Source organism: Brevundimonas sp. (assembly GCF_013912005.1).
Classification (GTDB): Bacteria; Pseudomonadota; Alphaproteobacteria; order Caulobacterales; family Caulobacteraceae; genus Brevundimonas.
Genome location: NZ_JACESB010000005.1, coordinates 106,383 through 159,826 on the forward strand (window position 1 = coordinate 106,383; position 53,444 = coordinate 159,826).

Annotated in this window: 56 protein-coding genes and 1 pseudogene (2 of these 57 cut by a window edge); 30 read left to right on the forward strand and 27 right to left on the reverse strand. The window is 71.6% G+C overall.

Going from position 1 to position 53,444, the window contains the following annotated elements:
* Positions 1-449, reverse strand: partial view of a DNA gyrase subunit A gene (gyrA, locus tag H2038_RS05730; protein ID WP_292110228.1) — the 5' portion only. It extends 2,317 nt beyond the left edge of the window; 449 of the gene's 2,766 nt are visible here — the first part of the coding sequence; its start codon is at positions 447-449; its stop codon lies off the left edge, out of view.
* 126 nt (positions 450-575) lie between these two features.
* On the opposite strand from gyrA, the gene H2038_RS05735 reads away from it, so the two are divergent.
* On the forward strand, positions 576-1,142 hold the full coding sequence (locus tag H2038_RS05735) for a superoxide dismutase family protein (protein WP_292110231.1): 567 nt from the start codon (positions 576-578) through the stop codon (positions 1,140-1,142).
* Positions 1,143-1,306: 164 nt separating this feature from the next.
* Here H2038_RS05735 and H2038_RS05740 read toward each other — a convergent pair whose 3' ends face one another.
* Positions 1,307-1,864, reverse strand: coding sequence for a hypothetical protein (locus H2038_RS05740; RefSeq protein ID WP_292110234.1), 558 nt, complete (start codon positions 1,862-1,864; stop codon positions 1,307-1,309).
* A gap of 500 nt (positions 1,865-2,364) precedes the next feature.
* Positions 2,365-4,215 (reverse strand): ABC transporter transmembrane domain-containing protein, encoded by a 1,851-nt coding sequence (locus tag H2038_RS05745; RefSeq protein WP_292110236.1) that lies wholly within the window; start codon positions 4,213-4,215, stop codon positions 2,365-2,367.
* 130 nt (positions 4,216-4,345) lie between these two features.
* On the opposite strand from H2038_RS05745, the gene rpmE reads away from it, so the two are divergent.
* Entirely contained in the window at positions 4,346-4,570 is a 225-nt protein-coding gene (gene rpmE / locus H2038_RS05750) for a 50S ribosomal protein L31 (protein WP_292110237.1), read from the forward strand.
* Positions 4,571-4,784: 214 nt separating this feature from the next.
* Positions 4,785-6,308, forward strand: a complete 1,524-nt coding sequence (locus tag H2038_RS05755; protein ID WP_292110240.1) for a L,D-transpeptidase family protein — start codon at positions 4,785-4,787, stop codon at positions 6,306-6,308.
* A gap of 3 nt (positions 6,309-6,311) precedes the next feature.
* Here H2038_RS05755 and H2038_RS05760 read toward each other — a convergent pair whose 3' ends face one another.
* From H2038_RS05760 to H2038_RS05770, 3 genes are all read right to left on the reverse strand, one after another.
* Positions 6,312-6,674, reverse strand: a complete 363-nt coding sequence (locus tag H2038_RS05760) for a hypothetical protein (RefSeq protein ID WP_292110243.1) — start codon at positions 6,672-6,674, stop codon at positions 6,312-6,314.
* Positions 6,671-7,186: a DUF1465 family protein gene (locus tag H2038_RS05765; protein ID WP_292110406.1), complete on the reverse strand. Its 516-nt coding sequence runs from the start codon at positions 7,184-7,186 to the stop codon at positions 6,671-6,673. The genes H2038_RS05760 and H2038_RS05765 overlap by 4 nt, the downstream gene beginning before the upstream one ends.
* A 109-nt stretch (positions 7,187-7,295) precedes the next feature.
* Positions 7,296-7,499: a DUF1192 domain-containing protein gene (locus H2038_RS05770; RefSeq protein WP_292110246.1), complete on the reverse strand. Its 204-nt coding sequence runs from the start codon at positions 7,497-7,499 to the stop codon at positions 7,296-7,298.
* A gap of 81 nt (positions 7,500-7,580) precedes the next feature.
* Between H2038_RS05770 and H2038_RS05775 the strand changes: the two genes are divergently transcribed.
* Positions 7,581-8,552, forward strand: a complete 972-nt coding sequence (locus H2038_RS05775; RefSeq protein WP_292110250.1) for an NAD(P)H-quinone oxidoreductase — start codon at positions 7,581-7,583, stop codon at positions 8,550-8,552.
* Positions 8,553-8,555: 3 nt separating this feature from the next.
* Here H2038_RS05775 and H2038_RS05780 read toward each other — a convergent pair whose 3' ends face one another.
* A complete protein-coding gene (locus H2038_RS05780) occupies positions 8,556-9,176 on the reverse strand; it encodes a beta/gamma crystallin-related protein (RefSeq protein ID WP_292110253.1) in 621 nt (206 codons plus the stop codon).
* 215 nt (positions 9,177-9,391) lie between these two features.
* On the opposite strand from H2038_RS05780, the gene H2038_RS05785 reads away from it, so the two are divergent.
* Positions 9,392-10,066: a cell cycle transcriptional regulator TrcR gene (locus H2038_RS05785; RefSeq protein ID WP_292110255.1), complete on the forward strand. Its 675-nt coding sequence runs from the start codon at positions 9,392-9,394 to the stop codon at positions 10,064-10,066.
* Between the two features lie 64 nt (positions 10,067-10,130).
* Here the strand turns inward: H2038_RS05785 and H2038_RS05790 are convergent, their stop codons facing one another.
* Complete coding sequence (locus H2038_RS05790) at positions 10,131-10,304, reverse strand: DUF465 domain-containing protein (protein ID WP_292110257.1); 174 nt, start codon at positions 10,302-10,304, stop codon at positions 10,131-10,133.
* A 128-nt stretch (positions 10,305-10,432) separates the two neighbouring features.
* Between H2038_RS05790 and H2038_RS05795 the strand changes: the two genes are divergently transcribed.
* From H2038_RS05795 to H2038_RS05805, 3 genes are read left to right on the forward strand one after another with little or no spacing between them, the layout of a single operon-like run.
* Positions 10,433-11,032, forward strand: coding sequence for a UbiX family flavin prenyltransferase (locus H2038_RS05795; protein ID WP_292110408.1), 600 nt, complete (start codon positions 10,433-10,435; stop codon positions 11,030-11,032).
* Positions 11,029-11,493, forward strand: coding sequence for a TIGR02444 family protein (locus H2038_RS05800; RefSeq protein ID WP_292110260.1), 465 nt, complete (start codon positions 11,029-11,031; stop codon positions 11,491-11,493). The genes H2038_RS05795 and H2038_RS05800 overlap by 4 nt, the downstream gene beginning before the upstream one ends.
* A gap of 38 nt (positions 11,494-11,531) precedes the next feature.
* A complete protein-coding gene (locus tag H2038_RS05805) occupies positions 11,532-11,756 on the forward strand; it encodes a DUF465 domain-containing protein (protein ID WP_292110263.1) in 225 nt (74 codons plus the stop codon).
* Between the two features lie 4 nt (positions 11,757-11,760).
* On the opposite strand, the gene H2038_RS05810 is transcribed toward H2038_RS05805, so the two are convergent.
* A complete protein-coding gene (locus H2038_RS05810) occupies positions 11,761-12,324 on the reverse strand; it encodes a GGDEF domain-containing protein (protein WP_292110266.1) in 564 nt (187 codons plus the stop codon).
* A gap of 123 nt (positions 12,325-12,447) precedes the next feature.
* Here H2038_RS05810 and purE point away from each other — a divergent pair, with 123 nt between their 5' ends.
* Both purE and H2038_RS05820 read left to right on the forward strand, forming a co-directional pair.
* Positions 12,448-12,939, forward strand: coding sequence for a 5-(carboxyamino)imidazole ribonucleotide mutase (purE, locus tag H2038_RS05815; RefSeq protein WP_292110269.1), 492 nt, complete (start codon positions 12,448-12,450; stop codon positions 12,937-12,939).
* Positions 12,940-14,019 (forward strand): 5-(carboxyamino)imidazole ribonucleotide synthase, encoded by a 1,080-nt coding sequence (locus tag H2038_RS05820; protein WP_292110272.1) that lies wholly within the window; start codon positions 12,940-12,942, stop codon positions 14,017-14,019.
* Here H2038_RS05820 and H2038_RS05825 read toward each other — a convergent pair.
* Positions 14,016-14,714 (reverse strand): COQ9 family protein, encoded by a 699-nt coding sequence (locus tag H2038_RS05825; RefSeq protein WP_292110275.1) that lies wholly within the window; start codon positions 14,712-14,714, stop codon positions 14,016-14,018. The two genes, H2038_RS05820 and H2038_RS05825, sit on opposite strands and share 4 nt — an antisense overlap.
* 188 nt (positions 14,715-14,902) lie before the next feature.
* On the opposite strand from H2038_RS05825, the gene rpsU reads away from it, so the two are divergent.
* A complete protein-coding gene (gene rpsU, locus H2038_RS05830; protein ID WP_092312110.1) occupies positions 14,903-15,139 on the forward strand; it encodes a 30S ribosomal protein S21 in 237 nt (78 codons plus the stop codon).
* 250 nt (positions 15,140-15,389) lie between these two features.
* Here rpsU and H2038_RS05835 read toward each other — a convergent pair whose 3' ends face one another.
* Together H2038_RS05835 and H2038_RS05840 are read right to left on the reverse strand one after the other, a co-directional pair.
* A complete protein-coding gene (locus tag H2038_RS05835; RefSeq protein ID WP_292110278.1) occupies positions 15,390-16,784 on the reverse strand; it encodes an ABC transporter permease in 1,395 nt (464 codons plus the stop codon).
* The gene (locus tag H2038_RS05840) at positions 16,781-17,743 is read right to left on the reverse strand and encodes an ATP-binding cassette domain-containing protein (RefSeq protein WP_292110281.1); all 963 of its coding nucleotides are present in this window, start codon (positions 17,741-17,743) and stop codon (positions 16,781-16,783) included. The genes H2038_RS05835 and H2038_RS05840 overlap by 4 nt, the downstream gene beginning before the upstream one ends.
* Before the next feature lie 135 nt (positions 17,744-17,878).
* On the opposite strand from H2038_RS05840, the gene H2038_RS05845 reads away from it, so the two are divergent.
* The 7 genes from H2038_RS05845 to H2038_RS05875 all read left to right on the forward strand — a co-directional run bounded on the left by H2038_RS05845 (position 17,879) and on the right by H2038_RS05875 (position 25,194).
* Positions 17,879-19,309, forward strand: coding sequence for an ATP-binding protein (locus H2038_RS05845; protein WP_292110284.1), 1,431 nt, complete (start codon positions 17,879-17,881; stop codon positions 19,307-19,309).
* 105 nt (positions 19,310-19,414) lie between these two features.
* Positions 19,415-20,845 carry a phosphate ABC transporter permease subunit PstC gene (gene pstC / locus H2038_RS05850; RefSeq protein ID WP_292110287.1) on the forward strand — a complete coding sequence of 477 codons (1,431 nt, stop codon included), beginning with the start codon at positions 19,415-19,417 and terminating at the stop codon, positions 20,843-20,845.
* On the forward strand, positions 20,838-22,127 hold the full coding sequence (gene pstA / locus H2038_RS05855; RefSeq protein ID WP_292110290.1) for a phosphate ABC transporter permease PstA: 1,290 nt from the start codon (positions 20,838-20,840) through the stop codon (positions 22,125-22,127). Before pstC ends, pstA begins: the two co-directional genes overlap by 8 nt.
* Positions 22,128-22,131: 4 nt before the next feature.
* Positions 22,132-23,115 (forward strand): phosphate ABC transporter ATP-binding protein PstB, encoded by a 984-nt coding sequence (pstB, locus tag H2038_RS05860; RefSeq protein WP_292110294.1) that lies wholly within the window; start codon positions 22,132-22,134, stop codon positions 23,113-23,115.
* Between the two features lie 7 nt (positions 23,116-23,122).
* Positions 23,123-23,845: a phosphate signaling complex protein PhoU gene (gene phoU / locus H2038_RS05865; RefSeq protein ID WP_292110296.1), complete on the forward strand. Its 723-nt coding sequence runs from the start codon at positions 23,123-23,125 to the stop codon at positions 23,843-23,845.
* Between the two features lie 17 nt (positions 23,846-23,862).
* Complete coding sequence (gene phoB / locus H2038_RS05870) at positions 23,863-24,552, forward strand: phosphate regulon transcriptional regulator PhoB (protein ID WP_292110299.1); 690 nt, start codon at positions 23,863-23,865, stop codon at positions 24,550-24,552.
* Between the two features lie 33 nt (positions 24,553-24,585).
* A complete protein-coding gene (locus H2038_RS05875; protein ID WP_292110302.1) occupies positions 24,586-25,194 on the forward strand; it encodes a bifunctional 2-polyprenyl-6-hydroxyphenol methylase/3-demethylubiquinol 3-O-methyltransferase UbiG in 609 nt (202 codons plus the stop codon).
* On the opposite strand, the gene H2038_RS05880 is transcribed toward H2038_RS05875, so the two are convergent.
* Entirely contained in the window at positions 25,172-26,140 is a 969-nt protein-coding gene (locus H2038_RS05880) for a magnesium and cobalt transport protein CorA (RefSeq protein ID WP_292110305.1), read from the reverse strand. The two genes, H2038_RS05875 and H2038_RS05880, sit on opposite strands and share 23 nt — an antisense overlap.
* Positions 26,141-26,245: 105 nt before the next feature.
* Here H2038_RS05880 and H2038_RS05885 point away from each other — a divergent pair, with 105 nt between their 5' ends.
* The 4 genes from H2038_RS05885 to H2038_RS05900 all read left to right on the forward strand — a co-directional run bounded on the left by H2038_RS05885 (position 26,246) and on the right by H2038_RS05900 (position 30,958).
* Positions 26,246-28,087, forward strand: a complete 1,842-nt coding sequence (locus H2038_RS05885; protein WP_292110307.1) for a gamma-glutamyltransferase family protein — start codon at positions 26,246-26,248, stop codon at positions 28,085-28,087.
* 88 nt (positions 28,088-28,175) lie between these two features.
* Positions 28,176-28,889, forward strand: coding sequence for a CPBP family intramembrane glutamic endopeptidase (locus H2038_RS05890; RefSeq protein WP_292110311.1), 714 nt, complete (start codon positions 28,176-28,178; stop codon positions 28,887-28,889).
* Between the two features lie 120 nt (positions 28,890-29,009).
* Positions 29,010-30,074: an alpha/beta hydrolase gene (locus tag H2038_RS05895; RefSeq protein WP_292110313.1), complete on the forward strand. Its 1,065-nt coding sequence runs from the start codon at positions 29,010-29,012 to the stop codon at positions 30,072-30,074.
* A gap of 56 nt (positions 30,075-30,130) precedes the next feature.
* Entirely contained in the window at positions 30,131-30,958 is an 828-nt protein-coding gene (locus tag H2038_RS05900; RefSeq protein ID WP_292110316.1) for a hypothetical protein, read from the forward strand.
* Here the strand turns inward: H2038_RS05900 and H2038_RS05905 are convergent.
* Positions 30,922-31,842, reverse strand: a complete 921-nt coding sequence (locus tag H2038_RS05905; RefSeq protein ID WP_292110318.1) for an Hsp33 family molecular chaperone — start codon at positions 31,840-31,842, stop codon at positions 30,922-30,924. The two genes, H2038_RS05900 and H2038_RS05905, sit on opposite strands and share 37 nt — an antisense overlap.
* A 150-nt stretch (positions 31,843-31,992) precedes the next feature.
* Between H2038_RS05905 and H2038_RS05910 the strand changes: the two genes are divergently transcribed.
* The 6 genes and pseudogenes from H2038_RS05910 to H2038_RS05930 all read left to right on the forward strand — a co-directional run bounded on the left by H2038_RS05910 (position 31,993) and on the right by H2038_RS05930 (position 40,464).
* Positions 31,993-33,399, forward strand: coding sequence for an SDR family oxidoreductase (locus H2038_RS05910; RefSeq protein WP_292110321.1), 1,407 nt, complete (start codon positions 31,993-31,995; stop codon positions 33,397-33,399).
* 65 nt (positions 33,400-33,464) lie between these two features.
* Positions 33,465-33,980 (forward strand): annotated as a pseudogene (locus H2038_RS14855) (HAD-IB family phosphatase); the annotation flags it as partial.
* Positions 33,981-34,097: 117 nt separating this feature from the next.
* A complete protein-coding gene (gene serA, locus H2038_RS05915; RefSeq protein WP_366926485.1) occupies positions 34,098-35,345 on the forward strand; it encodes a phosphoglycerate dehydrogenase in 1,248 nt (415 codons plus the stop codon).
* An 89-nt stretch (positions 35,346-35,434) separates the two neighbouring features.
* Positions 35,435-37,270 (forward strand): autotransporter domain-containing protein, encoded by a 1,836-nt coding sequence (locus H2038_RS05920; RefSeq protein ID WP_292110326.1) that lies wholly within the window; start codon positions 35,435-35,437, stop codon positions 37,268-37,270.
* A gap of 227 nt (positions 37,271-37,497) precedes the next feature.
* Positions 37,498-38,118, forward strand: coding sequence for a M23 family metallopeptidase (locus H2038_RS05925; RefSeq protein WP_292110329.1), 621 nt, complete (start codon positions 37,498-37,500; stop codon positions 38,116-38,118).
* A 66-nt stretch (positions 38,119-38,184) separates the two neighbouring features.
* Positions 38,185-40,464, forward strand: coding sequence for an ATP-binding protein (locus H2038_RS05930; RefSeq protein ID WP_292110332.1), 2,280 nt, complete (start codon positions 38,185-38,187; stop codon positions 40,462-40,464).
* Position 40,465: 1 nt separating this feature from the next.
* On the opposite strand, the gene H2038_RS05935 is transcribed toward H2038_RS05930, so the two are convergent.
* Both H2038_RS05935 and aceA read right to left on the reverse strand, forming a co-directional pair.
* Complete coding sequence (locus H2038_RS05935) at positions 40,466-40,675, reverse strand: hypothetical protein (RefSeq protein WP_292110335.1); 210 nt, start codon at positions 40,673-40,675, stop codon at positions 40,466-40,468.
* 11 nt (positions 40,676-40,686) lie between these two features.
* On the reverse strand, positions 40,687-41,967 hold the full coding sequence (gene aceA, locus H2038_RS05940) for an isocitrate lyase (RefSeq protein WP_292110337.1): 1,281 nt from the start codon (positions 41,965-41,967) through the stop codon (positions 40,687-40,689).
* A gap of 145 nt (positions 41,968-42,112) precedes the next feature.
* Here aceA and H2038_RS05945 point away from each other — a divergent pair, with 145 nt between their 5' ends.
* Positions 42,113-43,525 (forward strand): short-chain fatty acyl-CoA regulator family protein, encoded by a 1,413-nt coding sequence (locus tag H2038_RS05945; RefSeq protein WP_292110340.1) that lies wholly within the window; start codon positions 42,113-42,115, stop codon positions 43,523-43,525.
* Positions 43,526-43,550: 25 nt separating this feature from the next.
* Here H2038_RS05945 and H2038_RS05950 read toward each other — a convergent pair whose 3' ends face one another.
* Complete coding sequence (locus H2038_RS05950) at positions 43,551-44,954, reverse strand: hypothetical protein (protein ID WP_292110342.1); 1,404 nt, start codon at positions 44,952-44,954, stop codon at positions 43,551-43,553.
* Between the two features lie 65 nt (positions 44,955-45,019).
* Positions 45,020-46,009, reverse strand: a complete 990-nt coding sequence (locus tag H2038_RS05955; protein WP_292110345.1) for a WYL domain-containing protein — start codon at positions 46,007-46,009, stop codon at positions 45,020-45,022.
* 89 nt (positions 46,010-46,098) lie between these two features.
* On the opposite strand from H2038_RS05955, the gene H2038_RS05960 reads away from it, so the two are divergent.
* Positions 46,099-46,323, forward strand: a complete 225-nt coding sequence (locus H2038_RS05960; protein ID WP_292110348.1) for a hypothetical protein — start codon at positions 46,099-46,101, stop codon at positions 46,321-46,323.
* Here H2038_RS05960 and H2038_RS05965 read toward each other — a convergent pair whose 3' ends face one another.
* From H2038_RS05965 to H2038_RS06005, 9 genes are all read right to left on the reverse strand, one after another.
* Positions 46,324-46,746 (reverse strand): DUF1801 domain-containing protein, encoded by a 423-nt coding sequence (locus H2038_RS05965; protein ID WP_292110350.1) that lies wholly within the window; start codon positions 46,744-46,746, stop codon positions 46,324-46,326.
* A 2-nt stretch (positions 46,747-46,748) separates the two neighbouring features.
* Positions 46,749-48,164, reverse strand: coding sequence for an NAD(P)(+) transhydrogenase (Re/Si-specific) subunit beta (locus tag H2038_RS05970; protein ID WP_292110352.1), 1,416 nt, complete (start codon positions 48,162-48,164; stop codon positions 46,749-46,751).
* A 25-nt stretch (positions 48,165-48,189) separates the two neighbouring features.
* Positions 48,190-48,474, reverse strand: coding sequence for a hypothetical protein (locus H2038_RS05975; protein ID WP_292110354.1), 285 nt, complete (start codon positions 48,472-48,474; stop codon positions 48,190-48,192).
* Entirely contained in the window at positions 48,471-48,791 is a 321-nt protein-coding gene (locus H2038_RS05980; protein WP_292110356.1) for an NAD(P) transhydrogenase subunit alpha, read from the reverse strand. Before H2038_RS05980 ends, H2038_RS05975 begins: the two co-directional genes overlap by 4 nt.
* The gene (locus H2038_RS05985; RefSeq protein WP_292110358.1) at positions 48,792-49,079 is read right to left on the reverse strand and encodes a hypothetical protein; all 288 of its coding nucleotides are present in this window, start codon (positions 49,077-49,079) and stop codon (positions 48,792-48,794) included.
* Positions 49,076-50,209: a Re/Si-specific NAD(P)(+) transhydrogenase subunit alpha gene (locus H2038_RS05990; RefSeq protein WP_292110361.1), complete on the reverse strand. Its 1,134-nt coding sequence runs from the start codon at positions 50,207-50,209 to the stop codon at positions 49,076-49,078. Before H2038_RS05990 ends, H2038_RS05985 begins: the two co-directional genes overlap by 4 nt.
* 87 nt (positions 50,210-50,296) lie before the next feature.
* Positions 50,297-50,551, reverse strand: coding sequence for an aa3-type cytochrome c oxidase subunit IV (locus H2038_RS05995; RefSeq protein ID WP_292110364.1), 255 nt, complete (start codon positions 50,549-50,551; stop codon positions 50,297-50,299).
* A gap of 65 nt (positions 50,552-50,616) precedes the next feature.
* Positions 50,617-51,972: a serine hydrolase gene (locus tag H2038_RS06000; protein WP_292110367.1), complete on the reverse strand. Its 1,356-nt coding sequence runs from the start codon at positions 51,970-51,972 to the stop codon at positions 50,617-50,619.
* Between the two features lie 35 nt (positions 51,973-52,007).
* Positions 52,008-53,444, reverse strand: partial view of a M3 family oligoendopeptidase gene (locus H2038_RS06005; RefSeq protein ID WP_292110370.1) — the 3' portion only. The gene runs 366 nt beyond the window's last position; only the last 1,437 of its 1,803 coding nucleotides appear in the window; its start codon lies off the right edge, out of view; it ends in the stop codon at positions 52,008-52,010.

Sequence of the window (53,444 nt, forward strand, 5' to 3'; positions counted from 1 at the left end):
ATGTCCGTCAGCAGGGCCGTCGCCGCCGGCGCCATCCGGCACTCGGTGTATCGCATCGACGCCGGCATATCGCCGTCGACCGAGCCGAAATTGCCTTGGCCGTCGACCAGCATCAGCCCCATCGAGAAGGGCTGGGCCATGCGCACCAGCGCCATGTAGACCGAGGCGTCGCCGTGCGGGTGGAAGCGGCCCAGCACGTCGCCGACCACGCGCGCGCACTTCGAATACGACTTGTCCGGCGTCATCTTCAGGTCGTGCATCGAGTACAGGATGCGACGGTGCACGGGCTTCAGCCCGTCGCGCGCGTCCGGCAGGGCGCGGCTGACGATGACGCTCATCGCGTAATCGAGGTACGACCTCCGCAGCTCGTCCTCGATGGTGATGGTGGCGATGTCGCCGCCTGCGCCGGACGAGGGCGGCAGGGCGTTGGTATAGCTGTCGTCGGTCAAGGAAATCGGGCTTTAAATGGCCGGAATCGGAACGTGATCCGCTGTCCGGTTTTCTAGCATCCGGGGGCTTGGGTGGCAAAGCGACGCCGCCGCATTCCGCCCCCTCCACAGAGGGAGTTCCAACCCATGGCCGTCACCCGTCTCGCCGGTCTCGCCGCCGTATCCGCCGCCGTCTCGCTGGGCGCCTGCGCGACCATGCCTGCCAGCCACGCCGAACCGCGCGCCAGCCTGGGCGACTTCGGCGAGGCGACGCTGGTCAACGCGACCGGCGCCCGCATCGGCCGGGCGGTGCTGACCCAGGGTCCGACCGGGCTGCTGATCCGGGTGGAGGCCGACGGTCTGACGCCGGGCTGGCACGGCATCCACATCCACGCGACCGGCGCGTGCGAAGCCCCGTTCACCTCGGCCGGCGGCCACATCAATCACGCCGAGCCGAAGGCCCCGCACGGCCTGCTGAATGCGGAGGGGCCGGACGACGGCGACCTGCCCAACGTCTTCGCCGACGCCCAGGGCCGGGTCCGCGCCGAGCTGTTCACCACCCGCGCCCGCATCGCCCCGGAGGGGCCGGGCCAGTGGCTGTGGGACGCCGACGGCTCCGCCCTCGTCATCCACGCCAACGCCGACGACCACCGCACCCAGCCGATCGGCGGCGCCGGCGACCGCGTCGCCTGCGGGGTGATGGCCGCAGGCTAGGGCGCCCCGCGGGCGCATGGGGCGGGCGGCGGCTGTGTCCGCCGGCCGGCGCCGCCTGCTCTCCGCCCCCTCCCCGTCATCCTCGCGCCCGGACCGAGGATGACGGCGCTGAACTCTGGGGGCGAAACGCGAAAGCGGTCGCCGGAAAGGACCGCTGAGGGTGGTTAGCGGACATCACCCGCGTCTTCTCCAGTGACAAAATAAGGCAGTTTCGGAGCGCGCGTCTGCAACAAAGCAATCAAGGTCTGGATGCGATCCGGCGTGAGTTTGCTGGGTTCCGGCGGATTGACCAACAGGGCGTCATTGCCATTCACCGAAAGGAGGTCGCCCCGTTCGGTGCCGCAGGCCATTTCGACGCGCGCAGCAAACTCGCCCAAGCTTTCGTTTTCGGGGTCAAACGGCGGAAAGCCTGATAAGCCGCGCGTCGCGAGCCATTCGTGCTGCTGCCTGCGTGCCTGATCTCGCAGCGCGACCATTCTTGGGTGCGCTGAAACTAGGCGTTGGAATGCGTCGTCGAGTTCTTCCGACGCGAACACGAAGCGGCTCGGAAACGACAGGTACAGGTCGGCGAGATCAACCAGCACCGCGTCTGGGATGTTGGCCGCCGCAAAGGTGAGGACATCCTCTTGGCAGAGGTCGTCCCACTCTACCTTTACGTCTTCCGGCTTGATGCCGCATGACATCAGCGCATCCACCAGCGGCCCGTTAGGGTGGTCGCCCATAGTCTCCAATCCTCGCCTCCGGGCCTCTCGCCCATCGCGAGTGTATCGGTGGAACCGGTGTCGGCAAATGACGCCGCCGAACGTCCGCAACGGGTCGACCACGGACTCGCCGGCGGCCCCGATGAATCCTCCCATCCAGACTATCGCCGGCCACCCCCTCCGTCCCAGGGGTGGATTCCCGAGACGCGCCAACCCGGCCATATCGCGCCAGACGCTGTCATCCCGCGCACCCCGCCGTCACGAGGCGGGGCCCTGCAGAACGACGACAGCGTCGGCCGCCCGGGACAATCTGGGGACCCGTCAGACCTCGCCGGAGGGCCGCCCCGGCTTCGGAAGCGCCCGCGCCGCCGGGCGGCGGAGCGCTGCGACCGATCCTGACGCACCGCGGCCCTACCCTGTGCGGAACGGGTCTTTGACATCGCCGCGAAGGGTCGCTCCGCCGAGGACCGGCCGCCCCAATGTGTCGGGATGACAGGGTTTCGCGATTTTGTGGGACAGGGTCAGTCGTCGCGGAACTGCAGCCGCGCCAGACGGGCGTAGAGGCCGCCGGCGGCCAGCAGGCTGGCGTGGGTCCCCTCCTCCGCCACCCGGCCGTCCTCCAGCACCACGATGCGGTCGGCGCGCAGCACCGTCGCCAGGCGGTGGGCGATGACGAGGGTGGTGCGGGTCTCCATCGCCTGGTCCAGCGCGGCCTGCACCAGCCGCTCGCTCTCGGCGTCGAGCGCCGAGGTCGCCTCGTCCAGCAGCAGGATCGGCGCGTCGCGCACCAGCGCCCGCGCGATGGCCAGCCTCTGGCGCTGGCCGCCGGACAGGCTCTTGCCGCGCTCGCCGAGCGGGGTGTCGAAGCCTTCCGGCAGCGCCTCGATGAAGCCCAGCGCCTGCGCCTCCTCGGCCGCGGCCCGGACCTGCTCGTCCGTGGCGGCCTCCCGCCCGAAGCGGATGTTCTCCTCGGCCGAGCCGGAGAACAGCGGCGCCTCCTGGGAGACCCAGGCGAAGCGGCTGCGCACCTCCGCCGGGTCCGCCTGCCGCACGTCGACGCCGTCCACCGACACCACCCCCGACTGCGGGTCGTAGAAGCGCAGCAGCAGGCGGAACACCGTGCTCTTGCCGGCCCCGGAGGGTCCGACGAGGGCCACCGTCTCGCCCGGACGCACGGTCAGGGAGAAGCCCCTGAGCGCCGGCAGGTCCGGCCGGCCGGGATAGCTGAAATGCACGCCGGACATGGACACCTCGCCCACCGGCGGCTCCGGCAGGCGAAGCGGCTGCGCCGGCGCGGCGATGGCCGGCTGGCTGCGCATCAGCTCGTCGATCCGCTCCATGGCCCCGGCGGCCTTCTGCACGTCGCCCCAGCTCTCGCCCAGGGCCCCGACGGCGCCGGCGGCGAAGACCGACAGCAGCACGAACTGCAGCAGGGCGCCGGGGCTCATCCGCCCGGCGATCACGTCCTGGGCCCCCAGCCACAGCACCAGGGTGACGCCGCCGAACATCACCACGATGATCATGGCGGTCATCAGCGCCCGCGCGCGCATCCGCACCAGCGAGGAGGCGAAGGCCGCCTCGACCGCCTCGCCGAACCGCCCGACCGCGCTGGCCACCCGGCCGAAGGCCTGCACCGTCTCGATGGCGTCGACGCTCTCGCCGGCGAAGCCGACGGCGCTGGCGAACCGATCCTGGGTGGCGACGGTCAGCTTGCGCACCCGGCGGCCGAAGACGAACAGCGGCCCCAGCAGCAGCGGCACGATCAGCAGCACCAGGCCGGTGAGCTTCGGGCTGACCACGAACAGCAGGATGACCCCGCCGATCAGGGTCAGGAAGTTGCGCACCGCGTAGGAGATCGAGGTCGTCATGAGCGTCTCGATCAGGGCGATGTCGGTCGTCAGGCGCGACAGGACCTCCCCGGTCCGCATGCGGGCGTAGAAGGCCGGATCGAGGCTGAGCACCCGGTCGAACAGGCCCTTGCGCAGGTCCGCCACCACCCGCTCGCCGGTCTTGGTGACGTAGAAGTAGCGCACCGCCGTGGCGACGCCGAGGAACAGGGCGACGGCCCCGAGCAGCAGGAACCACAGGTTCAGTCCGGCGCCGTCGTCGGCGAAGCCGTGATCGATCGCCCCGCGGGCGGCGGCTGTCAGGCCCAGCGACGCCGCCGTGGACATCACCAGCCAGAAGCCGGCCATCGCCAGATGGCCCTTGTGGCGCAGGGCGTAGGGCAGCAGGCGCGCCAGCGGGCGGATGTCGCGGCGCTTCTCCCGGCGCTGACCCGCCTCGGCCATCTGTTCGGCCAGCAGGGCGCCCGCGCCCGGGCGGCCCCGCAGGTCGGCGGAAGAGGCGGGAGCGGCGGCAGGGTCGGTCATCGGGCGCCTCTTGCCCCGGAAAGCCCCCCGGTGTAAACGCCGCCGCTCATTCCCGCCGCCCCCGGCGGGTTTCTCATTTTTCGCGCATGGACGGTCGGCATCGTCACCGCGCAGAGACGGAACGACGACAATGAAGGCGGATATCCACCCCGACTATCACTTCATCACGGTCACGATGACGGATGGCACGACGTACCAGACCCGCTCGACCTACCAGAAGGAAGGCGCGACGCTGAACCTGGACATCGATCCGCTGACGCACCCGGCCTGGACCGGCGGCAACCAGCAGCTGATGGACCGCGGCGGCCGCGTCTCGCGCTTCAACAACAAGTTCGCCGGCTTCATCAAGAAGTAGGCCGGGGGCTGGCTTCAGGGCCACACCTCTGCGGCTTGACGATCACAAAGGCGTCGGTCCCCGGACCGGCGCCTTTCTGTTTGCCAGGAACGCCGATAAGATTCCCGGCGTTGGATTTTCGGGGCGTGGGCGTGGTGTCCGTGCAGCGGAAGACGGACGAAGAGCGAGCGTTATGAACCGACGGCAATTGGGTGTGGGCGCGGCTGTCGCGGCGTTGACGTCGGCTGCGGGCTTCGCCGCCCGGGCCCAGACCCGCGACCCCGCTGCCGTCGCCTTCTACGACAGCTTCAACGACCGGCTCGCCCGCCTGCCCGCCACCCTGCAGCCCGACGTGCGCGCCTTCTACGAGATGAACGGCTGGCGTCCCGTGTGGAACGCCGAGCGGCGGCGGTCGCTGCTGGCCGCCGCCGGCCGCGCCGAGCGTCACGGCCTGTCGCCCGACGACTTCTTCGGCGACCTCGAGCGCGCGGCCTCGGATCCGGCCGGGATCGAGATGGCGACCACCGGCGCGGCCCTGACCTACGCCCGGGTGCTGGCCGAGGGGCGGGTGCGGCCGGAGACGGTCGAGGATCTCTGGGAGATGCAGAAGAACCGGGTCGACCTGCCGGCCGGCCTGAACGACGCGCTGGCGCAGAACCGGCTCGTCGACTGGTTCGAGACCCTGGCGCCGACCGACATCGGCTACTCCAACCTGTCCGCCGGCTACGTCCGCTATCGTCGCCTGATCCGCGACAACGGCGGCTGGCCCGCCTTCCGCGCCGGCCCCAACATCGAGCCGGGCGGCAGCGATCCGCGCGTGCCGGTGCTGATCCAGCGCCTCGTGGCCGAGGGCGACCTCGACGCCGCGGCCGGCGCCCGGCTGGCGTCCATGGGGAATGTGTACGGCCCGGAGCTGGAGCAGGCGGTGCGCAGCTTCCAGACCCGCCACGGGCTCGTCTCCGACGGCCGTATCGGCACGGGCACCCAGCGCTCCCTGTCGGCCTCGGCCGAGGACCGGGCGCGCCAGATCGCCCTGAACCTCGAACGCCGCCGCTGGCTGAAGCGGGAGGTCGCGCCCGAGCGGATCGAGGTGAACACCGCCGCCGCGATCATGGTGTACTGGAAGGACGGCCGGCCGGTGCACTCGAACCGGGTGGTGGTCGGCTCGCCCTCGAACCAGACCCCCAGCCTCGAGAAGCAGTTCGCCTCGGTGGTGGCCAATCCGCCGTGGTACGTGCCGGCCTCCATCGCCCGCAACGAGATCCTGCCGCGCGGGCCGGGCTATCTGGCCAGCCAGAACATGTACATCTCGAACGGCCAGGTCATCCAGCGCGCCGGGCCGAACGCGGCGCTCGGCTATGTGAAGTTCGAGCTGCGCGACAGCTACGCCATCTTCCTGCACGACACCCCGACCAAGTCGGCGTTCAACCTGGCCATGCGCCAGCGCAGCCACGGCTGCGTCCGCGTGCAGGACGCCGTCGAGTTCGCCCGGCTGCTGCTGTCGCCCGATCCCGCCCTGCTCGCCCAGTTCGACGAGGCCCAGGCCACGCGCGAGACCAAGCGCATCCAGACCGGACGCGAGATCACCGTGCGCCTGCTGTACTGGACCGCCTTCGTCGACGGCCAGGGCCGGGTCGCCTTCCGCGAGGACGTCTACAGCCGCGATGAGAAGCTGGCGGAAGCGCTGGGCATCGCCGTCAGCCTGCCGAAGCCGGTCGACGACGGCCGCGGCCGCGACGCCGACGACGTCGGGCCGTAGGCCTCAGAACCGGACGTCGATCCGGACGACCGCGCAGCCGTCGGCGGAGATCTGAACGACCTGGGGCCGACCATTGGTCACATAGCCGCCCCGCGTCCGATGGACGCCGGCTTCGTCGCGACAGACGACCACGAAGCTGTTGTCGGAGAAGCGGGCGGTTCGAACCACGCGCCCTCCTGCAGGCAGGTCGCCCTGCCACGAGAACTGTCCCGGACGGGTGGTCTCCACAGAGAGAGTCAGCGTTCCGCCGCTGCGGTTCTCGATCATCACGAGCGAGCGCGCGCTCGCGAACACGACAGCGGTCAGGGCGGCGGCCGCCAAGGCGAGGACGGCCAGGCCGATCGTCCAGCCCCGGGTGCGGCTCACTGGCGGAAGGCCGCCGCCAGCCGGTCCAGTTGGCTCTGCACCGGATTGACCGGCTCCTCCCCGGGCGTGTCCTGGTACATGCGGCGGTCGAGGTGCAGCGCGCGATCGTACAGCTTCTCGGACCGCACGACGTACTCCACCAGGGCGATGGGCAGCTCCGGGTGGCCGGGCTCGGCCTCGACCCTGCGGTCGGCCAGCCGGTAGCGCGGCTCGCAGGCGGCCGCGGCGGTCATGTCCCCTTCCCGCACGGCCCGCTGCACCAGCAGCCAGGACGCGATCTGCATCAGGCGCGTGGTCAGCTTCATGCTTTCCCCCGCGTAGGCCAGGGCGGCCGCGCGCGACAGCAGCTTGGACTCCCGCCGACCGTCGCCGTCCAGATAGGCGGCGGTCTCCTCGACCAGCTCCATGCCCTCGCGGAAGGTGCGGTCGAACAATTCGGAGCGCGCGAAGTCCTCGACGACGGCGATGCGACTGCGGCCGGCGCTTCCCGGCGAAACGTCTTCGGTGGACATGAACTCGGCCAGACTCATGGATTCAGCGCATCCGTATCACGGGTGACGCGGCGGCGCGCCCTCGTCGTCTGCGTGCAACGGCCGTGCCAGACCCGCGACAGGGGAAATCTCAGTCGCCGAAGCGGAAAAGGGCGTCGGCCGCGCTCCGCTGCGACGACTTGCCCTCAATGGCTGCCCTGACGCGGGCGATCTCCCCCTCAAGCAGGGCGATCCTCTCCCGCAGATCCTCCACCGAATAGGCGTCGAGGTCCTCCCGGACGAGCGCCGTCAGGGACGCGCCGCGGGCCGCGCGGGGCTCCAGATCCTCGAACATCATCGCCTCCATCCATGGCCAGCCGGGACGCTTCCCCCTATCTGAACGCCCGGACACGGACGAATGCAAGGACGGGCGGCCATGCGGATGATCGGGATTGCAGGCGGCGCCGGGCCCGCCGGGGCTCTCACGCCCGACCAGCGACCCGATCCGCACGCCGGCCCCGGAGAGGTGCGCATCCGCGTCCGCGCCGCCGGGGTGAACCGCCCCGATCTCCTGCAACGCCGCGGCCTCTACCCGCCCCCGCCCGGCGCCTCGGACATCCTCGGCCTCGAGGTGTCCGGCGAGATCGACGAGGTCGGAGCCGGCGTGGCGCGGTGGTCGGTCGGCGACCGGGTCTGCGCCCTTCTGGGCGGCGGGGGGTATGCGGAGTTCGCCGTGGTCGACGCCCGCCACGTCCTGCCGCTGCCCGAAGGGCTGGACTTCACCGTCGGCGCCGCCCTGCCCGAGACCGTCTGCACCGTCTTCGCCAACGTGTTCGAGGCCGGCCGTCTCGCGGCCGGCGAGACCCTGCTCCTGCACGGCGCCACCAGCGGCATCGGCGTCACCGCCATCCAGATGGCGAAGGCGGCGGGCGCGCGCATCATCGCCACCTCGCGCGGGGCGGCCAAGGCCGAAGCCGCGCGGGGGCTGGGCGCGGACCTCAGCCTCGACGCCCTGGCCGACGACATGCCGGCGGCGATCGCGGACTTCGGCGGCGCGGACGTCGTGCTGGACATGGTCGGCGCCGCCTACGCCGGCCTCAACCTCGAGGCGCTGCGGCCGATGGGGCGCTGGGTGGTCATCGCCACCCTCGCCGGCTCGCGGGCCGAGGTCGATCTGGCCCGGGTGATGATGAAGCGGCTGACCCTTACCGGCTCGACCCTTCGGGCCCGGCCCGCCGACGAGAAGGCGCGCCTGATGGCGGCGGTGGAGGCCACGGCCTGGCCGTGGGTCGCGGCCGGCGCGGTGCGCCCCCCGATCGACGCCGTCTTCCCCCTGGAGCAGGCCTCGGCCGCCCACCTCCGGCTGGAGGCGGGCGACCACGTGGGCAAGGTCGTGCTGACCCTCTGAGGCTTACCAGCGCCCCCCGCGCCTGACCGGGCGCAGCGACGAGATGCGGTCGTTCAGGCCGTGCTGCTGCAGGTTCCAGACATCATCGCTGAAGGTCCGGCACGTGCCGCGGAACCAGGCGTCGGTGCAGACCTCCCAGGATCCGCGGAAGCGCATCGAGCTGATGACGTCGTTGAAGCCGGTCTCGCGCAGGTTCCCCACCTCGCCGCGGAAGGTCGCGGACTGACCACGGTACAGGGCGTCGCGATAGACGGTGATCTCGTTGCGGCCGCCGCCCCAGCCGCCGTCCGGGCGGTCGGGACGATCGGGGCGGTCGGGGCGATCGGGACGGTCGGGACGACCCGGCCGATCCTCGTAGTCCCCGCGCCACGGCCCGCACACCAGCCGACCGTCCTCGTTGCGGATCTCGTAGTCGCCGCAGCGGTTGAGCTCGATCGACGTGCCGCGGATCCGGCCGTCCCGGGCCCGGCAGTCGGCGTACAGCCGCCCGCGGTTCACGTATTCGCCGCTGCAGCTGTCGCGATAGCTCCCGCGCGGCGCGACGCGCGCACCGCCTTCCCACTCCTGCGTCGCCGGGGCGCCGCCGGACAGCAGCGCGGCGGCGGCGAGACTCTCGATCAACATGGCATCCCTCCTTGGTGGCTCCGGACGCGAAAACGCGTCGATGGACGCACTGTTCAGCTTGGCGGATGAACCTTGGCTGTACAGCGACGTCGGAGATCGTTTCTTTTTGCGGCGAATGCGCCTATATCGAAAGTCTCAGCGCCCGGCCGAAAGGTCGGGCGCCGTCGTATCCGGAACCCGCGACCGCGGGCGCACAACAAGAAGCGAAGACGTCCATGACCGACATCCTGATGCCCAAGGCCACCGCGGTCTGGCTGGTCGACAACACCTCGCTCACCTTCGAGCAGATCGCCGCCTTCTGCGGCCTGCACCCGCTCGAGGTTCGCGGCATCGCCGACGGCGACGTGGCCCGGGACATCCGCGGCGTCGATCCGATCACCGGCGGCCAGCTGACCCGCGAGGAGCTGGACAAGGCCCAGGCCAACCCCGACTACCGGATGCAGGCGGTGGTCAGCCGCCACGCCGAGCTGCTCAAGTCGGCCAAGCCGGCGCCCAAGTACACGCCGGTGTCGCGCCGCCAGGACCGCCCCGACGCCATCGCCTGGTTCGTGCGCAACCACCCCGAGGTCACCGACGCCCAGATCTCCAAGCTGCTGGGCACCACCAAGGCGACCATCGAGAGCGTGCGCAACCGCACCCACTGGAACAGCGCCAACATCAAGCCGGTCGATCCGGTCACCCTCGGCCTCGTCGGCCAGCTGCAGCTGGACGAGATCGTCAAGAAGGCGGCCGAGAAGAAGGCCCGCGACGACGCGAAGAAGGGGGGCGCCACCCTCCAGCCGGCCGACGCCGAGCCGGAGGCCCCCGCCGAGCCGGAGTTCGTTCCGGAAGAGCGGGTCCGCCGCGGCGCCGAACCCACCGCGGAGTCGGTGTTCGGCTCGCGCGACTGAGGACGGAAAAGACGACGGCCCCGGAGATCGCTCTCCGGGGCCGTTTCCGTTTTCGGGAGGCCCGCTAGTGGGTCCGGGCCTCCAGGCTGGTGATCTGTTCCTTCAGACGCAGCTTCTGCTGCTTCAACTCCCTGACGCGAAGCGGGTCCGCGGAGGGGTGGGTCATCTCCTGCTGGATGGTGCGGTCCAGCATGCGGTGACGGTTTCCCAGTTCGCGGATACGAGCTTCAATGGTCATGGCTTGCGCCTCCATGTCTAAGGGACCACTAGAGTGAGCGCCCGGCCCGACCGCCTGTGGAATCACATTCCGGTGAGGCGGCGGGCCTTCCCGACCCGACCAGCCTGGAGCCGGAATTGGCCGAAGATGTGAACGGAGCCGCAGTCCCCCCGTCGCGGCTGGTGGTGGGAATCTCCGGCGCGTCCGGCGTGATCTACGGCATACGGGCGCTGGACGCCCTGCGGGAGCTCGGCGTCGAGAGCCATCTGGTGGTCAGCCGCGCCGCCTTGCTGACGCTGTCGCAGGAAACCGATCTGACGGCGGACGATCTCGCCGGCCGCGCGGACGTGACGCACCGGCTGAACGACGTCGGCGCGACGATCGCCTCGGGTTCGTTCCGGACCATGGGCATGCTGGTGGCCCCCTGCTCGGTCCGGACCATGGGCGAGATCGCCACCGGCGTGACCTCGACCCTGCTGAGCCGCGCCGCCGACGTCACGCTCAAGGAGCGCCGGCCTCTGGTGCTGATGGTGCGCGAGACGCCGCTCCACCTCGGACATCTGCGCACCATGACCGCCCTGGCGGAGATGGGCGCGGTGATCGCCCCGCCCCTGCCCGCCTTCTATGCGAAACCCGGCACGGTCGCCGAGATGGTCGACCAGTCGGTGGGCCGGGCGCTCGACGTGTTCGGGCTCGACTGGAGCGCCGTGAAGCGGTGGGACGGCCTCCGCGCGGCGGAGCGGGCGTGACCCTCTGGGACTGGTCGCTGCGCGCCTGGCGGGCGCCGGGCGTCGAGACCGCCTGCCTCGACCTGCAGGACGCCCAGGGTCAGAACATCCCCCTGTTGCTGTGGGCGGCCTGGACCGCCGCCACCGGCCGGACGCTCGCCGGGGACGACATCGAGGCCGCCTGCGACACGGCGCGGGTCTGGCAGGATGCGGTGGTGCTGCCGCTGCGCGGGGTCAGACGGGCGCTGAAGACGCGGATCCCCGACATCGACGACGAGGATCGCGAGGCGGTGCGGTCCCAGGTGCAGGCGGTCGAGCTCGACGTGGAACGACGTCTCCTCGCCGCTCTCGAGCGCATTTCGCCGGCCGTCTCCGGCCCGCCGAAGCCGGTTCTGCCGGCCCTCGTCGCCGTTTCGCGGCAGTGGTCGCCGGTGACGCCGCGGACGGCGCTCACCCTCCTCGCCGAGCGCCTTCCGGGGTGACCGGCGGCGCGTTATAAGCGGCGCGCTCCGGGGCCGACATGAACGACGACGATCCGATTCTCAGCGAGGCTGAAAAGGCGCTGCACGCGCGGCTCAAGGAGCTGCAGCAGGAACACGCCGACCTCGACGCCTCGATCGAGGCGCTCGGCTGCATGCCCATACCGGACCAGCTGATGATCGCGCGGCTGAAGCGGAAGAAGCTGGTGCTGCGCGACGAGATCGTGAAGATCGAGGCGATCGTCCTGCCGGACATCATCGCCTGAGGCCTCAGCGCCCCTTCTTGCGCACCCACATGGCGGCGTCCGCCTCGGCCAGCCAGACCTCCGGATCGTCCTGCCCGGCGAACGCCCGCACACCGAACGAGCCGCCGAGGCCGGCGGATCGCCCCTCCCATTCGAACGGCTGCGCCTCCAGCGCCGCCGCCAGCCGTCGCGCCTTCTCGCGACCTTCCTCGAGCCCGGCGTTGAGCATCAGCAGGGCGAACTCGTCGCCGCCCAGCCGGCCGACGGCGTCGGACTCCCGCAGGTTGGCGAGCAGCAGCCGGGCCACGTGCACCAGCGCCGCGTCCCCGGCGGCGTGACCGAGCCGGTCGTTGACGCCCTTGAACCCGTCGAGGTCGAGGTAGAGCAGCACCGCGGGCACGCCGTGACGCTGGCAATAGGCCATGGCCCCCTTCATCGCCGCCACGAAGCCGCGGCGGTTCAACGCCGGCGTCAGCACGTCGTGATCGGCCGCCGCCTCGGCCGCCTCGGCCCTCAGGCGCAGGGCCTCGACCTCGGCGCGCAGGCGCTCGATCTCGGCGTACGGGTCGATGGCGGCCGCGTGGCTCACGGTCGGAAGGCGCTCCCCGGCCGGCGACTCAGCACGCCCGGCCGCCGTTGAGCCTAGCGCCCTCGGTTGCGGGCGCAACGCGAGTCCTGTATCGCGCCGCTTTCCGCGAAGGAGCCCGGACGCATGACGACCGAGACCCCCCCGGTGGCGATCATCATGGGCAGCCGTTCGGACTGGCCGACGATGCGGCAGGCGGCCGAAGCGCTCGACCGCCTGGGCGTGGCCTGGGAGGCGAAGGTGGTCAGCGCCCACCGCACCCCGCAACGGCTGTTCGACTTCGCGACCGGGGCGAAGGCCGCGGGCTACAGGGTGATCATCGCGGGAGCCGGCGGCGCGGCCCACCTGCCGGGCATGGCCGCCTCGATGACGGAGCTGCCGGTGCTCGGCGTGCCGGTCGAGTCCAAGGCGCTCAAGGGCATGGACAGCCTGCTGTCGATCGCCCAGATGCCGGGCGGCGTTCCGGTCGCCACCCTCGCCATCGGCGAGCCGGGGGCGAAGAACGCCGGCATCCTCGCGGCGCAGATTCTCGCCCTGTCGGACGATGCCCTCGCCGGCCGGCTCGCCGCCTTCCGCGCCGCCCAGACCGAGGCGGTGCACGAGACGGTCGAGGACTGAGTGAGCGCCTCCCCCCTGCCCCCCGGCTCCACCATCGGCATCCTCGGCGGCGGCCAGCTGGGCCGGATGCTCAGCCAGGCGGCGTCGCGCCTCGGCTTCAACGTCGTCATCCTCGACCCGGAGGAGAACTGCCCGGCCGGACGGGTGTCGCAGGGGCAGCTCGTCGCCGCCTATGACGACGCCACGGCGCTGACGGTGCTCGGCCGGGTGGCGCAGGCCGTGACCTTCGAGTTCGAGAACGTGCCGGCGGCCTCGGTCGAGCGGCTGGTCGAGGGCGGCGCCACGGTGTCGCCGGGCCCCCGGGCGCTGGCGGTGGCGCAGGACCGGGTCGAGGAGAAGACCTTCCTGAACGGCGTCGGCGCGACGACGGTGGACTTCGTGGCGGTCGACAGCCTCGACGATCTGATCGCAGGTCTGGAGCGGCTGGGGACGCCGTCGCTGCTGAAGACCCGCCGCGAGGGCTACGACGGCAAGGGCCAGGTCTGGGTGCGCGCCGCCAGCGAGGCCGCCGACGCCTGGAACGCCATCGGGAGCCGGCCCGCCGTGCTGGAGGCGAAGGCGGCCTTCGTGCGCGAGCTGTCGGTGATCGCCGCACGCGGTCGCGACGGCTCGGTCGCGGTCTATCCGCTGGGCGAGAACGTGCATGAGGGCGGCGTGCTGCGCACCACCGTGGCGCCGGCGACGGTCGACGCCGGCACGGCCGCCCGGGCGGTGGAGATCGCCGAAGCCATCCTCAACGGTCTAGATTACGTCGGGGTGCTGGGCGTGGAGCTGTTCGACCTCGGCGGCGGCGAGCTGCGGGTCAACGAGATCGCCCCGCGGGTGCACAACACCGGCCACTGGACCCAGGACGGCTGCGCCTGCGACCAGTTCGAACAGCATATCCGCGCCATCGCCGGCTGGCCGCTGGGCCCGACCGCCGCCCACGCCCGGGTCGAGATGACCAACCTGCTCGGCGACGAGGTCGACCGGTGGCGCGAGCTGTCGGCCGCGCCGGACGCCCGCCTGCACCTCTACGGCAAGGCCGAGGCCCGGCCGGGCCGCAAGATGGGCCATGTGAACCGGGTGAAGCCGCTCTAGCCGGCTTCGCTGCGCGCCCCGTACCGCAGCCGCGCCAGTACGTCGGTGACCTTCCGCAGCGGGGCGTCGAAATCCTTGCCGGCCTTCCACTTCTCGAAGGCCATGACGTTGTCGATGCGGCGCGCCACGAAGGCCTCGGCGGCGTCCTGGCCGTCGAACCAGCGCAGGGTCAGGGCCGGGATCAGGATGCCGGAAAGGATGGCGCGCTTGGAATAGTGGTTCCAGTCGGTCGCGGTGTCGCCGGCCCAGCGCCACAGCAGGTCGGCGGTCTCCCAGGCGAGTTGCAGGCCGAGGTCCGTGTTGGTCGGCAGGGCGAGGAAGGCGGCGCAGCGGCGGGTCGCCTCCAGGTCCCCGGCGCCCGCCTCCATGCGGGCGGAGACGGCGCGGGCGATTCGCTCGCGGATCTTCAGCGTCGCCGGATCCACGTCGGCGAGCGCCGCCATGGCCCGGTCGTCGTGCCGCCGCGACAGCAGGGCGGCGAGGTCGCGGGCGCCGTTGGGGAACAGCAGCTCCTCGTCGCCGACGGAGAGGCCCAGCTCCTCGCAGGCGGCGCGAACCATGCGGCCGTTCCAGCCGGTGCGGGGCGCATGGCGGATTGCGGCGTCGAGAACCGCCTGCTCCATCTGGTCCGCCCAATCGGCCTTGACGGCCTCGCCTTCGGGCTCCGCATTCGACAGGTGTGGCGCGTCGGTCATGGCGCCAGCATAAGCCCGTCCGGCGGGCGTTTCGACCCATCACAAAGGGCCGCGACGATCTGGACAGTGCGGAACGGCTCGTGTATCAGCCCGCCTTCACTCACGGGCCCCGGTCCGGGAGCGCGAGATTTTATTTGTCTGCCCGTCTCCCTCACAGGACGCGGCGGGCAGCCAAAGGAGAGTTTCACCTGGTTCAGATTTTCGTCCGCGACAACAACGTCGATCAGGCGCTGAAGGCCCTGAAGAAGAAGATGCAGCGCGAAGGCAGCTTCCGTGAAATGAAGCGCCACGTGCACTACGAGAAGCCCTCGGAGAAGCGCGCCCGCCAGAAGGCGGAAGCCGTGCGCCGCGCCCGCAAGCTGGCCCGCAAGCGCGCCCAGCGCGAAGGCCTGCTGCCGGCCCCCAAGCCGCGCCCCGGCCGGTAAGACCGGCTCCACGAGGCTGAACGATCAAGGGCCGCTCCGGAAACGGGGCGGCCCTTTTCGTTGTCTGCTCACCTCGCCTTCAGCCGAATCCGACGGCGAGCACAGGCGGCCGAGGGGGCCAGGAGCGGGCGACGCCGGCGGATCCGGTCGGGACGTCAGCCGGCCGGGTCTGCGCCGCCCTTCCCCCCAACAGCTGCGCGCTCCCCCAGTCGCCGGCGGCAAGCCGGCGGAGGGGTGAGGCCGACCCGGCCTAGTTCCCGCCGCCCCGGATCGCCCCGGCGAAGCTCCTCCAGCTCAGCTTCACGTCGGACAGGGCGCCGGCGCGGAAGGCGCGGCCGGACAGCCAGACCATGAACAGGGCGAAGGCGAACATGCCGGCCATGGCGCCGATCAGCTCGAGCATCGGCGGATCGGAGGGCAGCCGCGCCATCATCAGGAAGGGCGTGAAGAACGGCACCCACGACAGGATCTTCACCGCCGGCGCGTCCGGCGTGGTCATGGCCATCGACATGGTCATGACCGGAATGATGAGGATCATCATGATCGGCCCCATCAGGGTCTGGGCGTCGCGCGGGGTCTCGCAGAAGGCGCCGATGGCGGCGAACAGGACCGCGTACATCAGGTAGCCGCCCACCATGAAGGCGACGAACCATCCGATCATGCCGCCGGTCAGCAAGATGTCGCCGACCATGGCCGCCTGTCCGGGCGCGAACGAGAGCAGTCCCGCGGCGCCGATGCCGCCCCAGGCGAGCAGCACGGTGATGGTCAGCAGGGCCACGCCGAGCACCTTCCCCGCGAGAATCTCCGTCGGCGAGGCCGAGGACAGCAGCACCTCGAGGATCTTGTTCGACTTCTCCTCCATCACGCTGTTCAGCAGGATGGAGGCGCCGGTGATGATCAGCGACCAGAGCAGGAAACCGCCCGCCATGCCGATGATGGTCGGCAGCTTGTCACGTAGGGAGACCTCGCCGCCGCTGACCGACTTCGGCGAGAACACCGCGATGTCGGGACGGAAGCTCTCGGCGCTTTCGACCACGGCCGGGTCGATGCCGGCGCCCTCGAACAGCGCCTTGCGGTTGGCCGCGCGGAGGGCGTCGCGAACGAAGTCCTCGACCGTGTCGTCGGTCGCCCGCGCGGTCCAGACGCGGGCCGCCGGCCCGTCGGCCTCGCGGCTGAGGAAGACGACGGCGTCGAGTCGATCCGCCTCCGGCGTCTCGTCGGTGAGATACCGGCGCACGATCTCGTCCTGCGCCGCGCCGGGCGCCGCCGCTTCGATCTCGGGCGGAGTCTCGACGATGCGGAGGCGCGGCCCGGACAGGCGCGCGAAGGCGCCCTTGGCGGCGCTGGAGCCGGCCATGGGCATCCCGGTGGCCTTCTCGGCCGCCTCGTTCGCCTGACGCTCCCGTTCCTGCCGCCGCTCGACGTCGCGGGCGAGGGCGTTGCGGATGGCGGCGGCGAGGCCGGACGCCTCGGGCCCCTCCTCGACGACGGCCACCGCGCGGATGGGCTCGGAAGACTTGATCAGGATCGGCACCGCGCCGCCGAGGACGGCGAACAGGGGGAAGGCCAGCAGCGACAGCCAGAAGCCGACCGTCTTGGCGTAGGCGGCGTATTCGCGCCGGGCGATGAGCAGGATGCGGTTCATCGGGCGGCCTCCTGACCGGCGGGCTTCACGGACTGGTCCTGGTCGGGGTTGTCCCCCGTCAGGGCGATGAAGGCGTCGTGCAGGCTGGGTTCGCGCAGGTCGAAGCGGCGGACGTCGAGCCCGCCGAGGAAGGCCGCCTTGAGGGCTTCCTGGCCCTGCGCCCCACGGTCCAGCGCCGCCCGGATCACCCGCACCTCGCCGCGATCGGCCGCCACCTCGACCTCGACGACGCCGGGCAGGCCTTGCACCTGCTCGGGCGCGATGGCCCCCTCGAGCTCGAGGAAGCGGCGGGTGGTGGCCTTGGCCTCGTCCACCGTGCCCTCGAAGGCCTTCCGGCCGCGCGCGAGCAGCACGACCTTGTCGCACAGCCGTTCGGCGTGCTGCATCACATGGGTGGAGAACAGCACCGTGGCCCCGTCCGCGGCCAGGCTGCGGATCATCGCCTCCAGCCCCTGCTGATTGACCGGATCGAGCCCCGAGAAGGGCTCGTCGAGGATGACGAACTCGGGCCGGTGCACCACCGAGGCGATCAGCTGCACCTTCTGGGACATGCCCTTGGACAGCTCCTTCATCTTCTTGCGTTTCGCCGCGCCCAGTCCCTGGGCGTCCAGCATCTCGCGCGCCCGGCGGCGGCCCTCGCCCAGCGGCACGCCCTTCAGCGAGCCGAAAAAGGCGATGGCGTCGACCGGCGTCATCTTCTTGTAGAGGCCGCGCTCCTCGGGAAGGAAGCCGATGCGGTCGCGCACCTTCCGCCCGTCGTCGGCGCCGAGGATCTCGATGCGGCCGGACGTCGCCGGCTGCAGGCCCAGGATCATCCGGATGGTCGAGGTCTTGCCGGCGCCGTTGGGACCGAGGAAGCCGCAGATGCTGCCCTTCCCGACCTCGAACCCGAGATCGCGCACCGCGTGGAAGCCGCCGTAGCGCTTGTTCACGCCCTCGAGTGTCAGTGCCGCCGCCATGCGCCCTCCGTCGATCAGCGGCCCATTGGTAGAAGTGTAAAGGGACATTGACAACCCGGCCGCGGACGGTTCGCCGCGCCACTGTCATGAATTCCGTGTCATGTTCGACCCTCGCGAGTCGCCGTCGGACGCCTGATGCCTCTTGAAGCCGCCCCTTCGCCTGTCGCCCCGCCCGCGGCGTCACGGCTCTGGACCGTCGGGGCGAGCGCAGGAATCTCGATCGCGGTGCTGGTGGCGCTCGCCGCAAGTCACCGCGAGCTGGCGTCCTGGCTGCTCGGGGCCGCCGCGTTGGTGGGTCTGGCGACCTGGGCCGTCAATCGGCGTCCCGCCGCCCCCCCGGCAGACGCGGCCCAGCCCGCGCCGCCTGAGGAGACGACCGCCGTCGATCGCCCGCTGCTGGAGGGGGCGTTCGAGGCGCTGGCCGACCCGGTTCTCGTCGTCGCCGGCGGCGAGGCCGACGACTTCGCCGGGCGTCGCGTCGCCCTGGCTAACGCAGCGGCCCGCGACCTGCTGCGCATCCCGCGCGAAGGCGCCCTGCTGGTCTCCGCCCTGCGCGAGCCGGCGGTCCTCGAGGCGGTCGACGAGGCGCTGTACGGCGGCGTGTCCCGGACCACCGACTACACCGCCGCCGGTCCCCGCACCCGCCACTGGCGGGCGCTGACGCGGCCGTTGCCGGGGGCCGAAGCGGCCGGGCCGCTCGCGCTGGTGGTGCTCCGCGACGAGACGGAGGTCCGGCGCATGGAGCTCATGCGCGTCGACTTCCTCGCCAACGCCAGCCACGAGCTGAAGACGCCGCTGGCTTCGCTGGCCGGCTTCATCGAGACCCTCAAGGGACACGCCCGGGACGACGCCCGCGCCCGCGACCGGTTCCTCGACATCATGGCGGTGCAGGCCGACCGCATGAGCCGGCTCGTCGCCGACCTGCTGTCGCTGAGCCGCATCGAGCTCAACGAGCACATTCCGCCGTCGGGCCGGGTCGATCTGGTGCCCGCGGCCCGCGACGTGATCGACGCCGTGGGCCTGCTCGCCGCCGAGCGGGGGGTCACCCTGAAGCTGGAGGCGCGGGCGACCTCCGCGCCGATCGCCGGCGACCGCGACGAGGTCGTGCAGGTGATCCAGAACCTGGTCGACAACGCCATCAAATACTCCAGCGCCGGGCAGACGGTGGAGATCGTCATCAAGGCCGACGTGCCGCTCCAGGAGGCGGCGGCGGCCTGGTCGGGCGGCGCCCGCGAGGGCGGGGTGACGCGCCTGCCCCTGCTGACCCCGGACCGCGAACCGGGCCAGCAGTACGCCGGCGTGATGGTCCGCGACTACGGGCCCGGCATGGCCCGCGAGAGCCTCCCCCGGCTGACGGAACGCTTCTACCGCGTCGAGGGCCAGAAGAGCGGCGAGCGGTCGGGCACCGGCCTGGGCCTGGCCATCGTCAAGCACATCCTGAACCGGCACCGCGGCGGCCTGACCGTCGAGAGCGCGCCGGGACAGGGGGCGACCTTCACCGCCTACTTCCCGGTCGACGCGCGACGGACCCGTGACGCGCAGGCGACGGCGGCTCCGACGTCGTAACAGAACTGTCATGCGGGCGTCTTATTCCGCTGACCATTCGGGGGCAGTTTCCCGCCCGGACCGGCCCGGGCGACCGGACCGTACCGATTCTCACCCCGGACGCCGATGACCTGGCTTTTTCTGCCGATCCTGATCGTCGCAGCCGTGGCCGCCTATCTGGGCGGCCGGGGGCTGGCCCGACGCCGCGCCGCCGGCGCCCGCGCCCACTCGCGGCCGGGCCAGCACGGCGCCTACGCCCTGATCTGGACGGCGGCCCCGGCCCTGCTGGTGCTGTTCCTGTCGGCCGTGTTCGCGCCCACGATCGAGCATCAGCTGATGGCTGCCGGCTCGCCCGACGCCGTGCAGTCGCTGGAGCCGTTCCGGCGCCAGGCCTTCCAGGCGGACGCCGCCGCGGTCGGCGCGGGTCGTCCCGCCGCCCAGATCTGGCCGGCGCCCTACGCCGAACTGCTGCCGGCCGAGGGCCGCCGCGCGGCCCGCATTCACCTGATGCTCTCCCTCGGCGGCTGGGTCGCGGCCCTGCTGGCCGGGGCGCTGGGCGGCCTGTTCGTGTTCAGCCGCATCCGGCCGGACCTGCGGGCCCGCAACCGGGTCGAGGGCTGGATCGTCGGCGCCCTGTTCGCCTGCTCGGCCGTCGCCGTCCTGACCACCATCGGCATCGTCGCCTCGCTGGTGTTCGACTCTTCCCGCTTCTTCGCCTCGGTGCCGATCACCGAGTTCCTGTTCGGGACCCAGTGGAGCCCCCAGACTGCGATCCGGGCCGACCAGGTGGGCTCCAGCGGCGCCTTCGGGGCCCTGCCGCTGTTCACCGGCACCTTCCTGATCATGCTGATCGCCATGGCCGTCGCGGCGCCGGTCGGCCTGTTCTCGGCCATCTACCTGTCCGAGTACGCGGGACCGGTGTTCCGGGCGACGGTGAAGCCGATCCTCGAAATCCTCGCCGGCGTGCCGACCGTGGTCTACGGCTTCTTCGCCGCCCTGACCGTCGGCCCGGCCCTGCGCGGCTTCTTCAACGGCGTCGGCGCCCTGCTGGTCGGCGGACCGCTGGACCCGGTCGGGCAGTATCTGATGCTGGTGCAGAACCAGATGGCGCTGGTCGCCGGCGGCGTGATGGGCATCATGCTGATCCCCTTCGTCAGCTCCCTGTCCGACGACATCATCAACGCCGTGCCCCAGAGCCTCCGCGACGGGTCCTACGCCATGGGAGCCACGAAGTCGGAGACGGTGTCCCGGGTCCTGCTGCCCGCCGCCCTGCCCGGCGTGGCCGGCGCGATGCTGCTGGCCATGTCGCGCGCCATCGGCGAGACCATGATCGTCACCATGGCCGCGGGCCTGGCCGCCCGCCTGACCCTGAACCCCCTCGACACGGTGACCACGGTCACGGTGCAGATCGTCACCCTCCTGACCGGCGACCAGGAGTTCGACAGCCCCAAGACCCTGGCCGCCTTCGGCCTGGGCCTGACCCTCTTCCTCGTCACCCTGCTGCTGAACATCGTCGCCCAGCGCATCGTCATCACCTACCGGCAGCAATATGACTGAGGCGACGAACGGCCACGACCGCACGCGGGCGGAACGGCTGCGCAGCGGCCTGAAGCGGCGCTACGCCAAGGAGCGGCGCTTCCGCGCCTACGGCCTGCTGGCCATCGCCGTGGCCGTCGGCTTCCTCGTGCTCCTGCTCGGCCGCATCGTGGAGCAGGGCCACACCGCCTTCTACACCCACTCGGTGACCGTGCCGGTCTACATGGACCCGGCCCGGATCGACCGCGGCTATCCGCAGGGCACCAATTTCGAACAGCTCGTCGCCGAACAGCAGTTGCGCCGCCTCGGCATCGCCGACGACGCGACGGGATCGAAGGCCACCGCGATGCGCGGCCTGTTCTCGTCGGAGCTGAAGTTCGTGGCCGCCGGGCGGATCGCCCGCCAGCCCGGCCTGGTCGGCCAGACCGTGACCCTCGCCGCCCCCCTGTCCGACGACGCCGACCTCTACTTCAAGGGCAAGATCACCCGCGCGACGCCGGCCGAGCAGCGCCGGCTGTCGAACGAGCAGATCGCCTGGCTGGACCGGATGCGCGACGAGGGCCAGGTGTCGGCCCACTTCAACGCCGGCCTGTTCACCCGCGGCGACTCCACGGAGCCGGAGCTCGCCGGCGTGCTGGGCGCGGTGATCGGCTCCGCCCTCATGCTGCTGGTCACCGCCCTGATCGCCATCCCGCTCGGGGTCGGCGCGGCGCTGTACCTCGAGGAGTTCGCGCCCCGGAACCGGCTGACGGACCTGATCGAGGTCAACATCAACAACCTCGCGGCCGTGCCGTCGATCATCTACGGCCTGCTGGGCCTGGCCCTGTTCATCAACTGGATGCACCTGCCCCGCGCCAGCCCGCTGGTCGGGGGTCTGGTTCTGGCCCTGATGGCCCTGCCGACCATCATCATCGCCACCCGCTCGTCGCTGAAGGCGGTGCCGCCCTCCATCCGCGAGGCCGCCCTGGCCATGGGCGCCTCGAAGACCCAGACCGTGTTCCAGCACACCCTGCCGCTGGCCATGCCGGGCGTGATGACCGGCGCCATCATCTCGATGGCGCACGCGCTGGGCGAGACCGCCCCGCTGCTGCTGATCGGCATGATCAGCTTCGTCCCGGGCCTGCCGCACAGCCTCGTCGAGCCGACCGGCGCCCTGCCCTCGCTCGTCTACATCTGGGAGAACGCCTCGGAGCGCGCCTTCCACGAGCGGACGGCCGCCGCCATCCTGGTCCTGCTCGCCTTCATGATCGTCATGAACGCCGCCGCCATCGTGCTGCGCCGGCGCTTCGAACGCCGGTGGTAAGACAATGAAGTTCAAGATCTTCCGTTCGACCGAAGACCGGAACGGCGGGGCCGGAGCCGACCCGACGCAGACCCCGCGCATGGGCGGACAGGTCCTGCCCGCCGCCGACGCCGACGGCGCGGGCGACAGCGCCTCCGGCCGGGTGCAGGACGCGCCCGTCGACGGCCCGCCGGCCCTTCCGCCGACCACCACGGCGCCGCGCGCGCTGCACGCCGGGGGCGGCCCGGTCGGGCAGACCAAGATCTGCGCCCGCGACGTCTCCGTCTTCTACGGCGACAAGCAGGCGCTGTTCGACGTCTCCCTGGACATCCCGGACAAGACCGTCACCGCCCTGATCGGCCCCTCGGGCTGCGGCAAGTCGACCTTCCTGCGGACGATGAACCGCATGAACGACACCATCCCGCACGCGCGGGTGACCGGCCGCATCGAAATGGACGGCGAGGACATCAACGCGAAATCGGTCGACCCGGTGCTGCTGCGCGCGCGCGTCGGCATGGTCTTCCAGAAGCCGAACCCGTTCCCGAAGTCGATCTACGAGAACGTCGCCTACGGCCCCCGCATTCACGGCCTCGCCACCTCGAAGGGCGAGCTCGACGAGATCGTCCAGGCCTCGCTGAAGCGCGCCGGGCTGTGGGAAGAGGTCGCCGACCGCCTGCACTCGCCCGGCACCGGCCTCTCGGGCGGCCAGCAGCAGCGCCTGGTCATCGCCCGCGCCATCGCCGTCGAGCCCGAAGTGATCCTGATGGACGAGCCCTGCTCGGCCCTCGACCCGATCGCCACCGCCAAGATCGAGGAGCTGATCGACGAGCTGCGCGAGCGCTACTGCATCGTCATCGTCACCCACTCCATGGCCCAGGCCGCGCGCGTCAGCCAGCGCACCGCCTTCTTCCACCTCGGGCGGCTGGTCGAGACCGGCGACACCGAAGAGATCTTCACCAATCCGCGCGAGCGCCGCACGCTGGATTACATCACCGGCCGCTTCGGCTAGGACCGCCATGACCCAGCATACCGTCAAGGCCTACGGGGACGAGCTGAACCAGCTGACCGCCGAGGTCGCCCGCATGGGCGGTCTCGCCGAGGCCCAGGTCGCCGACGCGGTCGAGTCCGTCGCCCGTCGCGACGTGGGTCTGGCCCGCGCGGTCGTGGAACGCGACGTCCGTCTCGATTCCCTGCACCGCGAGATCGAGAAGAAGGCGATCCGCCTGATCGCGCTGCGCCAGCCGGTCGCCTCCGACCTGCGCCGCACCCTGGCCGCGATGAAGCTGGCCACCGACCTGGAGCGCACGGGCGACCTGGCCAAGAACATCGCCAAGCGCGCCCTGATCCTCGCCGAGGGCGAGCCGATGCAGCCGCTGACCCGCTCCATCGAGCGCATGGGACGGCTGGTCTCGACCCGCCTGCGCGACGTGCTGGACGCCTACGCCGCCGCCGAGGTCGAGCGCGCCGTCTCGGTGTGGAACACCGACGACGAGGTGGACGAGCACTACAACGCCCTGTTCCGCGAGCTGCTGACCTACATGATGGGCGACCCGCGCACGATCGGGGCCTGCACCCACCTGCTGTTCATGGCGAAGAACCTCGAGCGGATCGGCGATCACGCGACCAATATCGCCGAGACCATCCACTACGAGATCACCGGACTGGAGTTCACCGGCGAACGGCCGCGCTGGACCCCGGATCCGGATCAGTCCGCCTCGCCAGAGACGACCCCCGCCTGAAGCCCGGAGAGTTCGACGTGCAGCCCTATGTTCTGGTGATGGAAGACGAGGACGCGCTGGCGACGCTGCTGTCCTACAACCTCGAGAAGGAGGGCTACCGCGTCGTCGTCGCCTCGGACGGCGAGGAGGGCATGCTCCAGATCGACGAGCGCCTCCCCGACCTCGTCCTGCTCGACTGGATGCTGCCCAAGCTGTCCGGAATCGAGGTCTGCCGGCGGATCCGCGGCAAGCCGGAGACGCGCAACCTGCCGATCATCATGCTGACCGCGCGGGGCGAGGAATCCGACCGGGTGCGGGGGCTGGACACCGGGGCGGACGACTATCTGACCAAGCCGTTCTCGATGACCGAGCTGACCGCCCGCATCCGCGCCGTGCTGCGCCGCATCCGGCCCGGTCTGGCGGACGACCGCATCAGCCACGGCGACATCGTCATCGACCGCGTCGCCCACCGGGTGCGCCGCGCCGGCGCCGAGATCCATCTCGGCCCGACCGAGTTCCGCCTGCTCGACCACTTCATGCAGCATCCCGGCCGGGTGTTCAGCCGCGAGCAGCTGCTGGACGCGGTCTGGGGCTCGGACGTCTACGTCGAGGCGCGCACGGTCGACGTGCATGTCGGCCGCCTCCGCAAGGCGCTCAATATCGAGGGGACCGTAAACCCCATCCGCACCGTCCGCTCGGCCGGCTACTCGCTGGACCTCGGCGGCTAGCCGGCGCCGGTCGGCCCGTGGCAGGCTGACCCGATGACGGACGATCCTTCCCGCGGCTGGAACGCGGTCGCCGCCGACTTCATGAAGGCCCGCTCCGACGCGGGCGTGGATGTGGTGGAGCGGTGGGCGCGACAGCTTCCGTCGGGCGCCGCGGTGCTCGACATCGGCTGCGGCTCCGGCGCCCCCGTGGGAACCGCCCTCGTCGGGGCCGGCCTGCAGGTGTGGGGCGTCGACGCCTCGCCGGCGCTCGTGGACGCGTTCCGCCGGCGCTTGCCCGGATCGCCCGTGGCCTGCGAGCCCGCCGAGAGCAGCGCCTTCTTCGGGCGGCGGTTCGACGGCGCGGTTGCGATCGGACTGCTGTTCCTGCTGCCGGCGGAGGATCAGCTCCGCCTGCTCCACCGGGTCGCCGAGGCCCTGGAGCCCGGCGGCCGCTTCCTGTTCACGGCCCCGCGGACCGCCTGCGAATGGACGGACAGCCTGACGGGCCGGCCGTCCCGGTCGCTGGGCGAGGCGGCCTATGGCGAGGCCCTCGCCCGGGCCGGACTGCGACTGGCGGCGAACCACCGCGACGCCGGCGGGAACGACTATTTCGACGCCGTGCGGGAGGCCGACGACGGCTCTACAACCAGCGGGTCCGTCTGAAGCGCACGAACAGCCAGCCGCAGATGACCGCGATCACCAGCAGGACGGCCGGATAGCCCCATGGGCTGTCCAGCTCCGGCATATGCCTGAAGTTCATCCCGTAGATGCCGGCGATGGCGGTCGGGACGGCGAGGATGGCGGCCCAGGCGGCCAGCTGCCGGGTGATCGCGCCGGTGCGCTGCTGCTCCAGCAGGTTGGAGAATTCGAACACCGAGGTCAGCACCTCGCGCAGGCCGTCCACCATGGTCTGCACCCGCCGCACGTGGTCGAGAACGTCGTTGAAGTAGGGGCGGGTGTCCGGGTCGATGCCCGGCAGGTCGAGGCGGATGAACTTGCCCGCCACCTCCGACGTCGGGGCGAGCACGCGCTGGAACCGGATCAGCTGGCGGCGGATCTCGAAGATGCGGTTGATCTCGCTGCGGGCCAGGAAGCTGTCGATGGCCCGCTGCTCCATGGCCAGCACTTCGTCCTCCAGCGCCTCGCCCAGCGGCAGGTAGCCGTCGACGATGAAGTCCAGGATGGCGTGCAGCACATAGTCGACGCCCTGGGACAACAGGGCGGGCGAGGCCTCCAGCTGCTCGCGCAGCTCGGCGTGGCCGCGGCTGGAGGTGCGCCGCACGCTGATGATGTGGCTGTGACCCACGAACAGCGAGGTCTCGCCGTAGCGGATCAGGCCGCTCTCCAGCCAGGCGGTGCGCGCGACCACGAACAGCTGGTCGCCATAGACGTCCAGCTTCGGCAGCTGGTCCCCCTTGGCCGCGTCCTCGACGGCGAGAGGATGCAGGCCGTAGCTGCGCTGGAGGGTCCGCAGCTCCTCAAGGGTCGGATCGACCAGGCCGATCCAGACGAACTGCGACTTGTCCTCGGGACAGTCGATCCGCTCATCGATGGCGACCGGCCGCACCCGGCGGCCGTGCTGGTACAGACAGGCGGCGACGACGCTCATGGGGCAGCGGTACAGCCGAACGGCGGAACGGAGAAGCCCCGCCGCGCTTCACACGCCGCCGCAAGCGGTTAGGGTCGGATCGCCGCCTTCACCGGGAGTCCCGCCATGCGCCGCCGCACCTTTCTGTCGACCCTGCCTGCGGGCGCCCTGATCGCCGGCGCGTCGTCGGCCGTCGCCGGGCCGACGCCCGCCGCCCCCGGTCGGGCGACGCAAGCGGCCCCGACGCCGGCGCGGACGACGGAGCCTTTCGCCGACGTCGGCCCGGGCGACCGGATCACGGGCGCGCCCTTCGCCGGGCGCTCAACCGTCTGGGGCGCCCACGGCGCGGCGGCGACGGCCCATCCGGCCGCCACCCTGATCGGCGTCGACACCCTGCGGCGCGGCGGCTCGGCCGTCGACGCCGCCATCGCCATCAACGCCGCGCTGGGCTTTCTGGAGCCGGTCGCCAACGGCATCGGCGGCGACGCCTTCTGCATGCTGTGGGACCCGGCGCAGCGGAAGGTCGTCGGGCTGAACGGCTCGGGCAACAGCCCGCGCGGCCTCTCGCTGGAGACGGCGCGGTCGCGCGCCAACGACGACGGCTACCTGCCCTCCTACGGCGCGGTGACCGTCAACGTGCCGGGCACGGTGGACGCCTGGTGGAGCGCCCACCAGCGGTACGGCAAGCTGCCGTGGCGCGACGTGCTGCTGCCGGTGGCCGAGCTGTGCGAGCAAGGGGTCCCGGTCCCGCAGGTGATCGCCTACTACCTCGAGCGGAACATGGCGATCTTCGACCGGTCGTCCCGGCTGATCGAGGAGAACGACAACCGCAAGCTGGTCTATGCCCCGGGCGGGCGCGTGCCCGGCGTCGGCGAGATGTTCGCCAACCCCTTCCTCGGCCGCACCTACCGGATGATCGCCGAGGGCGGGCGCGACGCCTTCTACGACGGCCCCGTCGCCGAGGCGATCGAGCGCTACTTCCGCCGCATCGGCGGCTGGATGACCCGCGCCGACCTCGCCGCCCACCGCTCCGAGTGGGTCGAGCCGATCCGCACCACCTATCGCGGGGTCGAGGTCTACGGCCTCGGCCCGAACACCCAGGGCCTGTCGACCAACCAGATCCTCAACGTCTGCGAACAGTTCGATCTCGCCGGCATGGGCTTCCAGTCGGCCGCCTCGATCCACCACCAGGCCGAGGCCAAGCGGCTGGCCTTCGAGGACCGCGCCCGCTTCTTCGCCGACCAGAGGTTCGCCGTGGCGCCGGTCGAATGGCTGAACTCCAAGGCCTACGCCGCCGAGCGCGCCCGCCTGATCCGCCCGGACCGGGTCATGGACCGCGTCTTCCCCGGCGACGCCCCGACGCAGGGCGACACCACCTACTTCTCCGTCGCCGACAGCGACGGGATGATGGTCAGCTGGATCCAGTCCAACTACCGCGGCATGGGGTCGGGCCTGGCGCCGGACGACGGCGCGCAGCCGCTGGGTTTCATGTTCCAGGACCGCGGCGAGCTGTTCAGCCTGAAGGACGGCAGTCCGAACCTCTACGCCCCCGGCAAGCGGCCCTTCCACACCATCATTCCCGGCTTCGCCTGCAGGGACGGCGAGCCGTGGATGGCCTTCGGCGTCATGGGCGGCGGCATGCAGCCCCAGGGGCAGGCCCAGATCATCATCAACATGGTCGACTACGGCCTCGAGCCGCAGGCGGCCGGCGACGCGCCGCGCTGGCAGCACGAGGGCTCGTCCGAACCCACCGGCCAGCCCGCCGAGGGAACCGGCGTGCTGCATCTCGAGACCGGCGTGCCCGAGGCCACGAAGGCGCAGCTGGCGGCCATGGGCTGGACGCTCGGCCCGCCCAACGGCGGCTTCGGCGGCTACCAGAACGTGGTGCGTCGGCCGAACCCGGGCGGGCGCTGGACCTACGGGGCGGCGACCGAGATGCGCAAGGACGGGATCGCGCTGGCGTACTGACCGCCGCGCCCCCGGGTTAAATCCCCGTAAGACGCATCCGCCGTCCTCCCGCCCCGCCTCTCCCCCGGGACCACGGGAGAAGACGGGAATGGCGGACGCGATCTGGGTGCTGTCGGGCTGGGTCGGCGGGACGGCGGCGGCCGGCCTGCTGTGCGCGGCGATGGCGCGCGGGCGGGTGCGCTGGCTGTGGCTCGCCACCGCCCTGCTGCTCATGGTCGCCTACGACGTCCTGCTGACGCGGGGCTACGGGCGCATCCCGCTGGACTTCGGGCCGTCCGACTGGAACTGGGAGGGCAAGACGCTGGCCGTCCTGCTGTCCCTGGCCGTCGCCGCCTGGCTCGGCTTCCGGCGCAGCGGCGTGACGCTCCGGCAGTACCGGACAGGATGGCCCGGCGCGCTGGCGCTGTCGGCCGTTCTGGTCGCGGTGTACCTGGGCCTCGCCCTCTACTTCCCAACCGAGCCGGCCGACGCCGACACGCTCGCCTTCCAGCTGACCATGCCGGGACTGGACGAGGAGCTGTTCTACCGGGGCGTGCTGCTGGTGATGCTCAACGAGGCGTTCGGCCGCCCGCTGTCGGTGCTCGGCGCGCCGATGGGCTGGGGCGCTCTGGTCTCCTCCTTCGCCTTCGGCCTGACCCACGCGCTGGGCTACGGCGACGGCGGCTTCAGCGTCGACGCCACGGCCCTGGCCCTGACCGGCCTCCCGGCCCTGCTGCTGGTGTGGATCCGCGAGAAGACCGGCAGCGTGGTCCTGCCGATCCTGCTGCACAACTTCGGCAACTCCATCTACCATCTGGTCTAGGCCTCGCCGGAGGTCCAAGGCCGTATGAAGTTTCTGCAAAGCTGCATCCGGTCCGAACCCCGGCCGCCTCTTCCCGACGCGGACACTCCTGTCCGTCGCCTTGCCATCATCCGGAGCCCCATGCGTCCCCTTCTGCTCGTCCCCGCCTTCTCGCTTCTCCTCCCCGGCCTCGCCCTGGCCGAGACCCGGGAGCCGGTTCGGATCCCCGCCGGGGATGTCGTCCTGGCCGGCGAACTGGTCCTGCCGGACGGGCCTCCGCGGGCGGCGGTGGTGCTGGTGCAGGGGGCGGGCCCGCACGGCCGCGACCAGATGATCTCCGGCGCGCCGATGTTCGGACAGCTGGCCGAGCAGCTGGCGGCCCGCGGCGTCGCCAGCCTGCGCATCGACAACGCCGGCGTGGGCGAGTCGACGGGCGAGACGCCGCGCCACTTCCGCGACCGCATCCCGCACATCACCGCCGCGCTGGATCTGCTGGCCGGCCACCCTGCGGTCTCTGCGGCCCCGATCGGCCTCGTCGCCCACAGCGAGGGGACGTTCGTGGCCGGCGAGGTGTGGAGCGCGCGCGACGCGGCGATCGACTTCCTCGTGCTGCTCGGCGCGCCGGGACGGCAGGGGCGCGAGGTCTGGGTCGACCAGCAGTCCAATCCGGAGCGTTTCCCGGACCGCAGCGCCGAAGACCTCGCCCGCATCCGCGACGGATTCGACCGGGTCGCCGTCGCCTCGATCTCCGGCGACCGCGCCGCCGTGGAGACCGCGACCGACGCCCTGTTCGCCGTCATCGGCCTGACCCCCGAGGAACTCGCCGAGGTGCGGCCGGGCTTCGTCGACCGCATGGCCAGCCCGGAGATGCAGGTCCTGCTCGGCCACGATCCGGCTCCGGCGTTCGGGCGCGTCACCGACCCGGTGCTGGCGGTGTGGGGCGGCGTCGACCCGCTGACCGCGCCGGCGCTGAACCTGCCGCCCTTCCTGGCGCAGCGTCACCCCGACAGCCGCCTGACCGCCGTGGTCCTGCCGGACGAGGAACACTTCTTCCTGCGCGGCGAGGGCCTCGAGCCGGGCGAGCACGCCTTCGGCAAGATGAACCTCAGCCCCCGGCTTGTGTCGACCATCGACCACTGGCTGGGCGGCGAGACGTTCGCGGACCAGGCGCGGCGCCCGGGCCGCGGGCCGGGCCGGTCACAATGAGGCCAAGGTTCAACCGGCGAATGTCCGCAGAAGCACGGACATAACCGGAGGTTCCGATGATCGCTCTTGTGGCCGCGGCCCTGCTGGGAGCCGTCCAACCGAGCTGCACGCCGCCTGACGGCACGGACGCGCTGCTGGCGCTCGAGCGCCGCTACATCGTTGTCGGAGAGCTCCATGGGACGACAGAGGTCCCGGCGGCGTTCGCGCAGCTGGTTTGCGCCGCCGCGGAACAGGGACCGGCGACGGTGGCGCTGGAGCTGCCGACGGCCATGCAGCCCCAGCTCGACGCTTTCCTCGCCGCCACCGACGAGGCCGCGGCGCTGGCGGCTCTGGAGGGGACGCACTTCCTGAACCCGCGCATGAACGACGGGCGGAGCAGCCGGGCGATGCTGGAGATGATGCTGTCGGTCCGCGCGCTACGCGCCGCCGGCCGCGACGTGGCCTTCCACGCCTTCCAGCCGAGCAAGTCCCGGCCGCGCGAGCTGAGTCAGGCCTGGTACGAACTCGACATGGGCCACGCCCTGGCGGAAGCCGCCTGCGCCCGGCCTGAGGCCAGAGTGCTGGTCCTCGTCGGCAACCTGCATGCCCGCAAGACCGGCTTCGAGCGCCTTCCCGACCTCGGGCTCCCGGCCGCCGGCCACCTTCCGGCGTCGGAGGTGGTCGCCCTGGATCTCGCCCAGCAGGGCGGCGAGGCGTGGAACTGCCAGCAGGAGTGCGGCGCACACCCGTCCCGGGCGGTCTACGACGTCGAGGCGCGCGGCGTGAGGCTCGAGCCCGCCTCCGACGGCGCCTTTGACGGCGTGCTGGCGGTGGGTCCCACCACCGCCTCGCCGCCGGTCGCGGAAGATCAGCCTTCCCCGATCTCCTCCGGCGCCAGCTCGTAGACCGAGGCGCAGTATTCGCAGGTCACCCGGATCTTGCCGTCGTCCTCGACCATGCCGGCCCGCTCCTCCGGTCCGAACGACGTCAGCACGGCGGCGATGCGGTCCTTCGAGCAGCGGCACTGCGCCTTCAGCGGGCGCGCGTCCTCCAGCCGGACGCCGTCCTCGTGGAACAGGCGGAACAGCAGGGTTTCCGGCGTGATGGTGGGGTCGATCAGCTCGTCGTCGGCCAGCGTCTGGAACAGGGCGCGCGAGCGGTCCCAGACCTCCTCGGTCGAGCCGCGGGCGGCGTCGCCGGCGATCAGCTGGATGAGCGCGCCGCCGGCCCGCCAGCTGGGGCCGTAGCCGCTGCTCACGGTTCCGACCGCGAGGCGGACCTTGGTCGGCACCTGCTCCGACTGTTCGAAATAATGTTCGGCCGCCAGCGACAGGCTCTCGCCCTCGATCGGCGTGATCCCCTGGGTGCGCTCGAAGTCGGGACCGCGGTCGAGGGTCATGACGAACACGCCCTGCCCCAGCAGGGTCTTCGCGCCGGGACGGGAGAAGCCCTGCGACACGGCCTCCACCTCGTCGGGGTCGAACCGGCAGTAGCCGCGCAGATGGCCGGTGGTGTCGTAGTCGGCGACCACATAGCGCACGGGGCCGTCGCCCTGGGCCTGGACGATCAGCCGGCCCTCGAACTTCAGGCTGGAGCCGACGAGGGCGGCCAGGGCGCAGGCTTCGCCCAGCAGGCCCGCCACCGGCTCCGGATAGGCGTGGGCCGAGAGGATGGCGTCGATGGTCTCGCCGAGCCGCACGAGGCGGCCGCGCACCGGCCAGCCCTCGATCTGGAAGGCGGCGGCGAGGTCGTCGGCGGGTGCGGCGGCGGCGGGCGCGTGATCGGTCACGAGCGGTCCTTCGGAGGGGCGGAACGGGGAGCGACGCTAGATAGGCGCGGCGCTCGCGAATGGTAAGGCCTGCATGCTAGAGCAGGAACCGGCGGGGCGGCGGCCCCGTTCCGGAAGCCCCGGGATTCCAGCTCTCCGCACGGAACAGGCATGACCAGAGCGAACCTGAAGCCCCTCAACCAGCAGGCGATCGTGGTGACCGGGGCGACGTCCGGCATCGGCCTCGCGGTGGCCCGGCGCGCGGCGCGGGCCGGGGCCTGCGTGTTCCTGATCGCGCGCAGCGAGGGCGACCTGAAGACGCTGTGCGAGGAGCTGCAGGCGACGGGGGCGCGGGTGGCCTGGGCCGTCGCCGACGTCGCGGACCACGACGCCCTGATGGCCGCCGCCGAAAAGTGCCAGCGGCTGTTCGGCGGCTTCGACACCTGGGTGAACAACGCCGGGGTCACCATCTTCGGCCGCCTCCGCGACACGACGCTGGAGGACCAGCGGCGGCTGTTCGACACCAACTACTGGGGCGTGGTCAACGGGTCCCTGGTCGCCGTCGAGCACCTGCGCGCGCGGCCGGGCGGCGGGGCGATCATCAACGTCGGTTCGATTCTCTCCGACGCGCCGATCCCGATCCAGGGCGCCTATTCGGCGTCCAAGCACGCGGTGAAGGGTTTCACCAACGCCCTGCGCATGGAGCTGATGCGCGAGCAGGCGCCGATCACCGTCAGCCTGGTCAAGCCGGCGGCCATCGACACGCCCTACAACCGGCACGCGCGAAACCTGACCGGTCAGGCGACGCAGAATCCGCAGCCGGTCTATGCGACGCACGTGGTCGCCGACACCATCCTGTACTGCGCCAGCCATCCGATCCGCGAGATCACCGTCGGCGGCGGCGGACGCCTCATCGCCAGCTTCTACGCCGCCCTCCCCGGCGTGGCGGAACCTCTTTTCGCCCGGTTCGCTCCCTCCCTGATGCGGGACCGCCGTTCCGCGTGGCAGCCGGACGACGACGGGCTCTATGACCCGACAGAGGACGGTCTCGACGAGGAGGTCCACTACCCCATGGTTCGACAATTCTCCGCCCTCGCCGAGGTGCGCAAGCACCCGGGAATCGCCGCGGGCGTGATCGCTGTGCTCGCCGGCGTCGGCCTCGCCACCCTGCTGCTGAACCAGCGCACCGGCCCGACCCGGCTGGAGAGCCTTCGCGGCCGCCTGCATCCGCGCGGCTGGGTGGACGCGGCGGCGCTGCGGGACAGGATCGACGATCTCGCGGAGACGGTGCGGCACGGCCTGACCGAGGCGGGCGAGCGCGCCGGCGAGCTGGGCGACGAGGCCCGGCATCGGTCGGGGCGCCTGCTGCATGACGCCCGGCATTCCTCGCGCAAGGCGATGCGCAAGCACGGACGCAAGGCCCGGCTCTACGCCCGCGACGCCGGCGACTACGCCCGCACTCACGCCAAGGAAGGCGGCGCCATTCTGGCCCTCGCGACCATAGCCGCGGCCATCGGCGCGGCCGCTCTCGACGCCCGCCGCCCGGACAGCCGGCTGCGCAACATCGGGCGTCACTGAGCCAATGCAGGCGGCCGTGCGGCCGCCTCGTTGCTGCAGCTGCGAAGGTGAGCCATGGTCCGACCATGACCGCCACCTTCGTCTTCGACTTCGACTCGACTCTCGTGCGTATCGAGACCCTGGAGGCGCTGGCCGACCTCGCCCTTGAAGGTCAGGCGGAAGCGCCGCGGGTTCGCGAGGAGATCGCCCGCCTGACCGCGGCGGCCATGGCGGGAGAGATTCCATTCGGCGAGGCGCTGAGTCGCCGACTGGCCCTGCTGCCGCTGACCCGGGCCCACGTCCAGGCCCTCGCGGCGGGCATCGTCGAGGAGCTCACGCCGTCGGTCCGCCGCAACGCCGACTTCTTCCGCCGGCACGCGCGGCGGGTCCTTGTCGTTTCGGGCGGATTTCGTGAGGTCATCGCCCCCGTCGCCGCCTGGCTGGGCATCCCCGAGGAGCGGGTGCTGGCGAACGACCTCGTCTACGATTCGTCCGGACGGGTGATCGGGGTCGACGACGCCAACCCCCTGTCCCGGGCGGGAGGCAAGGTCGAGGCGCTGGCGGCGGTCGACGGGCCGCGGATCATGATCGGCGACGGCTGGACCGACGCGGAGGTCTGGCTCGGCGGCGCCGCAGACCGCTTCTACGCCTTCACCGAGGTCGCCCGGCGCCCCGAGGTCGTCGCGGCGGCGAACGCCGAGGTCGCATCCGTCGACGAGTTGCTCCACGCGGAAGGCCTCGTCGGGCGCTGGTCCTATCCGCGCAGCCGCATGCGCATCCTGCTGCTGGAAGCGATCCACCCGGCCGCTGTGGCGCGTTTCGAGGACGCCGGCTATCGGGTCGAGACCGCATCCGGCGCCCTCGGGGAGGACGAGTTGATCGCCCGCATCCGGGGCGTCCACGTCCTGGGCGTTCGTTCCAAGACCCAGGTGACGGAGCGGGTTCTGGCCAGCGCCGATCGCCTGCTGGCCGTCGGCGCCTTCTGTATCGGCACCAACCAGATCGATCTGCCGGCCGCCGCCGAACGCGGCGTGGCGGTCTTCAACGCCCCGTACTCCAATACCCGTTCGGTCGTCGAGCTGGCGGTCGGACTGATGATCGTCCTGCTGCGGCGGGTCGCCGAGAAGTCGGCCGCCCTGCACCGCGGTCAGTGGAACAAGTCGGCCGCAGGCGCCCGGGAGCTGCGCGGCAAGACGCTGGGGATCGTCGGCTACGGCGCCATCGGCTCGCAGCTCTCGGTGCTCGCCGAGGCGCTCGGCATGCGGGTCGTGTTCCACGACCTGACCGAGCGGCTGGCCCTCGGCAATGCGCGCCGGGCCCGATCGCTGAAGGACCTGCTCGCTGACAGCGACGTGGTCAGCCTCCATGTCGACGGAAGATCGGCGAACGCCGCGCTTGTGGGCGCCGGCGAACTGGCGGTCATGAAGCCGGGAGCCTTGCTGCTCAATCTCTCGCGCGGCCACGTCGTCGACGTGGAGGCGCTCGCCGAGGCCGTGCGTTCCGGCCGTCTCGGCGGCGCGGCGGTGGACGTCTTTCCGGAAGAGCCGGCGACGAACCAGGACCCGTTCGCCAGCGCCCTGCAGGGCCTGCCGAACGTGATCCTGACGCCGCACATCGGCGGCTCCACCGAGGAAGCGCAGGAGGCGATCGGCGAGTTCGCGGCGGACCGGCTGCTCGCCTACCTCGAACGGGGCGACACCAGCTTCTGCGTGAACCTGCCCAATGTGCAGCTGGCCGAGGTGTCCGGCGCCCATCGCCTGCTGCACATCCACCGCAACCAGCCGGGCGTTCTGGCCGAGCTGAACCGGGCCATCGCCGCGGCGGGTCTGAACATCCTGGGGCAGCACCTCAAGACCGACGAGCGCACCGGCTACGTCATCGTCGATGTCGATCGCGACTACGATCCGAAGGCCCTGGCGGCGCTGAAAGGTGTGACCGGAACGCTGCGGTTTCGCACCGTGTACTGAAAACTTTCCCCGACGGCATCTTGCGCCGGGCCCGGAGCGGCGCAGAGTACCGGCAACGGCCGCGCACGTCGGTCGAGGGAGGATTCTTGATGTCTCGTTTTCTGCGCAACGCGGCCGCCGCCGCGCTGGCCGTGGCCGCCGCAGGCGCGATCGCCTCGGCCGCGAACGCCCAGAGCTACAACCGTCTCGTCGTCTTCGGCGACAGCCTGAGCGACAACGGCAACCTGTACGCCGCCACCGCCGGGACCAATCCGCCGTCGCCGCCCTACTACCAGGGGCGCTTCTCCAACGGCCCCGTCTTCACCGAGCTGCTCGGGTTCAACGCCGGGCGCTACGCCGCGGGCGCGCCGTTCGGCGGCAGCATCAACTTCGCGTTCGGCGGCGCCCGCACCGACGCCTCGGCCTTTCCTCCCGGCATGCGGAGCCAGCTGGCCGCCTATGTGGCGGGCGGCGGCGCCTTCGGCGCCAATGATCTCGTGAGCGTTCTCGGCGGCGCCAACAACATCTTCCAGGCCTTCCCCGGCGCCGCCGGCAACGCCCAGACCGCGGCGTCGACGATGCAGGCCGTGGCCGCTGGAGCGGCCGCGGACGTCAACTTCATCGTCAACAGCGTGGCGGCGGCGGGCGCGGGAACGGTGCTGGTGACCAACCTGCCGCGTCTCGGGATCACGCCGCAGTTCGCCGCGAGCAACCCGGCCGTGGGTCCGGCCGGCTCCGCACTGGCGGACTTCTCGGGGTCCGCGTTCAACTCGGCCCTGGCGACCGGGCTGTTCGGCGTCGCCGCCGCCAATCCGTCGTCCAACATCATCCTGATGGATCTCTACAGGATCAGCGACCCGCTGGCGGCGAATCCCGGGGCGTTCGGACTGACGAACGCCACCGACAGCTGCTTCAACGGCGTCACCGTCTGCGCCAATCCGGACGGCTATCTCTACTGGGACGGGGTCCATCCCAGCGCAGCGGGACACCGCCTGATCGCCGCCCTCGCCAACGACTACCTGTACTACGGCGACCTGGGGGCCCAGTCGGCGGTGCAGGCCGAGACCGGCTATCGTCAGCGCGAGGACCTGCTGGACCTGGCCAGCGAGGGGCTGTCCGGCCGCGCCGCGTGGACCCCGGGCATGCAGATGACCTTCGGCCTCATCGCCGACAGCGTCGAGACGGACGCCCGCGGCCCCGTCGCCGCGGCGGACGCCACCGGCTGGGGCGGCCGGGTCGGGTTCGACTATGTCACCAGCGAGACGAAGCGCTTCGGCGTCGCGGCCAGCTTCCGCACCACCGAGGTGGAAGCCGGGCCGATGGCCTTCGACGTCCAGAGCTTCGGCGTCGACTTCGCCGGCGGCTGGCGCTCGGGGGCGATGTTCGTGAACGGCGTCATCGGCGGCTCGCTCGACAATTACGACGGCGTCACCCGCGTGACCGCGCTGGCTCCCGTCGTGCATGCGGGCCAGACTTCCGGGTCCAGCTTCGGCGCCCGGCTGCAGGCCGGGACCTGGTTCGACATGGGCGGCATCGCCCTCTCGCCCCGGGCGGCCATCGGCTACGTCTCCACGGATGTCGACAGCTACATCGAGCAGGGCTTCGCGGCCCAGTACAGCTACGGCGACCGCACCCTGAGCGGGACCACCGCCGAGATCGCCCTGCGGGCCGAAGGCGGCGGCGAGGGCCTGCGGTTCTGGGCCGAGGGCGGCTATCGCGACACCCTGGGCGACGGCGGCGATCCGGTGCGCGTCGGCATCGCCGGCAACCCCGCCCAGGTGCTGGAGCGCGACGTCGAGGAGCCGTTCGGCGGCTCCATGCTGGCCTCCGCCGGCGTCGACGCGGACATCGGGCCGGTGACGATGACCGTCGGCTACCGCGGGCGCTTCGGCGACGCTGCCGACAGCCACGTCGGGGCGATCACCTTCACCCTGCCGCTGCAGTAGGGAAGAGACGCCCGACGACGATCCAGGCGCCCGGCCAACGCCGGGCGCCTTTTTCGTGTCCGGTTCCGCGGTGCGACGACCTGCCGCCCCCGGCGGCCCCAAAGTCGCCCCCTCCCGTCGTCAGCTTGCCGCCTCCACGGACGCGCACCTCCCGATGGCCCTTCGCAACGGAGAGCCCGCGTCCCTTCCCTGCTCTGCCCGAGCCGAACACGGAGCCGACGCCGCCCATGCGACGCCTGTTGCCGACCGCCCGGTCGTTCTTCATCCACTCCGGCCAGATCACCGGATTCGCCGCCGCCGCCTTCATGGCGATGGCCTTCGCCCCCCTGCCCGAGGCCGGGGGCCCCGTTCCCTACGAAGCCGCCTCCGCCCCCGAAGCGCCGCCGATCGTGGCCATCGCGGAGGCCGCGGGGCCGGTGACCCGCGACATCGCCTTCGTCCGCCCGGTGAAGGGCTATGAGGTCAACTCCCGCTTCGGCCTGCGCCGGCTGGCCGGCCAGGCCGCCCGCCAGCACAAGGGCGTGGACATCGCCGCGCCGCAGGGCACCGGCGTCTACTCGGCCGCCGAGGGCGTGGTGAGCCGCACCGGCTACGACGCCGGCGGCTACGGGCGTTTCATTGAGCTCCGCCATCCGAACGGGATGAGCACCCTCTACGGCCACCTCAGCCGGGTCGACGTGGCCACCGGCGACCGGGTCGCCGATGACGAGCGCATCGGCCTGGTCGGCTCCACCGGCCGCTCGACCGGACCGCACCTGCACTTCGAAGTCCGCCGCGGCGACCGCCAGATCGATCCGATGCGGGTGATGGGACGCTCGTTCGCCGTGAACCTCGACGTCGAAGCCTGACGGCGGCGCAACGCCCACGCTTTCTTCACCCCTTGGCCGGATAGTAGGCGGCGCAAGGGGTGTCGCTTGGACCGCATTCTCTACTGCATAGCCTTCCAGCACGACTGGCGCTGGACTGCGGCCGCGGCCGTGGTCTGTGCGTTCGGCGCAGGCACGACCTACGCCCTCCTCGGTCGCTCGCGGGGCCTCGCGGGCGCCCGGCAGCGGAACCGGGCGATCCTGGCCGCCTTCCTCGGCGGCCTGACGGTGTTCTCGACCCACTTCATCGCCATGCAGGGCTACGACGCCGGCGGCGAGTTGCGCTACGACGTCGCGCTCACCATCGCCTCCTTTCTGATGGCCTTCGCGAGCATCGGCCTGGCCTGTCTCCTGGCGCTGACCCGGCCGGGCGCGCTCGGGCGGGGTCTCGCGGCGGCCCTCGCCCTGTCAGGCGTGGCCGCGATGCACTATCTGGGGGTCGCGGGACTCATTCTTCCCGCCACCGTGTCCTGGGATCCGGTCCTGGCCGTCGCATCGGTGACGGGCGGCGTGTCCCTCGCCACGATCGGAGCCGCCTGCATCTACCGCCGGCGCCCGGTCCGGGCGCTCGCCGCCGCCGCCTGCGCAAGCGTCGCCGTGATCATCCTGCACTTCGGGTCGATGGCCGCCATGACCCTGCAGCCCGCCGCCCTGGCGGCTCCCGACTGGACGCTGGCCGCCGGCGCCATGACGAGCGTGCTGCTGGCGGCGGTCGCCATCCTGATCGCCGTGGCCGCCCTGATGGCCCTCGCGGTCTGGCGCAGCCGGATCAGCGCCCTCGCCCACATCCACGAAGCGATCGACGCCATGCCCGACGGCCTGGCCTTCTTCGACGCCGACGACCGGCTGGTTCTGTGGAACAACCGCTACGCCGAGGTGAACCCCGAGCTGACCTCCAACCTCGAGAAGGGCATGACCTTCCGGGAGATCATCCAGATCGGCCTTGATCAGGGGCTGTATGCGGAGGCGCGGGGCAGGGAAGAGGAATGGGTGCGGGAACGGCTGGCGACGCGCGCCGGCCTGTCCAGCACCATGGAGCAGCATATCGCCGGCGACCGCTGGCTGCGGGTGTCTGACCGGCGGACCGCGGCCGGCGGCATCGTGACCGTCTGCACCGACATCACCGAGCTCAAGCACCACGCCCAGGCGCTGTCGGAAGCCCGCGACGCGGCCGAGGCCGCCAACGGCGCAAAGAGCCAGTTTCTGGCCAACATGAGCCACGAGATCCGCACGCCGCTCAACGGCGTGATCGGCATCGCCCAGGCGCTGGCCAACACGCAGCTGGACCCGGCCCAGAAGGAGATGCTGGCGCTCATCCAGTCCTCGGGGCGGACCCTGCAGGTGCTGCTCAGCGACATCCTCGACCTCGCGCGGGTCGAGTCGGGCCGGCTGGAGCTGGCCGACGAGCCCTTCGATCTCGGGCGCGCCGTGCGCGAGGCCGCCAAGCTCTACGAGGCCTCGGCCCGCGACAAGGGGCTTCAGTTCTTCGTCGAGATCGACCCGGCCGCCGATCGCTGGATCTCGGGCGACATGGTGCGCCTGAAGCAGGTTCTCACCAATCTCGTCTCCAACGCCGTCAAATTCACGTCCGAGGGCTTCGTCTGCCTGACCGTCGCGCCCGGCCCCGGGGCCGCCGGCCGGCCGACACTCAGATTCTCCATTGAGGACACCGGCATCGGGTTCGATTCGGAGACCCGGACGCGGCTGTTCAGCCGGTTCGAGCAGGCCGACGGGGCGATCACGCGCAAGTTCGGCGGCTCCGGCCTCGGCCTGGCCATCTCACGCCAGCTGGCCGAGATGATGGGCGGGGATCTGGACTGCGAGAGCGAGCCGGGCGGCGGCTCCGCCTTCATGCTGACCATCCCGCTGCGCCCGGCCGAGGCCCCCGCCGCCGCGCCGCGGGTCGAATGCGACGAGGTCGTCAGCGATCGCCGCGTCCGCGTGCTGCTGGCGGACGATCACCCGGTGAACCGCAAGGTGGTCGAGATGATCCTCGCCCAGGCGCCCGTCGACATGACCGCCGTGGAGAACGGGGCGGAGGCGCTCGAGGCGGCGCGGACGGGCGACTTCGACATCATCCTGATGGACATGCAGATGCCCGTGATGGACGGGCTCACCGCCACCCGCGAGATCCGCCTGCACGAGGCCGCGATGGGCCTGCCGCGCACGGCCCTGGTCATGCTGACCGCCAACGCCCTGCCCGAGCACATCGCCGCCGCCGAGGCCGCCGGGGCTGACCGGCACCTGGCGAAGCCGTTCGACGCGGCGGAGCTGCTGGAGCTGGTCCTCACCCTCCCCGCCGCCGCCGCCGCGTCGATCGCCGCCTGACCTACTCGTAGCCGTGGGCGGCTTCGTTGATCACCTGGGACGGCATGGACGAGAAGTCGACCGCCACCGGCTGCGCCTGTTTGCGCTGGAAGGTCCGGATCACATGCTCCAGCCGACGGCGGACCTCGCGCTCGGCCTCCGTGCCGGCGTCGAGCGCCAGCGGAGCCAGGCAGAAGTCGATGATGGCCTTGCTGCTGGTCATCGGTTCCATGGGGTCTCTCCTTACTCAGCCGCCACGAACTGGGCGGTTTCGGTGGAATCCTTGAGGGCGGTGGTCGACGACTGGCCGTTGGAGATGACGGTCGCGACCTGGTCGAAGTAGCCAGTGCCGACCTCGCGCTGGTGCCGGGTGGCGGTGTAGCCCCGCGCCTCGTTGGCGAACTCGCGCTGCTGCAGCTCGGAATAGGCGGCCATGCCGCGATCACGGTAGCCGTCGGCGAGCTCGAACATCGAGTTGTTCAGGGCGTGGAAGCCCGCCAGGGTGACGAACTGGAACTTGTAGCCCATGGCCCCGAGCTCGCGCTGGAAGCGGGCGATGGTGTCCTTGTCCAGTTTGGCTTCCCAGTTGAACGACGGCGAGCAGTTGTAGGCCATCAGCTTGCCGGGATGCTCCTTCTGGATGGCCTCGGCGAACTTGCGGGCGTCCTCGAGATCGGGGTGCGAGGTCTCCCACCACAGCACGTCGGCGAGCTTGGCGTAGGCGAGGCCGCGGGCGATGCAGTGGTCCAGCCCGGTCCCCTTCTTCAGCCGGAAGAAGCCCTCCGGGGTGCGGTTCTCGCGGTCGATGAAGGGGTGATCCCGCTCGTCGACGTCGGAGGTGATCAGCTGGGCGCTCTCCGCATCGGTGCGGGCCACGGTCAGGGTGGCGACGCCGCAGACGTCGGCCGCCAGACGCGCCGCGATCAGGTTGCGCTCGTGCGCCTGGGTGGGGATCAGCACCTTGCCGCCGAGGTGGCCGCACTTTTTCTCCGAGGCCAGCTGGTCCTCGAAGTGCACGCCGGCGGCGCCCGCCTCGATGAAGGCCTTCATGATCTCGAAGCTGTTCAGCGGGCCGCCGAACCCGGCTTCCGCATCGGCGACGATCGGCGCGAACCAGTCCCGCTTGGCGCCCCCCTCGGCGTGCTCGATCTGGTCGGCGCGCTGCAGGGTGCGGTTGATGCGCCGGCACAGCTCCGGCGCGGCGTTCGCGGGATAGAGCGACTGGTCCGGGTACATCGCCCCGGCCGTGTTGGCGTCGGCGGCCACCTGCCAGCCGGAGAGGTAGATCGCCTTCAGGCCGGCGCGGACCATCTGCATGGCCTGGTTGCCCGTGACCGCCCCGAGGGCGTTCACGTAGGGCTCGGTGTGCAGCAGGTCCCAGAGGCGGTTGGCGCCGCGCTCGGCGAGGGTGTGGGTGATCGGCACGGAGCCGCGCAGGCGCAGCACGTCCTCGGGCGTGTAGGGGCGCTCCACGCCGTCGAAGCGGCCGGCGGGGGACGGAACGAGGTCTGCGAAGGTGGTCATGAGCGGTCTCCTGGGCCGATGCGCGGCGGTGTCGGAGAGGAGAACACCCGGAAGTCAAAATCGATACATGATCGCCGGCATCGGCGAGGTCGCTTGGTCACATTATGACACTTGCTGTTAAGTCATCTTGTGACACACTCGGCCCATGGAGACCGCAGACCGCAAGCTTTTCCTGGGCGGCCGCCTCAAGCGGCTGCGCCGCGATCTCGGTCTCACCCAGACCGCCATGGCGGCCGACCTCGGCTGCTCCCCCAGCTACCTGAACCATATCGAGCGCAACCAGCGGCCGGTCTCCGCCCAGCTCCTGCTCCGCCTGGCGGAGACCTACGACGTCGACCTGCGCACGTTCGGCCCAACCGGAGGACCGGCGACCGAAGCCGTCCTCTCGGAGGCGCTGGCGGACCCGGTGTTCCAGGGTCTGGCCGTCCCCCGGCACGAGATCGTCCAGCTGGCCGAGGACCAGCCCGCCGCCGCCGACGCCTTCCTGCGCCTCTACCGCGCCTTCGCCGACCGCCGCGCCCGCGACCGGGCCGAGGGCGACGCCGGGGACGAGACGCCGGCGAACTGGGTGCGGGAGTACGTGCAGGCCCGCCGGAACCACTTCCCTGAGCTGGACGCCGCCGGCGAGACGCTGGCGGCGGCGCTGGAGGCGGAAACCCCGGGCGAGGCGTTCGAGACCCGGGCCCGCGCCCGCCTGAAGGCGGCGCACGGCCTGTCCGTCCGCACCCTGCCGGACGACGTCATGGTCGAGTGGACGCGACGCCTCGACCCGCACCGCGGCCGGCTGCTGCTGTCGGAGACCCTCGGCCCGGCCTCGCGGGCCTTCGCCGTCGCCTATCAGCTGGCGCTGGCGCAGCATGACGGCGCCCTCTCCGCCATGGTCGAGGCCGCGAACGCGCCGGACGAGCCCACACGCCGCCTGCTGAAGGTGTCGCTGGCCAACACCCTGGCCGCAGCCATCCTGATGCCCTACGCCGCCTTCCAGGCCACGGCCGAGGCCGCCGGCTACGACCTCGCCCGGCTGCAGGCCCGCTTCGGCGTCTCGTTCGAACAGGCGGCGCACCGCCTGACCACCCTGTCGCGCCCCACCGCCCGCGGCGTGCCCTTCTTCCTCATGCGCGTGGACCAGGCCGGGAACGTCTCGAAGCGCTTCGCCGCCGGCGCCTTCCCCTTTTCGCGCTTCGGCGGAGCCTGTCCGCGCTGGCGCCTGCACTCGGCCTTCCGAACCCCCGGCCGGATCGTGACCCAGATCGTCGAGACGCCCGACGGCCAGCGCTGGTTCACCCTCGCCCGCACCGTCGAACGGCAGGGGCGGGACGGCTTCACCGAGCCGCACGACCTCGCCATCGGCCTCGGCTGCGAGCTGAAGCACGCCCAACGGCTGGTCTACGCCCGCGGACTCGACCTCGCCGCCCCGGACGTCACCCCGATCGGGCCGGCCTGCCGGCTCTGCCACCGCCACCCCTGCGCCGAGCGCGCCGCCCCGCCGGTCGACCGCCCGCTGACGGTCGACGACTGGTCCAAGTCGGTCAGTCCGTACCCGTTCGCGGCGGGGTGAGCGCGGCTTCCGGGGCCGTCGCAGTTCAGGTCAGGCGCAGCCGGCCCTCTTCGGCGGCAGTCAGGACGCCCGCCCGCTCCAGCAAACCCGAGATCACTCCGGCCGCATCCTCCGTCCCCCGGTCCAGCAGCGTCTCCATGTCGGCCCGCAGGGACGGATCGTCCGACACCGCGTCCAGCCGGTCCAGCCACTCCGCCCGGGTCAGCACCTCGTCCTCGCGGCTCGCGTCGATCAGCGGGCGCAGGAAGTCGAACCAGTCGCCCCCGGTCGCCCGCCTCTGCGCCGCCTCGGCGACCAGGGCGAACACCGCCCCGCAGGCGTAATGAGCCTTGAACTCGCCGCGGTCGACCGAGGTAGACACCGGCTGGTCGGCGAAGTCGACGCACTCGTCCACCGCCTCCTGCAGCCGGCCCCGGACGTCGAAGGCGGGGTCGATGGCCTGCATGGCGCGGATCGCCATCAGGTCCGCCCCGCCCTCGGTGATCCACGAATCCTCCGGCGTCGCATAGCGCACCGTCTGGCCGAGCCAGAAATGGGCGCTCTCGTGCCCGATGAACCACCGCGCCATGTCGCGCACCCCGGCGGAGGGCTGGAGCACGCCCTCGCCCTCGAAGGCCATCACCACGAGGCCGGGCAGGACGCTGCCGGCCATGCTGGCCTTTCCGGGCGTCGGCCCGGTCCAGCTCATCATGACCGTCGGCGCGGCGGACTCGCCGGGCCCCAGTCGGGCGGCGTACTGCTCCCCGATGCGCGGCGCCCAGTCCGCCAGTTCGTCCGCGATCCACCCCGGCAGACCCGGATCGACCACGGTCGACAGCCCTTCCCCGGCGACCAGCTCCGCCGGTCCGAAAAGGATGTAGGTCCCGACGCGGGTGGACTCCGGCGCATCGAGCCGCCGCCCCTGTACGAGCACCGGCCCGTCCGCGTCGCTCCAGGTCACCCGGGCCGGCCCGGACCCGTCGACGACCGGTCCGAGATCGCGCGGCAGGGCGGCGAGATCGGCCTCCGCCGCCAGCGGGATCAGGTGGAAGACCTCGCTGTACCAGGCGGCCGCGCCGTTGGAGAACATCAGCACCGGATCGTAGTTCGCCTGCAGGTCAACGAAGCGCGGCTGCATCCGCACCCGGATCCGCCGCGGCACGGGGGCGCCGTCCACCCCGCGCAGCACGTCCCGCCCGCCGACCGTCTCCAGCCTCGCCCCCGGCGTCTCCACCGTCCACTGGTGCAGCCGCCAGCCGCGACCGTCCGTCAGCGGCTCGGAGTCGCCGAACACCCACAGCGGCGCGTCGCGATCGAGGGTCAGGTCGAGCATCCAGGCGCCCGCCTCGTGGCGCACCACGGCGGCGACCGGCGGCTCCGGCGTCTCCGCCGAGGCGGGTGCGGCGGCCAGCGTCAGGGCCGCCAGCGCGGCGCCCAGGGTGCGGATCATGGCAAGCTCCTCCTCGCCCCCGTCGCCGTAGCCGCGGCGCCGAACGGCGTCAGCTTAAGCTTTGGTCAGGCTCGGGCCTCTCCGAGGGCGCGGCCGGCGGCCGCCAGCTCGGCGGCCATGACGGTCCTGAGCCGCTCCGGCTGCAGGATGGTCACCTGCCCGCTCCAGGTGAACAGGTGCCAGGCCAGCTCGCGCATGCCCGAGGCGCGGAAGCGCACCAGCACCGAGCCGTCCGGCTGATCCTCCACGCTCTGCGTCGGGTGCCAGCGCCACGCCCGCGCCTCCTCCGCTCCCTCCGGCGACACCCGCAGCACCACGTCCTCGATCTCGTCCTGGTAGATGCCGAACGACTGGCTGGCGAAGGCCTGCAGGTCGAAGTCGGCGGGCGGCGACGCCACGCCGGGTTCGGCCCGGACGCCGCTCATCCGGTCCAGCCGGAAGGTGCGGATGCCCCCTGTCTCCCGGTCGGCGGCGACCAGGTAGTTGGCGCGGCCGAACATCAGCCCGCAGGGCGCCACGCTGCGCCGCCGCGCCTCGGCGCCGGGGCGGCTGTAGATGAAGCCCAGCGGCTGGCCGGCGAGGATGGCCTGGCGGATCTGGGTCAGGACCGCCTCGTCGGCCGAGGGGCGCGGCCCGGCCTGCACGGCGATGGTTTCGGCCCGCACCAGCGCCTCCAGGTCGGGGGCCAGCCGGTTCAGCGTGGTCGAGCGCATCGCCGACTTGAGCTTTCTCTCCAGCCCCTCCAGCGCCGCCGCGCGGCCCGGCTCCCCGGCGGCGCGCAACCCCTGCGCCGCCTTGCTCAGCTCCAGCAGCTCGGCGGCGGTGGGCGCCTGTTCGAAGGCCGACAGGCCGCCGCGGATGCGCCACCGCTTGTACGGCGGGTCCGAGACCTCCTCGGCCTGCGGGAACAGGTCCAGCACCGCGTCGCGCATGCGTTCGACGGTGCGGCGCCCGACCCCCATGTCGCGGCCCATCTCGTCCAGGGTCAGCCCTTCGGCGCTGGCGGCCATCCGCCGCGCCAGCTCGATCACCATCGCCGCCTTTTCGAGTCTCATGGGCCTCAGGGAAGCATACGTCCGATTCTGACGCAACGCGGTCGCATAGTCGAACCATCGACAGAGACACCCCTTCCCGGAGCACTCCCATGGCCCGCGCCTTCGCCCCCGCCGCCGAGATCGCCGCCCACCGCTACCTGATCGTCCCCTGCGAGGCCGAGGCCGGCCTGGCGGTGATCTGGGACCGACTGGAGGAGCAGGTGATCGACGTCATCGACGCCCGCCAGTCGGCCCGCTACGCCGACGAGGACGCCCTGTGGGACGAGGCCCGCCCGGCCTTCGATCCGGCCGAAGACTTCCGCATGGCGGCCTGATCAGCCGGGATAGCGGGCCTTCAGCGAGGCCGCCGAGGCCGCCGCCATCTCCTTCAGCACCGCGGCGTCCACGTCGGCCAGCCGGTTGACGTAGACGCAGCCCTTGCCGGCCTTGTGCCGGCCCAGTCGCGCGAGGAAGTCGTCCCGTCGTTCCTCGCAGCCGGACAGGTAGAACACCAGATTGCCCTTCCGCGGCGAGAAGCCGACCAGCGGCGCGTCGCCCTCGTGGCCGCTGGCGTAGCGGTAGTGGTACGCCCCGAAACCGACGATCGACGGTCCCCACATGGTCGCCGGCTCGCCGGTGGCCTCGGCCAGCAGGGCGCAGGCGGCCTCCGCGTCGGCCCGCCGCTTCGGATCCTCCACCGCGGCGATGAAGTCGGCGGCGGAGGCGGCGGTGGGTCTGGTCTTCTGTTCGGCGGCCACGGCTACAGCCCCTTCACGATCCCCTCGACCATCTTCTTGGCGTCGGCGAACAGCATCATGGTGTTGTCGCGGAAGAACAGCTCGTTCTCGACCCCGGCGTAGCCGCTGCCCATCGAGCGCTTCACGAACAGCACCGTCCCCGCCTTCTCCACGTCCAGCACCGGCATGCCGTAGATCGGGCTCTGCGGGTCGGTCTTGGCGGCCGGGTTGGTGACGTCGTTGGCGCCGATGACGAAGGCGACGTCGCAGCTGGCGAACTCGGCGTTGATGTCCTCCAATTCGAACACCTCGTCGTAGGGCACGTTGGCCTCGGCCAGCAGCACGTTCATGTGCCCCGGCATGCGGCCGGCGACGGGGTGGATGGCGTACTTCACCTCGACCCCCTCGGCCTTCAGCTTGTCGGCCATCTCGCGCAGGGCGTGCTGGGCCTGGGCCACGGCCATGCCGTAGCCGGGGACGATGATCACCTTCGACGCGTTCTTGAGGATGAAGGCGGCGTCGTCGGCCGACCCTTGCTTGACCGGCCGCGTCTCGACCGCCCCGGCCGCGGCCCCGGAGGTCTCGCCGCCGAAACCGCCGAGGATCACCGAGATGAAGCTGCGATTCATGCCCTTGCACATGATGTAGCTCAGGATCGCCCCCGAGCTGCCGACCAGGGCCCCGGTGATGATCAGGGCGATGTTCTCCAGGGTGAAGCCCAGGGCCGCGGCGGCCCAGCCGGAGTAGGAGTTGAGCATCGACACCACCACCGGCATGTCGGCTCCGCCGATGGGGATGATCAGGGTCGCGCCGAGGATCAGGGCCAGGCCGAACACGCCCCAGAAGGCCCAGGTCGCGGTTCCGCCGGTGCCGATCAGGATGCCGATCAGCAGCACCAGCGCCAGGGCCAGGGCGATGTTGATCAGGTGCCGCGCCGGCAGCAGGATCGGCGCCCCGCTCATGTTGCCGTTCAGCTTGGCGAAGGCGATCACCGAGCCGGTGAAGGTGATCGCCCCGATGGCCACGCCGAGGCTCAGCTCGATGATCGACAGGGTCTTGATGCCGCCGGTCGCCGTGGCGATGCCGAAGCTCTCGGGCGCATAGACCGCCCCCACCGCCACCAGGCAGGCGGCCATGCCGACCAGGGAATGGAAGGCGGCCACCAGCTGCGGCATCTGGGTCATCTGCACCCGGCCGGCGATCAGCGCCCCCGCCCCGCCGCCGACCACCACCCCGCCGAGGATCAGCCCGGCCGTCAGCAGGTCCAGCGCACCCGACGACCACAGCGTCAGCAGGGTCACCCCGACGGCCAACGCCATGCCGACCATGCCGAAGGTGTTGCCCCGCCGGCTGGTCTCGGGGCTCGACAGCCCGCGCAGGCTGAGGATGAACAGGACGCCGGCGACCAGATAGGCCAGGGCCGCGATGGATGCGTTCATTCGGTCGGCTCCCCCTCGTCCTCGATCACTTGCCCGGCGGGCATGCGGTACGCGCCAGCCGCCACAGGGCCGCGGCGATGAACAGCGGCCCGAGGAAGACCATCGCCCAGTCCCAGACGCTCATCGACCGCTCCTGCGCCACGATGCGCAGCAGGATGGAGGCGAACATCAGCACCACGCCGCAGTCGAGGAAGCGCAGCTTGCGGATGGCGTCCCTCTCCCCGAACCAGCTCCAGAGCCACAGGGCGACGCCGATCGCGGTGGCGACCCAGGAGGCGGCGATGACGAACTGGACGACGTCGAGCGTCATGCGGCGTCGGCTTTCGGCCGCTCCTTCTTGCGGTACATGGCCAGCATCCGCCGGGTGACCATGAAACCGCCGAAGATGTTGACGCTGGCCAGGGTCACCGCCGCCACGCCCGCGCCCCTGGCGACCCACCCGTCGCCGCCGGTCAGCGCCGCCGCGGCGATCAGCCCGCCGACCACGATCACCGACGAAATGGCGTTGGTCACCGCCATCAGCGGCGTGTGCAGGGCCGGCGTGACGCTCCAGACCACATAGTAGCCGACGAAGATGGCCAGCACGAAGATGGCCAGGCGGAAGACGGTGGGGTCGACGTGTTCCATTCAAATGTCCTCCTCTGCGCCCCTGACTGTCGAACCGGCGGAAGCCCCGCGCTCAAGCCTTTCAAGTCGTTCGTCGATGCTCACCAAGACATAGGCCGCCGAACCGACCACAAGGCAGTAGGTCAGTCCAACAATGCCGACGATCGCCACATGGAACAGTCCCATGCCGCCAGAATCTGTCGCCCAACCGAGCCCCGCCTGAGCCACCGCGAGCACTAGGAGAATCGGGCCGCCGACCAAGGCGAGCAGCGATATGAGCTTGAGAATCCGGCGCGGGATCCGGCTCATCCCCTCACCCCCTCGTGCACCACGGCCCCGCCGTGGGTCACCGCCGCCGCCTTGAGGATCTCGTCCTCCAGATCCACCGTCAGCGTCCCGTCCTTCACCAGCAGCCCGGTGAAGGCGACGAGGTTGCGCGCATAGAGCGCCGAGGCGTCGGCCGCGATGCGTCCGGCCATGTTGGTCCAGCCGACGATCTTCACGCCGTTCGGCGTCGTCACGACCTCGCCCGCCTTCGCCCCCTCGACGTTGCCGCCGTTGTCGATCGCCAGGTCGACGATCACCGAGCCGGGCTTCATCGAGGCGACGTGCGCCGCTGTCACCAGCCGCGGCGCGGGACGGCCCGGAATCAGGGCGGTGGTGACGACCACGTCCTGCTTGACGATGTGGCTTGCGGTCAGCTCGGCCTGCTTCGCCTGGTACTCGGGCGACATCGGCTTGGCGTAGCCGCCCGCCGTCTCCGCCGCCCGGAACTCCTCGTCCTCGACCGCGATGAATTTGGCGCCCAGGCTCTCGACCTGCTCCTTCGAGGCCGGCCGGACGTCGGTGGCGGTGACCACCGCCCCCAGCCGCCGCGCCGTGGCGATGGCCTGCAAGCCCGCCACGCCGGCGCCCATCACGAACACCTTGGCGGCGGCGACGGTGCCGGCCGCCGTCATCATCATCGGAAAGCCCTTGCCGTAGGCGTACGCCGCCTCGATCACGGCGCGGTAGCCGGCCAGATTGGCCTGGGAGGACAGGGCGTCCATCGCCTGGGCGCGGGTGATGCGCGGCACGAACTCCATGGCGAAGGCGGTCACCCCCGCCCCGGCCAGCGCCGCCACGGTCTCCTTCTCGCGATACGCGTCGAGCAGGGCTGCGACCACCGCGCCGGGCTTCAGCGCGCTGGTCTCCTGCGCCGTCGGACCACGCACCTTCAGCAGGAGATCGGCCCCGGCCAGGGCCGCCTTGGTGTCGGGGGCCACCGTCGCGCCGGCGGCGGCGTAGTCGGCGTCGGGGATGGACGAGCCCAGCCCGGTCCCGGCCTCGACCGTCACCGTCGCGCCCAGGGCCGTCAGCTTCTTCACGGTTTCGGGCGTCAGGGCGCAGCGGGTCTCCCCGTCGCGGCGTTCGCGGGTCACGGCGATGGCGACAGCCAAGCGAATCCCTCCGTCCGATCCAGACGAGGGAACGTTAGGCGCAAGCGGAAGGGTGCGTAAAGCCGGCCGCCGCGCGGCGGGCCCGGATCAGTGGGCGGTCTTCGGCGCCTTCAGGAAGAACCAGCCGCCCACCATGATCACCACGAACACGATCGCCGCGGCGATCAAGCTGCCCGACGGCATGAACCAGACGGTCAGCATGGCGACGATGGCGGCGGTCAGCAGCGAGCCCCACTTGGCCATGCCCATGAACATCCGGAAGGTCGCCTCCTGCTCGGAGATCTCCTGGCTGCCGTGCACATAGGCGTCGTGGGCGTCGTGGGCGGTGTGCGGGTCGGCCATGTCGGTGTCCGGAATCTCGAAGACGGTTGGCGCTCTTATACCGGCGCGCGCCGTCGGCTCAAGCCTCAGTCCAGCGCCGCCAGCACGTCGCGCGTGAAGGGGATCGGGTCAAAGGGCTTGCCCGCCGCGTCCTCGCCCCGCCGCACGATGACAATGTCCCGGCTCGGCACGATGATCACATACTGGCCGCGATTGCCGTTGGCCGAGATGGTGTCGGTGGGAACGCCGTCGCTGCGGTTCATCAGCCAGAAGGTCGCGCCATAGCCCTGCGCCCCTCCCGGCTGCGGGCCGGAGGCCCGCGAGACGTAGGCAAGCCAGTCCTCCGGCAGCAGTCGCTCCCCGTCGACCATGCCGTCCTCGAGGTACAGCCGCCCGAAGCGGACCAGGTCCCGCGCCGTGCTCCACACCTGGCTGGACAGCACGTGGTTCCCGCGCCAGTCGGTCTCGGCCCAGGTGTCGTGCATGCCCAGCCGCCGGAACAGAGCGGCCGGAGGGTGGTCGGCGAAGGTCCCCGCGACGCCCAGCACCGCCAGCAGGGTGTCGTTGTTGGCGTAGCGGTAGCGCGTCCCCGGAGGCGCGATCAGCGGCCAGGTCGGCGCCTGTTCGTCCACCCCGACGCCGCCGAAATAGAGGGCGTCGGTACGGTTGCCCGCCGTGTCGCTGGTCAGGCCCGAGGCCATGCGCAGCAGGTTGTCGAGGGTGATGGCCTGCCGCGGATCGCCGTCCCGCCTCCAGTCCGGAAGGGCGACCGGGGCGTTCACGTCCGCCTCCCCGCGCTGCACCGCCGCCCCGACGATCGTGCCCGCCAGCGACTTGGCCACGGACCAGGTCCGCTGCGGCGTGTCCGGTCCGAAGCCCGGAGCGTAGCGCTCCGCCACCAGTCGGTCGCCCTGCAGCACCGCCACCGCCGTGGTGTTGGCCCCCGCCCCGTAGCCCCCGTCGAAGGCGCGGTCGACCGCGGCCGTGAGGGCGGCGAGGTCGCCCTCCGCCGGCCCGGCCGGCAGGTCGCCGGCCTCCGGCGCCGGGACCGGAACCCGGCCGTCCCCGGTCGGACCGTCCCAGCCGACGGGCATCACGCTGCAGCCCTGTCCCGGGCGATAGACCGCCACGCGCGGCGGCATGGCCGCATCCCAGGCCACGGAGAAGCGGGCCCCCGCGATCTCCACCGGCATCGCCCGCACCAGCGGGTCCAGCTCCGGATAGACGCCGACCAGCTCGTTGGCCTCGACGCTCTCCAGCGTCCGCGCGCCGCCCGCGGCCTCGGCGCTCTTCAGGGCGCCGCAGACCATCAGGGCCTTGTAGCCGGCGGCCATGCTCCGCACCGGGGCGGGCGCCTCGGCCACGACGGCGGGAAGCGGCGACTGGGCGGCGGCGGCCAGCGGAACGGCGGCCAGGGCGGCCGCGAGGATCAGGGTGCGCATCGGACGACGCTCGCCGCCCGGGCCGGCTTCGTCAATCAGAAGGTGGCCTCGAACTGATCGACCAGCCGCTCCAGCCGCTTCGTGCCGATGGTCCAGAAGGCCGGGTCGCGCGGATCCAGCCCGAACGGCGCCAGCGCCTCGACATAGCCCTTCGACCCGCCGCCGGCCAGCAGCTCGCGGTACAGCGGCGCGAACCCCGCCGGGTCCTTCGCCCGCGTCTCCATCAGCGCCGCCACCAGCAGGTCGCCGAAGGCGTAGGCGTAGACGTAGAAGGGCGCGTGCACGAAGTGGCTGACATAGGCCCACCAGTGCTCATAGCCGTCGTTGAGCGTCACGGCCGGCCCGAGGGAGCCGCCCATCTCCTCCAGCCAGATGGCGTTGATCCGCTCCACCGGCAGCTCGCCGGCCGCCCGCTCGTCATGGAAGCGCGTCTCGAAACGGTGGAAGGCGATCTGGCGCACCACCGTGTTCAGCCCGTCCTCGATCCGCCCGGCCAGCAGGCCGCGCTTCTCCGCTTCCGGCGCCGTCTTCAGCAGCCGGTCGAAGGTCAGGCCCTCGGCGAAGATCGACGCCGTCTCCGCCAGGGTCAGCGGCGTGTCGGCCAGCAGGCTGCCCTGCCCCGCCGCCAGCGTCTGGTGCACCCCGTGCCCCAGCTCGTGCGCCAGGGTCAGCACGTCGCGCCGCTCGCCCATCCAGTTCAGGAACACATAGGGGTGACGGTCCGCCGTCACCGGGTGGGCGTAGGCCCCCGACTGCTTGCCCGGCCGCGCCTTGCCGTCGATCCACGGCCGGTCGAAGAAACCGCGGGCCCGCTCGGCGAACTCGTCGCCGAGGTCGGCGAAGCTCTCCAGCACCAGCTCCCGGCCCTGACGCCAGTTGAAGCCGCGCGGCGCGGTGGTCTCCAGCGGCGCGTTGCGGTCCCACTGGTCCAGCTTCGCCTTGCCCAGCGCCCTGGCCTTGAGCGCATAGTAGCGGTGCGACAGGCGCGGCCAGGCCTCGGCCACGGCCTCGGCCATGGCGTCGACCGACTCGCCGTCGACCTCGTTGGCCAGGTGGCGGCTGTCGGCCGGCCGTTTGAAGCCGCGCCAGCGGTCCTCCAGCGCCTTGTCCGCCGCCACCGTGTTCAGCACCAGCGCCATCGTCCCGGCCCGCGCCGCCAGCGCCTCGTTCAGCCCCACGGCCGCCGCCTTGCGCTGCGCCGCCTTCGGATCGGACAGGCGGTTCAGCGCCTCCGACAGGGTCAGCTCGTCCTTGCCGGCCTTCACCCGGAGCGCCGCCAGCGTCTCGTCGAACAGCCGCGGCCACTGGGCGCTGATCGGCGCGCGCTCGGCGAGGAAGGTCTCCAGCTCGTGGGACAGCTCGTGCGGCTTCATGGCCCGCACCCGCCGCAGCCACGGCCGCCAGCGCGCGGCGGCCGGCGCGGCCGCGAGGGCGGCGTCGATTTCCGCCTCCTCGAGCTGGTTGATCTCCAG

What these genes read in the sequence shown, in the direction of transcription:
- H2038_RS05790 (WP_292110257.1), bottom strand. Translation starts at nt 10,304, where the DNA reads ATGACCATTGAAGCTCGTATCCGCGAACTGGGAAACCGTCACCGCATG.
- rpmE (WP_292110237.1), top strand. Translation starts at nt 4,346, where the DNA reads ATGAAGGCGGATATCCACCCCGACTATCACTTCATCACGGTCACGATG.
- H2038_RS05910 (WP_292110321.1), top strand. Translation starts at nt 31,993, where the DNA reads ATGACCAGAGCGAACCTGAAGCCCCTCAACCAGCAGGCGATCGTGGTG.
- H2038_RS05840 (WP_292110281.1), bottom strand. Translation starts at nt 17,743, where the DNA reads ATGGCGGCGGCACTGACACTCGAGGGCGTGAACAAGCGCTACGGCGGC.
- H2038_RS05935 (WP_292110335.1), bottom strand. Translation starts at nt 40,675, where the DNA reads ATGGAACCGATGACCAGCAGCAAGGCCATCATCGACTTCTGCCTGGCT.
- H2038_RS05975 (WP_292110354.1), bottom strand. Translation starts at nt 48,474, where the DNA reads ATGACGCTCGACGTCGTCCAGTTCGTCATCGCCGCCTCCTGGGTCGCC.
- H2038_RS05950 (WP_292110342.1), bottom strand. Translation starts at nt 44,954, where the DNA reads ATGATCCGCACCCTGGGCGCCGCGCTGGCGGCCCTGACGCTGGCCGCC.
- H2038_RS05970 (WP_292110352.1), bottom strand. Translation starts at nt 48,164, where the DNA reads ATGAACGCATCCATCGCGGCCCTGGCCTATCTGGTCGCCGGCGTCCTG.
- H2038_RS05920 (WP_292110326.1), top strand. Translation starts at nt 35,435, where the DNA reads ATGTCTCGTTTTCTGCGCAACGCGGCCGCCGCCGCGCTGGCCGTGGCC.
- H2038_RS05955 (WP_292110345.1), bottom strand. Translation starts at nt 46,009, where the DNA reads ATGAGACTCGAAAAGGCGGCGATGGTGATCGAGCTGGCGCGGCGGATG.
- H2038_RS05775 (WP_292110250.1), top strand. Translation starts at nt 7,581, where the DNA reads ATGCGGATGATCGGGATTGCAGGCGGCGCCGGGCCCGCCGGGGCTCTC.
- phoU (WP_292110296.1), top strand. Translation starts at nt 23,123, where the DNA reads ATGACCCAGCATACCGTCAAGGCCTACGGGGACGAGCTGAACCAGCTG.
- H2038_RS05740 (WP_292110234.1), bottom strand. Translation starts at nt 1,864, where the DNA reads ATGGGCGACCACCCTAACGGGCCGCTGGTGGATGCGCTGATGTCATGC.
- H2038_RS05925 (WP_292110329.1), top strand. Translation starts at nt 37,498, where the DNA reads ATGCGACGCCTGTTGCCGACCGCCCGGTCGTTCTTCATCCACTCCGGC.
- H2038_RS05875 (WP_292110302.1), top strand. Translation starts at nt 24,586, where the DNA reads ATGACGGACGATCCTTCCCGCGGCTGGAACGCGGTCGCCGCCGACTTC.
- H2038_RS05805 (WP_292110263.1), top strand. Translation starts at nt 11,532, where the DNA reads ATGAACGACGACGATCCGATTCTCAGCGAGGCTGAAAAGGCGCTGCAC.
- H2038_RS05845 (WP_292110284.1), top strand. Translation starts at nt 17,879, where the DNA reads ATGCCTCTTGAAGCCGCCCCTTCGCCTGTCGCCCCGCCCGCGGCGTCA.
- H2038_RS05995 (WP_292110364.1), bottom strand. Translation starts at nt 50,551, where the DNA reads ATGGCCGACCCGCACACCGCCCACGACGCCCACGACGCCTATGTGCAC.
- H2038_RS05770 (WP_292110246.1), bottom strand. Translation starts at nt 7,499, where the DNA reads ATGTTCGAGGATCTGGAGCCCCGCGCGGCCCGCGGCGCGTCCCTGACG.
- H2038_RS05785 (WP_292110255.1), top strand. Translation starts at nt 9,392, where the DNA reads ATGACCGACATCCTGATGCCCAAGGCCACCGCGGTCTGGCTGGTCGAC.
- H2038_RS05880 (WP_292110305.1), bottom strand. Translation starts at nt 26,140, where the DNA reads ATGAGCGTCGTCGCCGCCTGTCTGTACCAGCACGGCCGCCGGGTGCGG.
- H2038_RS05825 (WP_292110275.1), bottom strand. Translation starts at nt 14,714, where the DNA reads ATGACCGACGCGCCACACCTGTCGAATGCGGAGCCCGAAGGCGAGGCC.
- pstA (WP_292110290.1), top strand. Translation starts at nt 20,838, where the DNA reads ATGACTGAGGCGACGAACGGCCACGACCGCACGCGGGCGGAACGGCTG.
- aceA (WP_292110337.1), bottom strand. Translation starts at nt 41,967, where the DNA reads ATGACCACCTTCGCAGACCTCGTTCCGTCCCCCGCCGGCCGCTTCGAC.
- H2038_RS05945 (WP_292110340.1), top strand. Translation starts at nt 42,113, where the DNA reads ATGGAGACCGCAGACCGCAAGCTTTTCCTGGGCGGCCGCCTCAAGCGG.
- pstC (WP_292110287.1), top strand. Translation starts at nt 19,415, where the DNA reads ATGACCTGGCTTTTTCTGCCGATCCTGATCGTCGCAGCCGTGGCCGCC.
- H2038_RS05960 (WP_292110348.1), top strand. Translation starts at nt 46,099, where the DNA reads ATGGCCCGCGCCTTCGCCCCCGCCGCCGAGATCGCCGCCCACCGCTAC.
- pstB (WP_292110294.1), top strand. Translation starts at nt 22,132, where the DNA reads ATGAAGTTCAAGATCTTCCGTTCGACCGAAGACCGGAACGGCGGGGCC.
- H2038_RS05890 (WP_292110311.1), top strand. Translation starts at nt 28,176, where the DNA reads ATGGCGGACGCGATCTGGGTGCTGTCGGGCTGGGTCGGCGGGACGGCG.
- H2038_RS05765 (WP_292110406.1), bottom strand. Translation starts at nt 7,186, where the DNA reads ATGTCCACCGAAGACGTTTCGCCGGGAAGCGCCGGCCGCAGTCGCATC.
- purE (WP_292110269.1), top strand. Translation starts at nt 12,448, where the DNA reads ATGACGACCGAGACCCCCCCGGTGGCGATCATCATGGGCAGCCGTTCG.
- H2038_RS05980 (WP_292110356.1), bottom strand. Translation starts at nt 48,791, where the DNA reads ATGGAACACGTCGACCCCACCGTCTTCCGCCTGGCCATCTTCGTGCTG.
- H2038_RS05780 (WP_292110253.1), bottom strand. Translation starts at nt 9,176, where the DNA reads ATGTTGATCGAGAGTCTCGCCGCCGCCGCGCTGCTGTCCGGCGGCGCC.
- H2038_RS05835 (WP_292110278.1), bottom strand. Translation starts at nt 16,784, where the DNA reads ATGAACCGCATCCTGCTCATCGCCCGGCGCGAATACGCCGCCTACGCC.
- H2038_RS05900 (WP_292110316.1), top strand. Translation starts at nt 30,131, where the DNA reads ATGATCGCTCTTGTGGCCGCGGCCCTGCTGGGAGCCGTCCAACCGAGC.
- H2038_RS05745 (WP_292110236.1), bottom strand. Translation starts at nt 4,215, where the DNA reads ATGACCGACCCTGCCGCCGCTCCCGCCTCTTCCGCCGACCTGCGGGGC.
- H2038_RS05885 (WP_292110307.1), top strand. Translation starts at nt 26,246, where the DNA reads ATGCGCCGCCGCACCTTTCTGTCGACCCTGCCTGCGGGCGCCCTGATC.
- H2038_RS05735 (WP_292110231.1), top strand. Translation starts at nt 576, where the DNA reads ATGGCCGTCACCCGTCTCGCCGGTCTCGCCGCCGTATCCGCCGCCGTC.
- H2038_RS06000 (WP_292110367.1), bottom strand. Translation starts at nt 51,972, where the DNA reads ATGCGCACCCTGATCCTCGCGGCCGCCCTGGCCGCCGTTCCGCTGGCC.
- H2038_RS05895 (WP_292110313.1), top strand. Translation starts at nt 29,010, where the DNA reads ATGCGTCCCCTTCTGCTCGTCCCCGCCTTCTCGCTTCTCCTCCCCGGC.
- H2038_RS05985 (WP_292110358.1), bottom strand. Translation starts at nt 49,079, where the DNA reads ATGAGCCGGATCCCGCGCCGGATTCTCAAGCTCATATCGCTGCTCGCC.